We start from the raw sequence: 41,253 nt of genomic DNA, 5'->3' as shown, positions 1-41,253 counted from the left end.
AGGCCACCGGGTCGCGGTTTTGCTCCACCGGGGGGGGGGGGGACCCACCGCCGGGCCGCACCCCGGCCGCCGGGCGGTGGGGGGGGCGCAACCGCCCCGCCCACCCCACGCTCCGCCCACCACCGACTGGGGCCACCCGCGTCGGCGGCCGGCCCCGCTCACCGGCCCCCGTACGAAGGGCGTCCCTCCCGGACGACTCAGCCCGGCCCGGCTCGCAGCCGGCCGAAACGTCCGGGCCGCAGGCGGCCCTCCCGTCCCGTCCGGACGCCGGGCCGACGGACGTGCCCTGCGGGCACGACGGCCCTGTCCATCGCGCTCCGCGCGACCACGGGCGGCACCTCCCCGACGTCGGAACGGCACGCCGCCGACCGCACCGCCGAGATCCCGAGGAACACCCCATGCCCAAGAACGCGTCCGCCGTCCAACAACAGGTTGCCCCCGCGGGAGACCCGTCTCCGCAGACCTGTCTCCTGGTCGCCAGGCAGGCCGCGATCCTCGCCGTCACCGCAGCCGACGACGCCATGACTGCCGTCTGCCGCAGCCGATCCGGCGCCACCGCCCGCCTGGAGGCCGCCATGCACGCGGCCCACAAGGAAGCCGTCGAAGCCGAGGGTCACGCCGACCGTGCCGAGCAATACGTCGACGACTCCACCATGCCGAGCAGTGCCCCCTTGTACTGCGCCCGTGCGGCCGTCGACCACGCTGTTCGGGCGCAGTCGGCCGCCGGAGTCGAGACGACGGCCGCCGACCTGCGGGCCGAGCTGGAGCGGAAGTTGACGGCGGCCGAGTACGCCGAGCGGGAGACCGAACGCCGCCGGGAAGAAGCCGAGCAGGAGGCCGAGGAACGCGCGGCCACCGGCATGGACGCGGACAACCGGGACCGGGCGGCGAGGAACCGCTATCTCGCCGAAGGGCACGTTGCCGAACTCGGTTGGACGGCGGGACACGTCCGCGTGCTGGAGGCCGCCGCGTCCGGGCGCCTGTACTGGCGAGGCGGGCGGGCCCGGCAGGCAGCGCGGCACGGCGTGTGGAACGGTGGCCGGCGGATCAGTCGCGAGCGAACCCAGGCCCTGTTCGCCGCGCGGTTCCTCGTCGGCGTCCGTCAGGACGACGGCACCCGCGTGCTGACGCCCAGCCCGATGGGCCAAGTCGCACTTGAACTGGCCCGGCTCCATCCCGCCGGGCTCCACGGCAGCGACAAGGCCGCCTACGAGGCACGGTTCGCCCGGGTTCGGCGACGCCACAAGCGCCGCGACGACCAGAAGGCCGCCGCCTGCGTGCTCCCGCCGCTCGATTCCAGCGCGCGGAAGTTGTACCGGAAGCCGGTCACTCTCACCGAACAGCAGGCCCGCGCCGAGCGCGACGCCGTCGACCGGTGGGAGGACGAGGGCGGCTACTGCCCCGGCGCGGACACTCCGCGCCCCGCAGCAGGCGCCCCCGCGAACCCGCCCGCCCGGATCATCCTGCCCCTGCACGGGCACACCGCCGTGCAACCCGCCTTGTGGTGACGGTGATGCATCTGAGGAGCCCTCCGCACCACCCGCGGACCCCGGCCGCACAGGCGCCGCGTCCAACCAACAGCGACTCCGGCGAACAGATTCGTTGGGTGCCGGCGAGGGCGAAAAGGCTGCCTCCGGCGGGTCCTCCTCGGAGGGGGTGGAGGCTGGTCGGTCGGGTGCCGCGCCGTTGTGGTGCGGGTGGTGAAGGCGGGGTTCCCTCCTCGGCCGGACACCCAGGGGGCGTATCAGGAACCCGGACACGGCGTCCAGGCCAAGCCGCTGCGCGGTCGCTACGCGAGCCAGGACACCGCGCCCGGAACCCTGATACGGCGGAGCTGTCCGACCGAGGAGGGAACCCCGCCCAGGCCCGTTGTGGCCGGGCCCGGCCGGGCGGGTGCGGGTCGGTGGGGCGGGAAAAGGGCAGGTCAGGGCATGTATCCGGGTTGACCCAACCTCTAGAACATGGTTTAATTAGCGGTGTCGGAAGGGGAGGGCAACCCCCGACCGGCACACGGCAGGCCGACCGGCCGCCGACAACCTCTCTCACCAGGAGATGGACGATGAACACGCCTCTCACCGTCGCGGAACTGTCCCACCCGATCGCCCTCGAACTCGGCGGAAACTGGCGACCGCAGCCCGCGCGCTACGGCGTCCAGGAGCTGGACCACGCCGCCACGTTCACCCACCTGGACGGCCGACAGCTCCACCTCTCCGAGCGGTTCGATGACCCCGGACATCTGCACATCCGGGGCGCGTTCCCCACCACCGACTATCCGTTCCGCAGGGGCGAGCGCGACACGGTCCGAGTTGCCATGAGCGAGGACCCGGCGGACATCGCGGCCCGGATCGCCGCCGACCTCATCCCCGTGCACCGCGAGGTTCACGAGCGGGTGAAGGAGCACAACCGCGCACAGGCCGCAATGCGCCGGGGTGTTGAGGAAGCCGCACGCGATCTCTCCGCCCGACTTCCCGGAGCGCGAACCCGAATCGACGGCACAACCGCCTTTGTCTACATGGATCTTGAACCGGGCGAAGTCCGTATCGGACTCGACGGCGACACGGTGAGTCTTGTACTCAACGACGCACCCCGGATTATCGCTGACGCCGTCGTATTCGCGGTGAGCCGATTCCTTCCCCATGTTCAGACCCCCGAGGGGGAGCGCGGCGAATACGTCGACGGATACGCCCTCTAATTCCCCACGCGTCACGGCGGCGCGCTACCCCAGCGCGCCGCCCCCCAGAAAGGCCCCCAGAATGAGCGCCGACGTATTCACGATCGAGCCGCAATGGATCGTGCAGGCCCCGCGCCTCCGGTCCACCCTCAAACGCGCCCTTGCGCTCCAGGTCACACAGAATGTGTGGTCCAGTACCGAGCGCATCAACAACGCCGTGGCGATGGCCTACGGCGATCAACTCCCGGACTCCGGCCGATGGGAGCTGACCCGTTCCCAACTCCGCACACTCAAAATCGCCATTGAGTGGCGCAGGGCCAAGCGCGCGGCCAGCGACAAGACGACCGCCCCCGATATCCTCGAACACTGGACACAAATAGAGGACGAGGTCATAGCCGCATACCGGGCCGTGAGCAACGAAGCAGGGTTGTACCGGATTTAGGGGGTTGCCGATCACCCAAGAACATGGTTTAATTAATGGTGTCGGAAGGGGGAGGGTAGCCCCCCGACCGACACCGTGGGGTCAGCCGGCCCCGGACGATCTCTCACCAGGAGGACCGCGACATGCCCCGTAAGCCGAAGATGACCGACGAAGAGCGCCGGGCCTACTCCGCCAAGATGCGCGGTGAACTCGAAGCCGTCATGGATCGCGCGTACGGCGCGATGGTCGCCAGTGAAGACTTCTGGGCCACCGTCATGCGCACGGCCGCGAACCTGACCCACCCGGACCGCGACGACCGCAGCCCCACCAACTGCATCGCCATCGCCGCCCAGCACCCCAACGCCACCCGCGTACTCAGCTCCGGAGACTGGCGAAAGGCCGGACGCTTCCCGGTCAAGGGCTCCACCTCCCTCCGTATCTGGACGCCGATCAAGCGGCGGCCCGAGGAGGGCCAGGAGGCCACGGCCGCAGCCGCCGACGGCGGGCAGCGCGAGGCCACCGGCGAGACCGCCGGGGGTGAGACGCGCAAGGTGTCCGGCTTCAAAGCCGGGCCGGTTTTCGACATCAGCCAGACCGACGGCGACGCCTACGAGCCGCCCGCCGCCGCCCTGCTCGCCGCCGAGGTCATCCGCGATGTCCTGGTGAACCAGTACCGCGACCAGTACCACGAGGACCCCGAGCAGGCCGGAGGGTTCGACTTCACCCAGGAAGCCCCCGATAACGCAGTCCGCATCCTTCTGTACGGCCACGCGTGGCGACGTATCACCGAGGCGGACGCCCCCTTTCCCGGCCAGCACGCCGCCGAAGTCGCCTCAGCCGCCCACGTCGCCGCGCTCATCCTGAATATCGCTCCGGGCCCCGCCGTTATGCCACCGCTCGCGGGCATCGTCACCCAGGACAAGAAGCCCCCGGTATACGAGTCCGCCGTCCGGGCCATCGAGACCGGCCGCGCCATCGCCCGCGCCGTCACGATGGCCGCCGAGCGCCGCCGCGAACTTGCCGTGGCCGGTTGACCCAGACCCAAGAACATGGTTTAATTAATGGTGCCGGAAGGGGGAGGGCAACCCCCCGACCGACACCCCCACCGGGGCCGACCGGCCCCGGCGGAATCTCTCACCAGACAGGACACGACATGCTCACCACCGACCAGAAGCCCACCGTCCAGGACTTCCCCACCGCGACGCTCGTGATCGGCGGACCCTGGTTCCGGGGCCACCAGCTCGACACCCGCCCCGCCGTCGTCGTCGGCCCGTTCGGCGGGCCGGAGTTCGCGGACGAGGCCACCATGTCCGTGGTCTGGTTCTTCACCCTCGGTGCCCCGCAGCCGGGCGACAGCGTCCAGGCGATGTTCCCGCACGAGCTGACTCCGCTGGACGACACGCTGACCACGATGCACCAGGACACGTTCCGCGACATCGTCCGCAGCCTGCGCCGGGGCCGGTTCGCCTACGACGACGGGGACGCGCTCCGCGCCGCCGTCCGCCAGGCATGGCGCGAGCGGACCGGGCTGGCCGATGCCGACCCGGCCGCCCGTCACACGCTCCACTGCAGCTGACCAAGGCCCCGCCGGTTCGGGGGAGGGCAACACCTCCGGACCGGCAGGCCCCAGCACCCAAGCGGACACCCCTTCGGGGCGGCAGGACAGGTCCGGTGCGTTCACCGCCGCCGGCCGACTCCGCCGCAGGCGGCTCCGCCGACCGACGACGGGCACCGGACCGCAGCGGACGCGCCCCGCGGGGGCGCGGCAGCCCCTGCCGTCGCGCAGGGCGCGACGGCCCGCGAGCCGATCGTCCCTCACGGCCCGCGCCCGTGGTGCGGACCGCTTTCAACGCAAGGTCCGCCCTCCGGCCGGACCACAAACTCTCACCAGAAAAGACCAGTTCAGTGACTATCAAGATCACCCACACCCGCCGAGAAGGAACCCTGGTCGAGGGGACCGAGGAGGGCGACGAGGCCGGGAAGATCCTCAAGCGCAAGGAGTACGGGCGCCGGGGCGGCCTGGCCTTCCGCTGGGGGCATGACCTTCAGTGCTGGTACCTGCGCCACTCCCGGGATCACGCGGCCGACCGGTGGACGGTCAACAAGCTGCGCGGCTACCTCGAAGAGGCCGGGTACACAGTCGTCGTCAACATCGACGACCACAAGCGGCGCAGCTACGCCGAAGCGGAGGATGAGCGGATCGAGCGCGCCGAGGCCCGCGCCGAGCGCTTCGACGGCTACGCCGGGAACGCCGCCTCCCGGGCCGAGGGTGCGTACCGGGCCGCGCACGACATCTCGGAGTACATGACCGGCGAGCCGATCAAGGTCGGTCACCACTCGGAGCGCAGGCACCGCCGCGACGTCGAACGCATGGATAACCACATGCGGCGCAGTATCGAGGAGAGCCGGAAGGCTTCCTACTGGGCTGACCGTGCGGCGGCGGCCGAGCGCTTCGAGGCGTTCCGCCGGGACCCCAACCGGACCTTGCGGCGCCTGGAGAAGCTGCGTAAGGAGCTCCGCGACATCGAGAAGTGGCAGCGCGGAGAGTCCGCGTGCGGCTTCACCCGCTCGACCACGCCGGAGGGTCTGGCAACGCTGGCCACTGAGCGGGACGTGGTCCTGGAGAAGATCGCGTTTGAGGAAGCGGTGATCTCTGAGGCTGAGGCCCGGGGCTTCAAGGTGTGGGGGCCCGACGACTTCACGAAGGGCGATTTCGTGAACGCGGGCGGCACCTGGCGCGAGGTGCTGCGGGTGAACAAGAAGAGCGTGACCGTGCCACACCTGCTGACCCGTACCGGTATGGCGGTGATGCGGTCCAGAGACCGCGAGTGCACGGCCGGAACGGTGTACTACGGGCACCCCTCGCCGTGTAAGGGCGGGAAGCGGTGCACCTGCGACACCCAGACCCTTCCGTATGACGCGGTGCGCGGATGGGCCAGCGGCGCCGACATCGCGCGCCTTGAAGCGACGGAGCCCGAGCCCGAGGCAGAGCGGACCGTGTGCCCGCACTGCAAGCGCGTGGCGAAGGGCGAGAAGCGGTTCAGCACGGCGCGCGGCATGTGCACCGTGTGCGGGTACGCCAAGCCGCAGAACTTCAAGGCCGGGCCCGCACCCGCCCCGGAGGCCGCCGAACACCAGGAGCAGGCCGAGCAGGCCCCGCCGTTCGAGGAGTCGGCACCGGTGGCCGAGACGTGCCCCATGTGCCACTCCAGCCAGTGGCACGCGGAAGTACGCTGCTGCGCTCACTGCCACCACGCCCCCGAAGGGAAGCCGACCCCCGCGTCGGCCCCCGCCGCGGGGGAGAACAGGCAGGAGGACATGGCGCTGGTGCTCATCGCCTCGAAGAACTCCCGCCGCTCCCGCAAGCGCGCCTTGTGGGCGATGACACGTCGCGAGGCACAAGCCGTGTGCGGCGACCCCCGCACCTCCGGCCGCTCCTACATGCTCACCTGGACCGATCGGCCCGGCGTTGAAGGTGCCGACTGGGAATGGGTGCCCGACAACGGGAGTCTCGACCCGGTCCTTTCGGACCTGGGCGTCACCCCGCGCCGTGAATGGACCGCCGCCCCTCAGGCCCCGGCCGAGGCCGCGTAACCACGCCCCCGCCCGCCCCGGCGGCCGAGCGCCCCGGGGCGGGCCCCTCTCTCACCAGAACAGGGCACCACCATGACCACGCAACTCCTCGAACGACCCGCGACCGTCACCGACACCGAAGCGGCCAGGCTCATCGTCCCCGCGACCGAGGGCACCACCACCGTCCCGACGTACCGCGTCGGCGCCCCCGACATCCAGTGCCGATACCCCGTGATCACCGGCGATGACCAGGTCATCGGCCGCGCCTACAGGTGGCACCGGGACTGGTTCGTCCTCACCACCGAGGGCGAACACAACCTCCGCCGCCCGCCGAAGGGGACACCCGGCACCGAGATGGCCGCCGCCCATCTCGCGGAGCAGTACGCCGCCGGTCGGATCGGCGCCGTCCCCCTGGACCAGGTGCTCGCCGAGGCCCCCACGCCGTTGTGCGGGCCGGTGCCTCTCCTGCACCCGCGGATGCCGGTCAACGATCGCAACATCGAGGGCGCCCAGATCGCGTTCGCGGGACTCCGGGCCCACCACTGGCGGGCAGTCCTCACCGGGTTCCCCGGCAGCGATAACCACTGGTTCCTCAGCTGTGAATTGTGCCCGTGGGAAGGCCCGAAGTTCTGGAGCCACCTGCGCGGTCGCAACGGAGAGCCGCCGAGCGCGCGCCGTCACAAGGGCGGGTGTATCGGAGAGGACAAGGTCCGCCGGTTGATCACCGCCTACCACTAGCAGTCCCACCGGGGGGCGGCGGCAGCGCGCCGCCGCCCCCCGCTTCCCCGAAGGACAGCACCGTGCCGACCCGCCACACCCCCGAAAGCATCGTCATCGCGGACACCCCCGCCGCGATCCTGGAATGGGCCGCCCGCCACATCGAACACGTCGGCATCCACCAGGGCCCCCGTCTGTTCGCCGGTCCCGGCCGTACGGCCACGTTGCCGTGCTGGCCGCGCGGCGCCCTCGAAGTCGCAGCCGGCCACGGGCGGGGAGCCGCCGGCCGGACGTACGACTGGGACCGCATCGACCGCGCCCGCGACCAGGCGTTCGGCATCCTCGCGGAAACCCTCACCGGTCACCCCGTCGACCCCGCCGCCAAAGCCCTGCACCGCGAGGCCATCGACCGGTGGAGCGCCGAGCCCGGCCGCACCGCCGCCGACGCCGCCCACGCGTTCCGCACCGCCGCCGCCCGCGCCGAACACGCCCTGTTCTGACACCCGACGCCCGCCAGCATCCCGAGTCATCGAAGGCCAGCACGATGGACGAGACGACAGAAGCCCGCAGCACCACCAGGACGCCGAGCCGCCGAGGAGCCGCCACCCCCAGCCGGGACGGCGTCCACCGAGTCGGCGTCCCCCTTCAACCCCGGCTCACCGCGGCCGAGCTGATCCGCGTACTCCTCGCGGCCCCGGGGGAAACCGACCTCACCGCCCTCGACCCGGTACGGGTCCGGTCGCTCATCTCCGCCGTGCTCACCCAGCACGGCTATGACGTGCTCGACCGATCGCCGTACTACCCGGAGCTCGACCGCCACCAGGACGCCCGCCGGGCCGTGCGCCGCGCGTACGGGTCCCGGTTCCTCGACGCCCCGGACGAACAGGCCGTACTCGCTGATCCTCTGCGCGAAGTGCTCGCCGCCGCCGGGGGTGGGCCATCATGACCGCGACCGTCGCCGAGCCGACCGGAGCACGGGCACGGCAGACGTACTACTGGCGGGTGCGCAACGCGCGGACGCGCCAGTCACCCGGGAGCGCCGGGCAGGCGTGGCACATTCAGCCCGGACACCCCGGCGGCGCGTACAGCGACCTCGGCCATGAGCTGGACCCGCCCGAACACCACGCCCCGACCCTGCTCTCACGCAGCCGGCCGACCGGCCGCCGGGGGGACGAGCAGGAGTTCCGGGGCGGGTGTCTCGCGTGCGAGTGGGAAGGCCCCGTGCACTCCGGCGACGGGTTCGGGGACGGTGACAACGAGGCGGTGGAGGACGCGCACGACCACTGTTTCCCCGGCTGGCGGGCGCTGCCGCCGATCACCACGGTCGAGGACCGGTGGGCCGTCCCGCGGAGCCGGAGCCGCTGGGCTCAGCTCACCGCCCGGTACCCGGCGGGCTGGATCGACCAGGGCGCCCCCATCGTGACCTGGCGCCGCTACCGCCGCGAAGCTCACGCCCCGCCGCACGCGGGACGCCCCCGCTACGAACTCCGCGTCACCCGGCCACCCACCGACCGGGCCCGACGCCCCACAGATCAAGGGGCCCTTTTCTGATGACCGCCGTCCTCCGGATCAGAGCCCCGCCCCCCTCAACCCAAAGGTGGTTTAATTACTCCGCCGTCAGCGGAGCGGGCAACCTCCGACCGGCCGTGCGTCCCACGGGACGCCACGCACCCCAGACAACAGATGACGGCCAGCGCACAAGGGCAACAAGGCGCTGGCCGTCGATGTTCTCTCACCAGAAAGAACCCCACCATGCTATGCGACCGACACCCCGACTGTCCCCAGCCCGGCGACATCGCCCAGCTCAAGAGGGGTAACAGCATCGATGCCGACGACACTGACACTTTCGTCATCGTCGAGGACTTCCCCCCAACCGGCCGGCACCTCGTGCTCAACCTGCCCGCCGACCACCCCGGCCGCGCCGACTGGGCCGCCGCCGTCCCGCTGGCCGACATAGCCACCCTCACCCGGCTCGAACCGGCGGGCAGTCGTACGTGGACGCCGGCCCCGGACCCGGACGACATCCAGTGACCCGGCCGAGCGGTCATGACCCCGACCAAGAACAGGAGGCGACCGTGCCCCGCAAGACCGGCCGCACGCTCTACTCACGCGCGGACCTCCGCAAGGTCCACGGCCTCAGCGAGCCGACACTTCAGAACCTGTGGACCGACCGGGAGAACAACGGGCACCCGCCTGTCGCGGAGACCATCGACGGCGTCATGCACTGGGACGGCGACGTATGGGCGACGTGGCACCACGAGCTTCAGCGGCAGCGCGCCGCCGCGAGCACCACTAACCCGCCGAAGCTCGACGGCGACCCCGAAGAGATGGTCGGCCCCGCCGAAGCCGCGAAGGTCTGCGGCTTCGCCGACTCCACCACCGTCTCCCACTACGTCAAGAACCCGCCCGAGGGATGGCCGGCGCCGGATGATTGGGACGAGCTTCCGACCCGGCGGCGTCCGAAGTGGAAGCGCTGGAGGCTGTGGCAGTACCTCGCGGACCGGAAGGGCCGCGGTCACGCTGGCGGACGGCCCACCGGCCGCCGCGGACTGGCCTACCCATACCAGGGAGACGAGCGTCTGACCCTCGCGCGCCAGGCCATCGCCGCGAACCCCGGCGCGAAGAACGCCGAACTGATCCCCGCACTCCAGCAGCAGACGGAGAAGACCTACTCCCGCCCCACCTGGAACCTGATCCTCAATTCCGCCCGCGAGCACCCCGAGGAGTCGTCGTGACTGATGCTCGTTGTCCGCGCTGTGCCGGCCCGCTCGTTCAGCCCACCGCCCGATCCCGCCTCACGACCGATCGTGAAGTGCGGATCTGCACGCCGTGCGGCACTGACGAGGCCGTACGCGAAGCTACTGGACAGACCCCTGTTGCCTTCGGTGACTGGCCACTAACTTCGTAGCACTCGCCGCGCCACCCCGGCCCCCCGCTCCTGCGGGGGGCCGTTCGCGTGTCCCGGCTGGAGCGGCAGCTCACGCAGTGGCGGCGAAGCCGGTGGTCGACACGATCCTCAGCGCCGGCCTCGGCGGGCCACCCGTCCACTCATTCGAGGTTGCCGGGTTGCGCGAGCCAGTGCGGGAGGCGCGCTGTGTTCGATCGTGCGCTGGTGAGCATCTCCTCCGCCTCGCCGAGCACCTTCTTGAGTTGGGCGGCGTGCTCGGTCTTCAGGTTGAGTCGGGCCTCCAGCAGGATCATCAAGGCGCGGGCGGCGTCCGCACTGGCTTTGATCAACGGATCGACCTGGGGCGCCTTCGTACGCATGTCGCGCAGCATCCAAGCAATGGTGGAGACCTGCCAGTACCAGAGCAGCGGTACCGCTTCCGGGCGGTCATCCCCCTCCTCCATCGAGACAGTCAGCAGATGGTTCAGCGCGGCCCCGGTTTCGTGGTCACCGGTGGCAGCGAGTTCCTGCTGTGCCTTGTGAGCGATCTTTGCTGCGCGTCCGAAAGCGGCGGTGGCCAAGGCGGCCTTGGTGACGACCTCGGAGGCGGTGCCCTGCGGGATGTAGGTGGTCGGCGTACCGCCGAGGGCCTTCACGATCTTGGCAAGGTCCACGACGCTGGGGATGGCGGTGGGATCGGCGGTGGCGCTCATAGTTCGGAAGCCTATGGGGGCATCTGCCGAAGCCGCGGAACACGAGGCCATCGTGGTGTCGCACGACCCGGTTGCCGTACCGAGAAGGACCACCCTGTGCCGCCACGGCGACCTCGCGCCCAGCAGCAGCCGCGCAGTCGCACTCCCCAAGGCCCCACTGAGCAGCCGAGGTAACAGCCTCGCGCGCAACTTCCCCTCGCGAGCCAAGGCCGCAGCCAGCACGCACCCACCGAAGCGGAAGCGATGCCCCCTCCGTCGCACCGATCTTGAATTTAGAGGACCAAGGTATCGTCACGACGTGACGATACAATCAGCCAAAATAGCCGAATCTGACTGAGTGGAAGCGGGGGGTGAGCGGGCCGGTGGGGTGGACGACCATGATCGGCCCGTCCGACGAGCAGGTTGAGTACCGCCTTACCGGCGGTCACGGCTGCGGGAAGTCCGCCACGGTCGACGCGGCCCCCCTCGTCGCCGCCATCGAGGCCAAGGCCGCAGCAGCGGGCGCTCCCGTCGCGTCCCTGCTCGGCTCCCGCGAGGCCAAGCGTGCCTTCTTCCGCGCCCGCGGACTGATCCGCAGCAAGGGCACGGCGCGGCTCACCGGGTTCGACGCCGTCGAAGTCGCTGCCGCAGCCGGGCTCGAAGCCCGCGACCTCTACGGCGAACAGGCCCTTCCCCCACGGGCCGCCGACGGACAGGTGGATTACCACCTGGACGCCAGTGAACGCCCCCTGGTGTGGGTCGGTAACGGCCTCACCGAGTTCGACATCACCCCCGGCAGCATCCTCGCCCCCGAGCACTTCCAGGCTGCCCGACGCCTCATGCACGGTGAGGACCCCCGTACCGGGCAGACCCTCGTAGAACCCAAGCTCGCCATCGCGCCGGCCGCAAAGCTCCCCGCCGCCCCGCTGGCCCGCGCCATCCGCCGCGCCGCCGCCGAACGCAGCGTGAACCCCGTGTCCCTGCTGGACTCCAAGCGCAAGCAGGACGCCTTCCGCAGGATGGAAAGCCAGCTCAAGCGGTTCGGTGAATCGCACCGCATCCCCGCCTCCACTTTGCTGAAGCTCGCCGACGCCGTCGGCATCGACGCCGTCGACCTGTACGGCGAAGACACATTGGAGAAGGCCGTGGCCGCCGAGGCGGGCGGCCACCTCGACGCCCGCGCACTCCTGCGCGCCGTCGAAGCCCGCGCCACCGAAACCGGCCAGCAGCCCGCCGACCTGTTCACCGCAGCGTCCCTGAAACGCCGGTACGCCCAGACCGTGGGCGAGGGCGAACGACGGCTTCGGGACCTGCCCATGGACGTGCGCGAAGCGGTCGCCATGGCCAAGGCGGCAGGGCTCGCGCCCGAGGACGTATGGGACGCCGAGGAGATCAAGGCCGCCCTCCTCGAAGGACGAGTACAGGTCGGCAACTTCGGCGCCGACGTCACCTTGGACCTGGCGAAGTCGAAGAGCGCGTTCCTCGCCTACGCTCCGGAGGAGATCGCCGCCAAGGTCGAGGGCATCTACACCTCCGCCGGCCGAGAGTCCATCAGTGCCCTGGAGCGCTGGACCGCGTACGCCATGCGCGGCCACCACGGCGACGGCAACGAGGCGGAGACCGTAAAGACGAGCGGGTTCTCCGGCTGGATGATGGTGCACCGCGCCGCCCGGCCCGTGGACGGCGCCCCGTACGGCGACCCCCACTTCCACCTGCACTTCACCCTGGCCAACATGGTCAAGGGCACCGACGGCAAGTGGTCCACCATGGCCAGCGGGGGCCGCGACCTGCACCGCCACACCCGCGCCACCCAGTCCCTCATGAACGCCCGCATCCGCAGGGAGTTGACCAATGAGTTCGACATCAGCTTTCGCCGCGAGGAGCGGACCGGCGCGTGGGAGATCGCGGCGATTCCCGAAGCCACGATTCGCCTGTTCAGCAAGCGCGACAGCCAGGTCCGGGATCTGCTGACGAAGCTCGGCATCGATTACGACAGCGCCACGACCCGCGAGCGCACTGCCGCGTCCACCGCTTCCAAGGCCGCGAAGAATGGAGAAGCCGCAGGAGTCGCGGACGACGTCCTGCGCGACTACTGGCAGGCCGAAGGCCGCGCCGCCGGTGACAACCCCGATGCCATCGCGGCCAGCGCCATGGGGCAGGACAGCCCGAGGCAGAACCCCGGCCTGGACGAGCTGTGCGCCACGATCTTCGACCCGAAAACCGGCCTGACCAGCCACTCCAAGGACTTCACCCACGCCGCCGCCATCTCCGCCGTCCTGGACGCCCTGCCGTACGGAGTTGCAGACGCCGAGGAAGCCGAACACCTCACCAACTCGGTCCTCCGGCACGCGGGGTACGTGGTCAAGCTGAACCCGAAGGGCGCCCAGCACTTCACGCACGCCGACCGCTACACCACGGCGGACGTCGTCGCTGCGGAAACGCTCATTGTCTCCGAGACAACGAGCCGTCTCGATACGCAGACCGCCGTGGTCAGCCGCGACACGGTCGACATGACCTTGTCCACCGTCGAAGCCCAGCACGGCGGCAGCTTCCAGTTCTCCGACGAACAGCGCGCGGTCCTCGAACGGTTGCTGACCGTCGGACACGGGATCGACGCCGTGGTGGGCATCGCCGGATCGGGCAAGACCACCATCATGGACACCGCCCGGCAGGCGTGGGAGGCCCACGGACTCGTCATCGCCGGAGCCAGTACGGCCGCCGTCGCTGCCGCGAACCTCAAGGCCGAAGCAGGGATCACCTCACGCACCCTCGCGTCCTGGCTCACCGGGATCCGTACTGGCGGCGCCGGCCTCAACGGCGTTGACGTGCTGGTCGTGGACGAGGCCGCGATGTGCGATGACCGTGACATCGCTGAACTCCTCGCCCACGCGGCGAGGACCGGCACGAAGGTCGTCGGCATCGGGGACCCGAAGCAGCTGCACTCGCCCGGCATCGGCGGCAGCTTCGCCGCCGTGCACCACCTCGTTGGCGGGCTCACGCTTAACCAGAACTTCCGGCAGAAGGACGCAATCGAGCGCCGGGCGCTAGAGCTGTGGCGCGACGACAACCGTGTGGAAGCGCTCCGTGCCTTCGCTGGGACCGGCCGCGTGCACGCCCTCGCGGACAAGGACGCCACGCTCGCGGCGATGCTCACCGTCTGGGCCGACAAGCGCGCCACGCACACCGACGACCACACCGCCGTACAGCAGCTCCTCATGCTGGCTGCCACCAACGAGATCGTTGAGGAACTGAACCTCGGGGCCCGCGCCCTGCGGAAGGCGAACGGCGACCTCACCGGGCGGGAGCACGTCTACGCCCTCCCCGGCGGTGGCGAACTGACGCTGTCCGTCGGGGACCAGGTCCTCCTTCGGACCAACGACTACCGGGGCAAGCGAAGCCGTGGTGAGTACGAGGACGTACTGAACGGGTACCGCGGAATCGTTCGCGCCGTCGATGAGGAACGCCGGGTCCTGGTCGAGTGGCGCGAGAAGACCGCCGACGGGTACCGAGACGTAGCCGAATGGGTCGACGCCGACTACATCGCGCAAGGAGGACTCAGCCTCGGGTACGCGATCACCGGCCACAAGTCCCAGGGCCTGAGCGTCCAAGAGGCCCTGGTCTATGGGCCCGGTGCGCAGGCGAATGCGCTCTACACGATGATGAGCCGCGACAAGAAGGAGTCCCACCTCTTCCTGCCGCTGTCCGTCTACGAATCTGACGCTGACCGTGCCCGCGGAGGCGACGCGCTCACCGAGCAGGAACAGCTTGACCGTGCTGTCGCGGGTCTCATCCGTGAGATCGAGAGCGGCACCGAGGAACGCATGATCCTCACCGAACTCCCGAAGGCCGCAGTCCCCGCCCACGTCCGGCAGGCGGTAGCCGATCTACCGACCCCGCGCGCTCCCGGAACCGGTGACCCGCACGACACGGACGGCCCCGAGGACGCGCCGGAGCCCGAAGAAACGCATACCCCGAGCACCACGGAGCGGCCCACGGCGCCGGCCTCAGCACCGGACCCCGCGCCGACGGCCGACCGTCCGTACGCACACCTCAGCAACGCGTCCCTGCGCGACGCTGCGCGCAAAGCTGCTACGGCCGCCCGAGCCACCAGGACGGCAGCCGAGAAGGCAGAGGCGGCAGCCGACCGCGCCGAACAACAAGCCGCCGCAGGAACCGGCCCGAACGTGCTCGCGCTCGACCGTCGCCATCAGGACATCGCCCACCGCGCTGCCGCGATCGGTGAAGTTCAAGCGCTGAGGGGGGCTGTCGCCGAACGGACCGCTGATCTACTCGGCGTCGAGGAGCGTCTTGAAAGGCTCCAACAGCAGCTGAATGCCACCGGTCGATTCGGGCGACCAGTGTTGCGCGGGGACGACCGGAGCACAGTCGAAGCCGACCGTGGCGAACTCCTTCACGGGTACGAAGAGGCCACGCGTGAGCTGGAGCAGTTGAACGGGCGGCTCCGCGAGGCATCCAAATCCGCAGGTCCCGCCGACGAGTTCGACGCCGTACTCATCGAGGCCCACATGTCCGAGCCAGACAAGATCGCGCTCCGGCGACGAGCCCAGGAGAGGGACGACCAAAGCGCCAAGCGTCTCCGAGCGGAGGCAGCCGCGGCGCGAAACACCGCTCGCGGTGCAGAACACCGAGGGTCCGGTCTTCAAGAGGAGAAAACGCAGCGGACTCGGGATGAGCATCTGTGGACGGATGCTGGAGATCCCCTGACGCAGTACGCCGCGAAACTGGAATCTCCGTACGCCAACCGCACTACGGCGGAGTTCTCGCATCCTGATCAGTCCCCGGAGGCTGCCCCCGACACGCCAACGTTGTAGAAGTGGTCTCCATTCGAGTGGGGTTGGGGCCGAAAAGTCTTCCGACGGCCAGGGCCGCAAGTTCCCTACGTACGCGAGGGTCGGCGGGCGCGGATGAGCTGCACGACAACGGGGTTGCCGGCCTCCGGAGCCTGGAGCAGATCGATTGCTTCCACGCGGAAGCCGTAGTCGACCAGCAGGTCCTCCCATAGCTGTGGAGTAAGCACCCACATTTGAACAGGGATTGGTTCCTGGTCGCGGATGCGGATCATCTCTTGTCGGGGCGCGACCGCAGTGGAAGGGCCCTGATCGTGAAGGTTGGTGTGCAGGACGGAGAAGACCAGCGGTGCTCCGGCAACGAGTCCGTCTCGCAACGCCGGCAGGAGGTAGTGAGGGTCGGCGCAGGCGAGGGTGCCGATTGCGTACGCCGCCTCGTACGGCGCTGTTGGGCTCAGGTGGTCGACCACATCGCCCTGCACGAAGCGGATACCTCGTTCGTCGCCGAACTGATGAACGGCCCGCTCGTGCTGAGTCGGTGACAACTCGATCGCGTCCACGATGGCGCCGTGGGCGCGCGCGAGGTGTACGGCGTGGTGTCCAGGGCCTGATCCGATGTCCAGGATCAGCTTTCCGGCCAGCGGCCCGAGGACCTCGTCGCCGGGTCCGACTTCGTCCCAGAAGCCCCACCTGATCTGTTCGGGAACGGGCGGGAGGTAGCCGCGATCCATCTGAATCTGGCCGTAGCGGGCCCAGCTCTCACGGTTTCTTTTCTCGCTGCTCACAGTGGTCTTCTCCGATCGGATGTGCGGGGTCACGGGCGGAGTGCGAAGCAGGCAAGCTGGTCGAGGTCGACGGCGGTCACGGTGGACCAGCGGGCGGTGAGGAGTTCGACGTCGAGCGCGCTGATGCCCAGGCGCTTGAGTGGATCGTCGTCGGCCCGCCGGTCAGCGAGCTCGGTGACCACCCAGAAGATTCCGCCAGGGACGAGGAGCTGGCGGACCTGGTCCAGGAAGGCGGCCTTGTCGGTGATGAACCGGAAAACGAGCCGGCAGGTGATGACCGCGTAGGCCGGGTCGGGCAGCTCGCTCAGGTCGTCAGCGGCGAAGTCCATGACCTGGAACCGGGGCTGATCGCTTGAGCCCGGGTCACCATCCGTGGCAACGGTGATGGCGCTGGGAGCGCAATCGATACCGATGGTCTGGTATCCGAGCTGGTGGTGTAGATGTCGGGCCAAAGCGCCGTCGTTGTTTCGGCAACCCTGCAGTGTCTCTTTGACGACCGCGCCTCCTGCTGACAGACAGTTGCGAGGGAGTTCAAGGGGCGTCTCTCTGCTTAACATCCCTTACATGGAACAGGCGTTCTACTCATCTGAGGGCTGGGAAGGCTGGGGCTTGGAGTTCAAGGCGGTCATTCCCGAGGGGATGGTGCTCGTCTTCGACGACGACCTTCGGTTTGAAGACGAGCACGGGTTGCGTACCTCGGCGATCGTGAACCGGTGGGCCTGCGAGCTGCCGATCAACGGCTGCCCCGCGGCGAACTCGTGGCCATCGTATGTCGGTGCCGTACGCCAGTGGTCGGAGTTCGGGGAAGAGCACGGAGTCGGTCTCTTCGACAACCGCGAGCGGCTCAAGGCGCTACTGAGCGCCTACGCGGTGTACCGGTCGCAGGGTCCTGCCGACGGCAGGCAGAGGTTCAGGGGCACCACCTGGAACCAGCACATGACCATGCTCAGCACCTTCTATGGCTGGGCGATCGAGAACGGCTACACCACCTCGCTGCCGTTCACCTACCGGCAGGCCACGGCCGTCTTCTCCGGCCAGCGGCGGGAGGTCCGCCGGAACTCCGCCCGGCGTCGGCAGCCGAAGCCCCACGTGACCGTCAAGTACCTGGAGGACGAGTTCGCCGACCTGTTCCACAAGGGTCTGGCTCGGGTGCAGCCCGACGGGTCGGTGGAGCGCGGCTACCGCGGCCGGGAGATGGCCCGCAACGCGGCGGTCGGCCGGTTCGTCTTCTCCTTGGGGCCGCGCAAGGAGGAGTTCTCGTACCTGCTGGCCTGCGAGGTGCCGAAGCTGCCCAGCCGTCGCAGTGACGTGCCGGTCCTCGTCCTGCTGCCGGAGGGCATCACCAAGGGCAGCAAGTTCCGCAACACGTGGGTCGACTACGACTCGCTGGCTGAACTGCACAACTATCTGGAGTTCGAGCGGGCTGCGGCCGTTCAGGGATCGACCTGGCTGCCGCCGCGACGCTGGGGTGAGCCGCTCGTCGTGACGGAGGCGACGGCGCGGGGCGGGAGAGTGAACGGCAGCTGGATGAGCTGGGAGACCCTGGGGCCGGCCGACCGCGGCCGTCGGCAACGTCCGCAGGCTGCCGGCCGCCCGACCGGGCACGGCTCCATACGGGTCGTGCAGTTGAAACTGGCTCAACCACGCAGTGAAGCAAGTGTGTGCTCGGTCGAGGAGCAGAAGCGGCCCGGCTGTGGGTACGTTCGCATGCCGCATTCCCCCGCCTCGGGCTGGGTGGCCTGGGCGATGTTCGATTGGTAGACCATTGCCGCGAGCCGTCGGTTCTGGGCTTATGGGAGTGGATCCGGCCGCAGGGGCTGGTTCGCGCTGAACGGCGGGGGGACAGGTAGCAGACGTGCGGTGATGGCGTGTCCAGTGTCGGCGGTTGGTGGAGTGGCGGGGATGCCAAGCCGGTCAGCGAGATTGGTGATGTGCACGTCGGCGGCGGTCTCGATCAAGTCGGCCAGGACGTTGGCGGTCGCGCGGGCACGCGGTAGCGCGGTGGTCAGGACGGCGGGGCCAATCAGGGCGGCGGGCCACCAGGCAGCGGCGAGGACGGTGTAGAGCAGGCCCCAGGCGGCGAGCCGGGCGGAGGCGGCGTACGCGGTGCGGGCGGCGGTGATGTCGCCGCGTAGTTCGCCGGGCAGCACGGCCCACAGGCGCGGCCAGACCAGGGTGAGGTCGTGCAGGCCGTTGACCTCGGCGGCGCGGGTGGCTGTGCGTGCGAAGCGGTCACCGACCCAGGTCGGCCATGCCGGACGGGCGGGGCCGAGACGGGCGCGGCGGCGCTGGCAGGCGCGCACGCGCGCGGCTGCCAGATCTGGGGCGCCATCGTGGCGTGCGGGTTGTGCTGCCTGAAGGATTGCTGCCTTCAGGCGAACAGTTGCTCGGTCCCACCGTTGCTGGCGTCGGCGCAGTAGCCATCCGGCCAGGGGGAGGTCCGCCGGAAGTACCCACAGGCGTTCGACCCAGCCTCCGAGGGCCCCTGCTAGCAAGCCGACACCGGCAGCGGTGAGCAGGACCGCGCCGACGGCGAGTACGGCGGTCGCGGGGGCGTGGGCGGCTGGGCGGGAGGCGAGTTGGTCGATCCAGGCGGCCAGCCGGCCTGCAGCGAAGGGCTGGCTCTGGCCCAGGTGTAGGGCTGTGGCGAGCAGCGCGGTCCACAGCAGGCCGGGCAGCAGAAGGGCATTGACCCAGCGGTCGGCGAGTTTCGTGCCGATCTGAGCCAGAAAGGCGGTCACCGTGCGGCGGGCGGGTAGGGCTTCATCCGCCCATCAGGGCCAGGAACGGCCGCGCAGGCCGGGGGGTGTGTGGTCTCTTCGGGCGTCACGACTCGGTTGCAGCGGCTGAGCGGGCAGGTCCAGCCCAGGACCACAGGGTCGTTCATCCCCTCTGGCAATTCGGTCATCCCTGGCGGCAAAGCCGGGATGCCCCCGGGAAAACCGCCGTTCCGGTTGGTCAGCCCCGGCAGGCCCTGCCGAGCACAAGCGTCTTCGATCGCAGCGAGCAGATCGCTCACCCGCTGACCATCGGGGTCTGACTGGCCGGCCAGCAACGCCAGCAGGTCGTGCAGCTCCGTTTCCGCCCCGCCGTCGCGGATGGTGGCTGTCAGCGATGGCCAGCGGCTGAGCTGGTCGCACAGCAGCCCCACCCGTTCGCGATCCGCTGCGTACATACCGCACCCCCTTCGTCCCTGCCTCTCCGACGCTGACGGCGCTCCTCCCGGAGGGCCCGAGTCGGCTGGCGGGTTTTTGTGATCCCCAATTCGACAAGAGCGTAGGCTGCGCATGACAAGGCGTGAGGAACATTCACGCAACAAGTACCGCTGACGCCGTCCCCTCGCCGCAGTTTCGTGCGGCACTGGGAGAACAGTGCCAGTGACGCCGGTATCGGGGGATGACGGCCATGCTGGATCGCGAGGCGGCTCTCGCTGCACTTCACAACCACCTTGCCAACGGCGAGAACGACTCCGCGCAGATCCTTGGTGACGACGCTCTCCTCGCCGCGGCTGCCCTATTGGTCTCGACCGACCCGGAGCAGGACCTCACGGCCGCACACGCATTGGGCTGGTATCACTGGCAGTGCCACCGCGCCCGCCCTCAGAGCGGCGATCACGACGACTTGATCCTTGCCATCCGGTATCTGACCCCTGTCTACCAAAGCGGCAGCGAGCCCATCCCTGAATCTCTACGCCACGCCCTGCACAGCTGTTCCTCTCGCGGCGTCCCAGGCCCCGATCTGCGCAGCCTGGGGGCAACACATGATTGCGCCCACGATCTACTCAACGCGTATGAGCGCACTGCGCAACGGCATTTGTTCGACCAGGCCGTCGCTCTGTTCCGATGGGTTCTCACCTCACTCCCCAAGGACATTGATCGCACCGGAATCCTGAACAGTCTCGACATCGCTCTCTTGAGACTGTTCGAGCGCACCGGGCAGATAAGTGTGTTGGAGGAAGCCGTCGCCGTCGGACGCGAGGCGGTGGCCGCCACTCCCAACAACCATCCCAGCCGCGCCAGACTTCTGAGCAACCACGGGTACGCCCTCCAGGCCCTGTTCGAGCGCACCGGGCAGATAAATGTGCTGGAGGAAGCCGTCGCCCTGGGCCGGGAGGCGGTGGCCGCCACCCCCAACAACCACCCCGACCGCGCTACAGTCCTGAACAACCTTGAGATCGCCCTCCGGACCCTGTTCGAGCGCACCGGGCAGATAAGTGTGTTGGAGGAAGCCGTCGCCGTCGGACGCAAGGCGGTGGCCGCCGCCCCCAACGACCACCCCGACCACGCCAACCACCTGAGCGGCCTCGCGATCGAACTCCAGATCCTGTTCGAGCACACCGGGCAGATGAGTGTGCTGGAGGAGGCGGTCACGGTGGGGCGCGACGCGGTGGCCGCCACCCCCAACAACCACTCCGGCCGCGCCGGACGCCTACTCAACCTCGGGACCGTCCTCCAGGCCCTGTTCGAGCACACCGGGCAGACCAGCGTCCTGGAGGAGGCGGTCACGGTGGGGCGCGACGCGGTGGCCGCCACCCCCAACGACCACCCCGACCACGCCATGTACCTGAGCAGTCTCGGGAACACCCTCCAGATCCTGTTCGAGCAGACCCGGGAGATGAGCCTGCTGGAGGAAGCCGTCACCGTGGGACGCTTCGCGGTGGCCGCCACCCCCACCAACCACTACGACCGCGCTGGACGCCTACACAACCTCGGGATCGCCCTCCGGGTCCTGTTCGAGCACACCGGGCAGATGAGCATGCTGGAGGAAGCCGTCGCCGTGGGGCGCGACGCGGTGGCCGCCCCCAACAACCACCCTGACCACGCCATGTACCTGAGCAGTCTCGGGATCGCCCTCCGGATCCTGTCCGTGCGCACCGGGGAGACGAGCCTGCTGGAGGAAGCTGTCACCGTGGGGCGCGACGCAGTGGCCGCCACCCCCAACAACGACCCCGGCTACGCCAAACTCCTGAGCAACCTGGGGAACTCCCTCCGGGCCCTGTTCGAGCAGACCCGGGCGATGGGCCTGCTGGAGGAAGCGGTCACCGTGGGGCGCGACGCGGTGGCCGCCACCCCCACCAACCACCCCGACCACGCCAAACTCCTGAGCAACCTCGGGAACTCCCTCCGGGCCCTGTTCGAGCAGACCCGGGCGATGGGCCTGCTGGAGGAAGCGGTCACCGTGGGGCGCGACGCGGTGGCCGCCACCCCCAACAACCACCCCGACCACGCCAAACTCCTCAACACGCTCGGTCTCGGCCTCCAAGCCCTGTTCGAGCACACCGGGCAGACCAGCGTCCTGGAGGAGGCGGTCACGGTGGGGCGCGACGCGGTGGCCGCCACCCCCAACGACCACCCCGACCACGCCGTACGCCTGAACATCCTCGGGATGGCCCTCCAGATCCTGTTCGAGCACACCGGGCAGACGAGCCTGCTGAAGGAAGCCGTCACTGTGGGACTCGACGCGGTGGCCGCCACTCCCACCGACCATCCCTCCCGCGCCGGACACCTGACCACCCTCGGGAATGCCCTCCAGATCCTGTCCGAGCGCACCGGGGAGGTGAGCCTGTTGGAGGAAGCCGTCGCCGTGGGGCGCGACGCGGTGGCCGCCATCCCCAACAACGACCCCGGCTACGCCACGGTCCTGAGCAACCTCGGGAACGCCCTCCTGAGCCTGTTCAAGCACACCGGGCAGACGAGCGCGTTGGAGGAAGCCGTCGCCGTGGGGCGCCAGGCAGTAGCCGCCCACCCCACCGACCACCCCAACCGCGCCGAGTTCCTCAACAACCTCGGGAACGCCCTCCACGCCCAGTTCAAGCTCACTGGACAGACGAGCGTGTTGGAGGAAGCATGCAGCCACTACCACGAGGCCGCAGTTAGTACTACGGGGAGGACGTTCAACCGCATCGCGGCGTATCGGCTCTTCGCGATCCTGGTTTCTGGTCCCGATGCGCCGCAGGCCGCGCTGAAAGCGCTGGAGGATGCCCTCGACCTGGTGGAGATGCTCGTACCGGGCAACCTGGTCCGTACCGACCGCGAGCACCAGCTCGGCCGTTTGCCCGGCCTAGCGGGAGAAGCCGCAGCCGCGGCGCTGGCCGCTGGAAAACCGGAGCGAGCTGTGGAGCTGCTGGAGCGCGCTAGGGGTATCCTCGCTGCTGACACCCTCAGCATGAGAAGCCGCGACACGGTTCGCCTTCGCGAGGACGAACCTCACCTGGCAGACGAACTCGATCAGTTGCGTTCCCGCCTTGATGGGCTGGACCACCCCGGCAGCGCGTCCGCGCACATGCCCGGCGCGGCTGAGAATCCGGAGGCAGTACGGGACGCGGATCGGCGCCTAGCCGACGACCGGCGCGAGGCGCACGCTGCGTGGCAGCGCCTGATCGCGCGCATCCGCGGCATTCCGGGTTTCGAGGGCTTCCTTCAAGCACCGTCCATCAGTGAGCTTGCCCGTCACGCGCAAGAGGGGCCGGTCGTGATCGTCAATACCAGCTCTGCCCGCTGCGACGCACTCATCCTCACCGACACCCCCGGCAATCCCGTCCAGGTCGTCCCCCTACCGGACCTGACACACGCCAACGCCGCCGACCAAGTGCGCCGTCTGCTCGAAGCCCAGAGGGCCACCGCCGATCACCGCCTAGACCCCCGCGAGCGCATCAAAGCCCAGCAGGAGATCCTCACTGTCCTGGCCTGGGCCTGGGACAGCATCTCCGAACCCACCCTTGACCACCTCGGCCATACCGCCACCCCCCGCCCAGGCAAGCCCTGGCCCCGCGTGTGGTGGTGCCCCGTCGGTCTCCTCGCTTTCCTCCCCCTGCACGCCGCCGGCCACCACAGCAGGCCGGACGACACACGCGCTGTCCTCGACCGCGTTGTCTCCTCCTACACCACCACCGTGCGCGCCCTCTCCCACACCCGCCGCCGGAGTGCCACCACACCCACCCTGGTCGTCCCCGTCGCCGACACTCCCGGCGCGCCCCTACCCGGCGTCGGTGACGAGACCACTGCGATCGCCGCCCTCATCCCAGACGCACGCCTCTTGACGACCCCCACCCGCGAAACGGTTCTCCGCGCTCTGCCCGGCCACAGGATCGCCCACTTCGCCTGCCACGGCCACGGCGACTGGAATGACCCAGCCCGCAGCCGCCTGATCCTTACCGACCACGACACCGCGCCACTGACCATGGCCGACATCACCGCCCTGGACCTCACCGCCGACCTGGCCTACCTGTCCGCCTGCGATACCAGCGTCACCGCCCCCCGCCTGGCCGACGAATCCCTCCACATCACCGGCGCCTTCTACCTCGCCGGCTACCGGCACGTCATCGGCACCCTGTGGCCAATCAACGACCGCATCGCCGCTGAAGTGGCCGCTGACTTCTACGCCCAGATCACCGACAACGGCACCACCCCGCCGCAATCCGACCGCAGCGCCTATGCCCTGCATAAAGCCACCAGACGCCTCCGCACCGACTACCTCAACACCCCGACCCTGTGGGCCGCCCACACCCACACCGGCACATGAACGGCTTGAGGCACCCCCGGCTCAACCCTTCCCTGAAGCTCGCGCTTGACCCCGCTTACCGCATCGAAGGTTCCAGCACCAAGTTCGGCGGCCTACGCATCACCGTCGCCGACCGCTTCAAGAACACGGAATTCAAAGGCGAGTTCACCGACCATCCCACCGCCCTGGCTAGGGCGGCCGTCAGCGGCCGCCCTAGCCACACCGCCCTGACCGACACGTCGGAGATCGCCTCCGAGTACACCTGCGACTCCTCGGGCACCGCGGGGCGCATCCGCCTCCGCGGAGACAAACCGCGGACCTTAATGCAGTCCAGCTCCGACGTCTGTCGGACGGCTCAGCCGCACACAGCCGAGCCGACCGCCAGTGAGAAGTGGCCCCACCGGGCCGCTCCACGCCCCGTAGAGTCGACAGCTGAGACAGCCCAGGCCCCTGCTGTTCCATCCGGCCAACCCTTATGCGGGTGTGATCTCGACCATATGACCGGATCGGAAAAGGAAAACGCCGAGTCGCCGCAACACGACAGGCGCCTGGAACTCCTCTTTCATGTAAAGCGACGCGACCTGCGGGGGACACGGTCTCTGCCGACACAACCGTCGCCGCATCCCACATCGAGGGCTGGCCGTCCCTGGCCGGGACCGAGATGGTCGGCGAGGAGCTGGGTCTCGGTCTCGGTGATCTGCCGGTAGCGGCGGCCGGAGGCCCACAAGGCTTCCCAGTAGTCGAAAGGGGAGGCGATCATGCGTCCCCTCCGGCGCGGTAATCGGCCGTCGGTGCGCGGTGGCTGTCCGTGGGCCGAGCTTCGCCCGCTTCGCCCTGCGCCGTCAGGTCCCGAGAGGCGATGCGATCCATGTGCCGTGCGAACACGGCCTCGGCGTCGGAGTTCATGCGGGTCAGCGCAACCATGCCCGTGACGATGACGTCGCAGACCTCGGCTTCGACGTCATCCCATGTGTGCGAGTGCCCCTTGCGCGGGTTCTGGCCCATGGCACCGATCACTGCTTCGGCGACTTCGCCCGTCTCTTCCTGGATTTTGAGGAGCTGGAGCAGGATGCGTTGCTCGCGGGGAAGGGTCGAGTGGTCTTCCAACCGGCTGGCAAGGCGGGCGATTGTCTTCCAGGCATCAGTCATGCGGGTCTCGATTCCGTGTGCGTGGGAGGAGGGGAACGACTCCGTGCCGGTATGGGTCATCGGTCTTGGGCCAGAGCGACGAGTTCGGCGAACAAGCCACCGGAGCTCACCAGGTCCTCGTACTGGCCGTGCTCGATAACTCGGCCTTTGGCCATGACAAGGATGCGGTCGGCGAGGCGGGTGTTTTCCAACTGGTGTGTGACCACGATTGTGATGCGGTCCGTGGCGCCGCGTTTGATCTTCTCGAAGATCTGATGCTCACCGCGGGCGTCCATTTGGGAGGTGGGTTCGTCCAGGATGAGCAGGTCAGGGCGCCTGTAGATCGCGCGAGAACAGGCCAGGCGCTGCCACTGCCCGCCGGAAAGTTCGGCGCCCCCGAAGACTTCCCGGGCAAGCAGTGTCTCGATACCGTCTGGCAGCGCCTCGACAGCCTCTCGCATGCCTACGGCGTCGATCGCTTCCCATACAGGCAGGTCGTCGCGGGTCCGGGGCTGCCCGAGGTTGACGTTCTCGCGCACGCGCAGCGGCCACTGGGCAAAGAGCTGCGGCACGAGCCCCGTCCGGGCCCAGACGCTGTCCTGGTCAAGGGTGGCGAGGTCTGCGCCGTTCCACAGAATGCGCCCCTTGTCCGCCAGGTAGATGCCAGTGATCAAGCGCAGGAGGGTGGACTTGCCGCTGCCGTTCTCGCCGACGATGGCTAGGATCTCGCCACGGCGCAGCGAGAGGGATACGCCGTCGACGGCCGGGCTGTCCTTGCCGGGGTACTGGTAGACCACGTCGTCGATCCGGATTTCCTCCACGGTCGCCGGTGCTGACAACTCACCGCGCTGTGGGGCTCGTTGAGCGGCGTCGTCGAGGAACGTCTGCATGTCGGTCAGGTAGAGGCTGGTGTGGAACAGGGCCGCCCCGTTGATGACGACCTGGGAGAGCGCTGCGAGCGTGGTCTGAACGGCGACGACCGCGGTCGCGGCAACGGCGAGTTCGATGCGTCCGGTAGTGGCCAGCCAGGCGAGGGCGGCCCAGGCCAGGAGCAGGAAGAAGCCGCCGGCCGTCGAGGACAGCAGGGTGATGCGCAAGGTGCGTTGACGGCGGCCTGTGGATACTCCCCGTAGGCGGTCTTTTATCTAGCACTTTGTGGCCGCGAGCTTCCCCACTGGCGGCCGGATACCTCCCCGGACCTGTACGGACACTGGCCAGCGAAGCTGGCCGGTGTGAAGAACAGCAGGGAGATCATGGAAATCCTGGAGGCGTACGACCTCACAGGGAGTTACCGCGCCGCGGCCGAGCTGGCCGGCGTCGACCACCACACAGTGGCCCGCTATGTGAAGCTGCGGGAGGCGGGTGAGCGTCCCGCCGAGCGTCAGCACCGGGCCCGTCCGATCGACGAATTCATGGACAAGATCGAGGAGTTGGTGGCCGCCTCGAAGGGGCGGATACGTGCGGACATCGTGCACCGGCGGATCACTGCGATGGGCTTCACCGGCGGGGACCGCACCACCCGCCGCGCGGTCGCCGAGGCGAAATCTCGGATGCGGTCGGGGCACCACCGGGTCTACCGGCCATGGATCACCGAGCCGGCGCTCTGGCTGCAGTGGGACTGGGGCGAGGGGCCGCGCATCGGCGGAAGACGTACATCGTTGTGGTGCGCCTGGCTGGCCTGGTCGCGGTTCCGGGTCGTCATCCCGGTGTTCGACAAGACGCTGCCGACCATCGTGGCCTGCCTGGACGCCACACTGCGGCGGATCGGCGGGGTCCCGACCTATGCACTGACCGACAACGAGAAGACCGTCACGACCCAGCACATCGCCAACATCGCGGTCCGCAACCCCCAGATCGTGGAGGTCGGACGGCACTACGGCATGACGATCCGCACCTGCCTGCCCGCCGATCCCGAGACGAAAGGCGGCTCGGAAGCGACCGTCCGCATCGCGAAGGCGGACCTGGTGCCCACCTCGGCGAACCTGCTGCCGCAGTACAAGACCATGGGACAACTCGAAGCCGCCTGCCGGGAGTTCTGCGACTCGGTCAACGACCGGGTCCACCGCGCCAGCTGCCGCAAGCCCGCCGAGGCTCTGCTCGAAGAGCAACAGCGGCTCCACCCGCTGCCCAAGGAGCCCTTCACCGTCGCGTTCGGCACCACGAGGCGGGTGAACTGGGAGTCCACCATCTCCGTCGAGGGCGTGCGCTATTCGGTCCCGCACCACCTCGTCGACACCCGGGTCTGGGCCCGGTTCCACGGCGACGAACTGATCGTCACCGCCGTCCGCGAGGACGGACCCGTTGAGGTCGCCCGGCACGACCGCTCAGCCCCTGGTCATCCGTCGGTCAAGGCCGAGCACTACCCGCCCCGCGAGAACAAGGAAGCCGACCGCACTCCGCGGGCCACCACCGCGGAGGAGGCCGCGTTCCTCGCGCTCGGCCCCGGCGCCGCCTCCTGGCTGATCGAGGCCGCATCCGCGGGAGCCCGACGCCTCAAGCCGAAGATGGCCGAGGCCGTCGCCCTGGCCAAGCTCCACTCGGTCGCCGAGGTCGACCGGGCTCTGGGGGCCGCGGCGATCGCCGGGCGGTTCGCGGAGAACGACCTGATCTCCATCCTCAGCTATCAGGCCGGACTCGAGTCCATCGAGCCCAGCCGGGCCACCGAACAGCACAGTCTCCAGCCGGGCACCTCCGCCTGGTCCAGCTTCGGCATCACGAACGACAAGGACGAGTACTGATGGCGACCCCGATCCGCACCATCTCCGGCGCCCACGGCGATCCGCTCGCCGAGGCCATTGAGCTGACCAAGCGGCTCAAACTCCCGCACTTGCGGCGGGCGTTGAGCGATCTGATCCCCACCGCGAAGGCCCAACGCTGGGATCCCGCCGAGGTCGTCCGGGTCCTGCTGGCCGAGGAGGCTGCCGGACGGGACACTGCGAACCTGCGGACCCGCCGCAAGCGGGCCGGGTTTCCCGCGGGCAAGACGTTCGGCGACTGGGACGAGACCAAGTCGTCCATAACCCGCCAGGTCCAGGACTCGTTGAAGACACTGGAGTGGGTCGGACGCCGGGAGAACCTCTGCATCTGCGGCCCAAGCGGCACGGGAAAGTCGCACTTCACAGAAGCACTCGGGCAGACGGCTGTCGAAGCCGGCCTGACCGTCGCCTGGTTCACCATCGAAGACCTCGGCGCCCTCGTCCGCCGCCATCGCGCGGACGACTCCCTCGCCCGGGCGATGATGCGACTGATCCGCACTGACCTAATCATCGTGGACGACATCGGGCTCCTGCCCGTCTCACCGGACGCCGCCGAGGGCTTCTACCGCCTGGTCGACGCCGCCTACGAACGGCGGGCACTGGCCGTCTCAAGCAACCTCCACCCGTCCGGATTCGACGAGATCATGCCGAAGACCCTGGCCACCGCCACCGTCGACCGCCTCCTTCACCATGCCCATGTCGTGGTCACGCAGGGTGAATCGTTCCGGCTCACCGAAGCCACCACCGGGAAGGGCGTGATGCCTCTGAGGTGAACGGGTCCTCAGAACGGCGGGGAGATATCTGGCCGCCACTGGGGACGTCGAGTCGGCCATGAGTGCGAGGGACATCTGGCCGCCACCGGGGATTACAAATGGCCGTTGACAGTGCGTGGAGCGGAGTCCAGCAGACGTCGGTCGATGCGCTCGGACAATGACCGGTACCAGAACAGCAGATAGCCGGTCATGCCGTTGGCGCGGACTTCGTCGCCGTGTTTCGGCGTGGTGGCCCACCAGCGCATCATGTGGCGCACGTTGCGGTCCGACACGTTCGCGTAGTGCATTTCGTAGTCGACGCGCGCGGTGAGAACCGCGCCGACTCCGGCCGGTAGGACGGCGAGGAGGAGCAGAGGCAGCATCGCCCAGTGCAGCACGGACAACACTCCGCTCGCGGCCACCATCTTGATGAGAGCGGCCATGAATCGCTGAGCGTCGTTCACCATCACGGTCGTGCGCACCACGCCCATCTCGGCGGCTTCCTGCCGGTCGGCGAAGCCGTCCTGGGCGTAGGCTGCGGCTTCGACTCGGCACACTGCCTCGACCAGCGAGGTGTCTGCATAGGTCGTCAGGTGTGGGGTGAGCCTGCGGCCCGCGTATGAGGCGAGTGCGCTGGAGAGCCGTCCGAGTGCCACCGCGCCGGCCACGACGAGCAGCGCGGGTAGTGCCTGATGAAGACGGTCGGTCACGGCTCCGGGGCCAAGCACTGGTTGCATGGCGCGAGCGGTCGCGGCCAGACCGACTGCGGCGGCTGCGCCTGTGACCAGTTGGCAGGCAGCGAGGAGGAGAACGGCCGTGCGGTCGAGCTGCCAGGCCATTCGACAGATGCGGCGCAGCACGGACGGCAGGCGGGCGCACATATGGGTGAAGGACACGTCGCCAAGCGGGTTGATGGAGTATTCGCCGCTGTAGCGGATCTCCGCAGGTGGCGGAGGGGGTGGCGTCTCAGCGTTGGCATTCGAGGCGTCAGTCACAGTCACCTGTGTCCCTCCTGGGGGGTCGGGGGCCGCACCTGGATGGCTCGGCGGTGCACGGCATAACGACGCGGCGCCGGAATCGAACGCGCTCGATTCCGGACGCCGTGGGGGCCTTGAAACGCAAGGGGCCGAACATGCGGACACGGTGTTGGAGCCGTTCCCGAGCGGAGAGGATTGGCCGAATCGCCGACGTCTGAAACGCCTGTGACGCATGAGGTTTTCGGTGGATGATCGGTGGCCTCGCTCAGGTACGGAGGGTCCGAATCAGGACGTCTTCCGTGCTCTCGACTGCTGCCAGCAAGTCGGTGAGCAGCGGGGGCGGGAGCGATCCGTGGCCGAGGCCCGACCTGTGGACAAGTGTGTTCAGCGTTTCCCTCTCGGCCGGCGTCATCTGCTCACGAGCGGTGTTGTGGCGTAGGACCTCCCTGGCGGCGAAGGCGTCTCCCGATTCCGCGGCGTCCCGGATCAGCTCGGCGCACAGGGCCTCCGCGTGTCCCGGGCACGTCTCAGTGGCGAGATCAACCGCAGTGAGGCCGAGCCGGAAGTGGAAGTGGGTCGTGTCCTGGCCGGGTGATTGCCGGGCGTGGCGCACCATTTCCAGTGCCCGCGCGATGCCTTGGGGCGTCAGTTGATTGGTGTGCAGGTCGATGTAGCTGCGCAGGCACGCCGCGACCGCGCGCTCCCAAGGGTCGGTGGTCACGCTGGCTTCGAGGGTCGCGAGTGCTGAACCGGTATGCCCGTTGTACAGGTTTCCGATGATCCGTGTTTGTCGGGACTCGCGCAGGTGTTCGCTGGCGTCGTCGTACAGTGCGGCGTGCTCTGCGGCCCTCGTCCAGTGGCCTGTGGTTGCCAGGAGGCGGGTGCCGTCTTCGAGCATGATCGCCCGCAGCCATGTGGCGGCCTCGTGCCGGTCCGCGTGTGTGGCCACGAAGTGGTCGAAGGAGATGGCTGCGCCGTGGATCAGGGCATTTCCGCCGTGGTGCACAGCGTGGTTCATCGTGCACAGCGCTTGGTAGGCGTCGTGAGGGTCTCCGGCCCGGTGGGTGAGGCGAGCGAGGTTGACGAGCGGCTGGAGTGAGGCGATCGCCGTGCGGCCGGTCACCGGCCACGCGGCGTGGAAGATATGAAACTGGCGTTCGCACAGGGATGCGGCGAGGCTGGGCATGCCGCAGTCCGCCGCGATCAGCGCCGCTAGGTTCCAGACCACGCAGGCTCGGTGACGCCGCTCGGCCGGTTCTGTCTGGTGCTCGCAGGCATTCGCATAGCTCTGCACCTCCGCGATCCGGGTTTCGAGATCCGGGCAGGTCAGGCGGGGCCGGCACACCAGGGGAAAGGATGAGACCGCTCGGTGTGCGACGGGACTGCCGGGGAGGCGGTGTTGTGCCTTCGCGTTCATGTCGCGGCCTGCCGGTCGTCGAGCGGTGATCCGTACTCTGCGCGGAGTCTGGTCGTTGTGATTTGTGCAACCGGCGCGGGGGCGCCTGTCGGGCAGTCCTGCCGCACGCTGTACGTGCGCTCAATGGACTGGGTGGGGAACCGCGCGCCCCAGTAGATGTTCAGCGCGGCGGCGAAGGGGCTTGGCGAGTTCGAGGTTGTCGCCGTGGGTCGTGCTGTGAAGGAGCTGAGTGATGACGGCGAGTTCGGCATACCGGCCCTCGGGGGTGTTGAGAACGTCCTTGAGTTCGCGGCGGACGCAGGCGGCGACGGAGGGGATGAGCAGGCTGTGACTGTGGAGCACAGCAGCGTCGTAGCCCGTCGGGGCGAGGCCCCACCCCTCCCAGTCGAATACGCGGAGTTCGGGAGCGCAGAGGTTCGCCCAGTGGAAGTCACCGTGCGCTGTGGACAACGATGGCGGCGTCGTGTCGATTGGTGCGCCGAGGAACTGTGGCATGGCGCGATCGAGAAAGGGTTGGTGCACGGAGAAGCGGTCTGTGGGCACTCGCGAGATGTCGCTGAGTACGGATCGGACGGCTTTCCACCAAGTGGACGGAAGATCCGGACTGGTGGCGAGTGTTGCAGTTGGCGAGGCGGGTCTGTCCGTGATCCGGTCGTACAGTTCCGCGCGGTACGCCCATTGCTCGTCGCTCCAGTCGTGGACGGTCCTCAGCCGAGGGCGCGGCACCGATGCCGGGATGGACTGCTCGGCCGCAAGAGAGCCGTTCCAGAATCGGGCGTCGACCGCGGTGGACGCGGCAGAGCCGACGCGGAGCCAGGCTGGACCGCTCGGGGTGGACACGGGCAGGCTCAGCGTTCGTCCGCGCCACCCCCATGCCTCGTCGGGCTCCTGGTCGGGGCGGATTCCCAGTGCGGTGCAGGCTCGGAGATGGGCGGTTCGCATCCGGTGGGCGACGGCGGGATCGTCGGGTTCCCCGTACATCAACTTCCCTCCAGCGAAGGGGTATCGGTCCTGATGGCCGGTGGATTCATTGCGGGTTCACGCGCCGCTCGCGCGAGGATGCCCTGCGTGCGGCTGTCGAGGCCGAGCCGGTTCCAGGCGAAGATCACGTAGTGCGCAAGGATGTCCCGCACGCCCCGTGGGAGAGAGCCGGTGTGTGCTGCGAGGCTCAGGCGCCGGCCCGCGCTCTCGAATGCGGCGGCCCACGGCCCGATGAAGGCGAGGGAGCCGCCCTCGTGGAACAAGGGGCTGGTGGGGCCGGTGTCGAGTTGCATCAGGACCTGAAGGGCCGCGGTCATCCTGGTCAGCCGGTCGGCGGGCGTGTCAGACGGTAGTGGCCGCAGCTGTTCGACGCGGTGCCAGACGTCGGCCTGCTCGTGCGGTTCCTGACCGGCGCCGAAGAAGAGAGTGCTGGGCAACAGGATGGACAGCTCCCGACGGCCAAGGGTGGTTCCCGGCAGTGCGTTGGCGTCATGGCGGCGTACGTAGTCGAGGACGCCCCTGCTGTCGGCATGGAAGAGATCGTGGGCGATGTCCATGCTGTGGGGACCGCCGAACACCAGGGACTCGGGCTCGTAGATGGTCTGCCACCATCGGTCAACCACCCCTTCGGCCATGAGCCCGTCCAGGATGTTGTTCACGGCGTTCCCGGCGTCGGTGCGGGTGGCCGCGGGGCCGGGCCGACAGCGCAGCCGCCAGCAGGGGTACTTGCGAAGGAACCACCAACCGGCGAGCACCCCCGTGTTCTGCGCCTGCTCCAGTTGTGGACCCAGGATGGTGGTGGCGGTCTGCTCGGCGGCACTCCAGTCCGCAAACTGAACGGAGACTGAGTACCAGCCGCACGCGTCCTCGGCTTGCGCTTCGAGGGCATATTCTCCGGCGGCCCGGTAGACCGCGACGGCGTTGGCGAGGCCGTCGGTTGTCATCCCGGCGCGGGCGGCGGCCTGGTGGAGCGGGACGCCGGCCAGAACCTCCAGAACGTTCGTGGCCACCTGGTGCGGCGAGAGGGAATCTTCCACCGTTCCTCAACTCTTCCTGGTCCGGGGGCGGTTCAGTTGATCAAAAGGCACGAGTCCCACCCGGAGATCGGCGGCGTGGAGTGTGCGGCAGTGTGGAGGGCAAGGGCCAGCCCCGTGGTGCCTTCGAGTAGTCCGGTGTCCTCGCCCGGGCGGGCACGGCCTCGCTCGATGAGGCGGTCGGCCAAGGCAGGCACGTGCGCGCTGATCTCCGCCGAGCACGCGTCGCGGGCAGCGCGCCAGGCGGTCTGGAACAGCCCGGCCCAGCCGTGGCAGAGGCTGGTGTCCGTGATCTGGCTGAGCTGGGCCGGGTCGGACAGGCAGCAGGCGAGGGCGCGTTCGGCCATCTGCTGCCGGGCGGTGTCCATGACGGCGATGGCTGCGAGCTGCTGAGCGCGGGCAAGACCCGGGGTGCCGTAGCACCAACTCGGTCGCAGTGGGCCGAGCCCGCCCGGTCGGCCGGTACGTAGCTGGTCTCGGGTGATCCACTGCGGCCACCACGGACCCGAGCCGGCGTGCTGCCGCCAGATGTCCAGCCACATGTTGATCGCGTGGAGGGCTTCGTCCTGCCCGTCTACGGTGATCCCTCGACGCCGGGCCTGGGCGAGGAGCGCGAGCGGCCCGGCGATGCCGTGCGCGATGCCGAAGTTGCCGTGCCCGCCGGGGAAGGCATCGTCCTGCTTGCCTTCGGGATCGTGGAAGACCCACCACCCCGGCAGGGTCTCGCCGTCGATCTGCAGCGGTTGCGTCAGGCGTACGAGGTAGGTCAGGACCCGCCCCAAAGCATCGTTGCCAGGCGCGTGTTGAAGGAGATGAGTGCCGATCCCGGTGAGGCCGTGAAGGAGGTCGTACTCGCGGAAGGCGGGAAGCTCGCCACGGTCGACACGGGCGTGTGCGAGGTCGACGCGGCGGTGGGCGAGTGCGGTGATATGCGTGTCCACGCTGTTGCGGGCTCGACCGTATCGGGTGGTTCCGTCGGCCCCGGCCGCGTGGAGAACGAAGGCGAGAGCGGGTGCGCCGAAGAGCAGGTTGGCGTCGTCCGCGGCACTGACTCCGTCCCCGGCCGCGGCCGTCACCCAGGTGTGTGCGGTGTGCCAGCTGCCGTCCCCGGCAAAAGCGCGCTCGATGTGCAGCAGTGCGACACCGGCTGCTCCCTGGGACAGGGACTGCGTACGCCAACCCAGCTCGGTGGGGAGCGGTGCGGGTGTCGCCAGCTGTCGGGCAATCTCCCGTGCGGCGGCGGACGCGGTGCCGTTCAGCGCGCTCACCGCGTTCCCTTCTGTCCGTGGGCGGTCTGGCGCAGGGCCGAGGCGCGGGCCAGCCGGTGACTGACCCGTTCGCGGTCCGGATCGACCCCGAGGGTGCGGACGTGATGCATGTGGAGCAGGGACCTCAGCACGCCGTAGGGCTCCCGCTGTCGGGCAAGTTGCGTGCGGTACGCCGAAAGGGCGGCTCGGCGTCGTTCCCAGGCGCGTGTCACGTCGTCGGCACCTGGCGTGGTGCGCAGCGTCGCCCAGTTGCCGCCGGGGTCCGCCAATCGCATCCCGGCATCCCGCAACGTCTGGTCCAACTTCCCCTGCTCATGCGGGAGATGGCTGATCAGCCAGCGCATGCCGATGTCCGGGGTTTCTGTGTAGGAGGTGGCAAGGTCGACCAGGCCGGCGGCGGTGACAGCTTCGGGCGGCAGCCCGGTGCGGGCGGCCAGCGTGATCTGGGCGAGGGCAGCGGCGGAGTCGGCGGCGAACACCTCATGTGCCGCGTCCAACGCCTCACGGTGACCATAGCGTCCCGTTTCGGGTTGGTAGGTGGCGAGCTGGAGGTGCGCAAGAAGGCCGCAACCGCGCAGCTCGGCGGCCCACTCCCCGACCCTGGCGGCGGCCTGTCCGTACTGGCCGGGAGTGGCCAGGCGCAGGTGAAGGCTCAGGTACTGCTCGGCGTCGGGGCGGGTGGTGTCACGGTGACGCCCAAACCACCACTGCCGAAGGCCGGTCCAGCCGTCGAGGAGGCGTGGCAGGTGCTCGGCCAGGACTTCGTCCTGGCGGTCGGGGTGTCCATGAACCTGCGCGTACAGCCATTCGGAGCGGCCGGGCAGATGCCCCGCGTTGCGTTCGACGGCGTGAAGGGGCGACGGCGCCACCGGATTCCGTTCTGCAGCGCGCGGGTGGGCAAGACGCAGCGGGAGGAGGAATTCGTGGGCGCGGCCCGCCCAGGCCAGGTCGGCGGGGGTCGGGGCCTCCTGCAACTCGACCTCGCGGGCCGCGTCGAGGCGCTTCCTCAGCAGCAGCCGATGGAGGGGCTGGCCAAGGTCGAGTGGCAGGCGCAGGTCGGACTCGCACATAACTACGGCTTGCGGGGCGCGCAGCCGACGACGCCATGCCTCAAGGGCTTCGTCCCATTCGGCCGACGGGGCGGCGGGCTTGGGAAGGTCGGCTGCCGTCAGGAGCCAGCGTGCCGGCGAGAGCACGCTGCGGCCGTAGCGCAGCCGCGGCAGGTACGGCAGACGTACCCCGGCTCCCCAGTCGAACGCCTTGTAGACGGCGCAGCGGGCGGTGGTGATCTCGGCGAGGAAGCGGGCGAGCGGCGGAGTGAGCGTGCCCGCCTCCAGGGCATGCACGACCCGCGGTTCGATGCGCCTGCCGGTCGAGATCTGGACCAGGTGGAGCTGGCGAGCGTCTGCTGTGACCGCGAGGTCGTGCAGTGGGAGGAGATCAGGGTGGGGATCGCGGTGCTCAGCCAGGGAGATCGTGTGCGGGAGCAGCTGGGGCGTGCGGACGACGTTCTCGCTGCGCCGTCGGCGGGGGAAGAACGACAGCTGGGCGGCAATGTCCTCCGGGGCGTCCGTACTCAGGGCTGCGTATGTGTCGGAGAGGTTCTTGCGGTCGGCCTCGGGCAGCAGGTGCGTGAACCGTCCGGCCATGCTGCTGCCGGGGCGTGGGGCTGAGGTGACGAGCAGGCGAAACGAGCCGTCTCCGACGGCCTGCGGTGAGGCGGCGTGGATCTGGAAGGCGAGTTCGGCGCGCGGCGGCGGAACCATCTCGGACGGGTCGCCGACCGCCAGCCTGCGGACCAGGGGCTCGGTCAGCGCGATCTCTTCGACACCGTCGATGACAGCGTGCTGTACAAGAGCAAGGAGGGTTTCGTCGCGTTCGGTCAGTGTGCGTGCGGTGTTCGCCACCGGCGAGCCCAGGTATCCGGCGGGCAGTCCCAGCCCGGTGCCGCTGACCAGCTCAGGTACGGGGACGACGGCCCCCACGCCGTACCGCTGCCGAAATCGAACATGGAAGTTCTTCCAGCGGGGATAGCCGAATGGGTAGGGCGTCAGGCGCAGCAGCACGGAGGAAGCGGTCTCGGCCTCCCGGATCACCGCCTCGGGAAGGGACACGTCGCAGTCCAGGGCCGTGTCGACAACCAGCGGCTGCGGTGCGATGTCGCAGATCGCGTTCATGCGCTGCGCCACCGTGGCCCTCATGGCATGGGCCGCGGTGGGGGACGCGGAGGTGTCGTTGTGGCACGACAGGTCTTCGTGAATCACCCGTAGGTCCTGCACCAGGCTGGTGAGGTCGGGCAGCTCGTCGGCGTCAGCCTGGTCCAGCTGTGCCCGGAGGTGCCCCAGGGCGTCCGGGACGGTCATCGGCGCCCGGAGATTGGTGAGCAGGAGGTGCTGGGCGACGAGTCCGGCCAGCAGGGAACTGATCTGCTCCCGTGGTGCGGTCGGGTACTCGGCGGCAAGCAGTGTGACAAGTTCCCCGAAGCGGATGGGCTCGTGAGCAGCCTCCGTGGCAGTGCGCACCGGACGCGTGTGGCCGACGGATATCTCGATCGGCGCGAGCACACCAGGACGGTCGTCGGGCGGCTCGCCGGGGGCAGCGAGTCGGTCACCGCGCACCAACGCGACGGGGTTCGTGATCACCGTCAAGCGTTCCAACAGGCGGGGATGCTGTTCCAGACGGGCTACGACGGCCCCCAACCACTGCCCGTCCGCCCTGGCGACTGCGCGGTGGCTCTCTCCCCAGCGCACGTGAACGCCGGTGCCGACGTGAGCCGTGCTGACTCCGGCGAACAGACCGAACGGGGTGGCTCGCCCCCGCCAGCGCAACTGGTAGGAGGCCAAAGAAGCCACGAGGCGCCGCACCTGACGGACCTTGGCGCCGCGCCCTTCAAGCAGCCCAGAGATCTGCCGGGCCAGCACAGGACTGGCGGTCTCCACGGCACGCCGGGCCTCCTCGTGCTCCCACACCTGTTTCAGCCAGGCCAGTCCCTCGGCCACGACCGCATCAGGGGAACCGGTCATGCTCAGTCCCTCAGCGAGAGGCGCCCCGTCTGGATGCGTCGTGGCGCGCACAAGGGGAACGCCAGCCTGTCGGTACACCAGCCGGTCCGCTCCTGCTGTCATCAGCTCCTCTTCCCTTTCGACAGCGTGCCGGGGGTGCCGGTGGCGGCGGCCGGAATGTCCGTCCGACGCCACCGGCAGTGATCAGCGTCAGGCCGGGTCGCCCACGAACGAGGTGCAGGCCGTGCCCGAGCAGCTGGAGCCGCAGTTGTCGCTGGTGTCGCGCAGCAGGTCACGGACCGGCACACCGGCCTCTATGACGCGGACGTCGAGCGTGAAGTCCACGTCGACCTGGGTGGTCGCGGCTTCGAGGTTCTTCATGTTGTTCGCTCCTTCTGAGTGAGATGGTGCGGGTTGCCCTAGCTCGCCGGAGGCAAGCCCTCCGTCGGCCAGGAGATGAGGACGCGGACATGCCGCTTGTTGATGACTCGTCCCTCGGGGAGCTGGTCATCGGGGGTGTTGGCTGGGTAGGCCAGGATGCTCGGGCCGCGCCCGCCGCGGTGGTCACGGCTCCAGACCCGGATCTGCTCGGCCATGGCGTCGGCGAGCGCGGCGGCGTCCGGCCCGAAGGCGTGTGCTCCGAACTCGAACACGGGATCTGGTTCCTCGCCCAGCTTCCGCAGAGCGAGATAGGCGAAGCTGCCGCCCTCGACCACGGCCGGGCAAGCCATCTTGTTCTGCGGGGAGACCAGGCCCGTGTCCAGCTTCGGGTCGACTGCGAGGAGACAGAAGCCGTCCAGTGCGGTGGCCAGCCACATCTGGAGCGTGTCGAACTGCTCCTTGCGGGGGATCTTCACCCCCGACCACACCTCGACTCGCTCGGTGTCGAGCGCGCCGTTCAGGGAGTCCGGTTCGGCCGGCCACTCGTCATCGAACCGCAGGCCGATCTCCTTGCCGCGCAGGAGTAGCAGTCGTTCCTGGTGCGCTCCAGCTCCCTGCATCGTGACGAAGCCGCAGATCTTCGCGGACTGGCTGACCAGGTGATCTTCTTCTCGGGCGAAGGTGATCGATCGGGTCAGGCCCCGCATCCGGAGGGGGACGGTGATGGTTCCGCCGACGGCGAGCTGGTCCACCCAGGCCGGCGGGATGTCCCAGCTGCCGACCGTGACGATGGTCCTGTCGTAGGGGGCGTGCTCGGCGCACCCGCCCTCGCCATCCGTGAGGACGACGCTCACTTGCGGGTATCCGGCCTCCTTCAGGCAGGCGCGGGCCCTGTCAGTGACGTCCGGGTCGATGTCGATGGTGGTGACCGCACCGTTCGCGCCGACCAGGGAGGCCATCAACGCGGCGTTGTAGCCACCGGAGCCAATTTCCAGGCAACGGTGACCGGGCCGTAGCCCCGCCTGCTCCAGCATGGTGGCCTGGATTTCCGGTGCGGACACCGAGCTGATGGTGATGCCATTCTCGTCCCGCTTCGTAGCCACATGGGTCTGGGCATACGCCTTCTCCAGAGGCGCATCAGGGGCGAACAGGTGCCTGGGCACCGCACGGAACGCCGCTTCGACCTCCTTGGTCTGGATCACGTGCTGGGTCACGAGCTCATTCACGAGCTTGTCTCGCAGCTCTGCTGCTGAGGGCGAGTCGGCGGTCACGTCGGTCATAGGGGTTTCCTTCGCGGTGGTATCGCGCAACTACTCGTGGGGAACGGGGTCTTGGGCCTGATCGGTCGGGAAGATCACGCTAGTCAGAACGCCGCGCCTTCGCGCCGGACACGCGCCGCTGCGCGGAACGACTGCGGAGATCGGCTGAAAAGCAGTCTGGAAGGTCCACTGCTGTTCTTCTTCCTCTCGTTCAGGCGGTCGAGCGTGGGGAGAGCCAGTGGGAGAGGGCTCTCCCCACGCGCTTCGTCCGGTGCCGAGCCTTCTTTCAGGTCCGGTCGCCGGGTGGTGCACCCGCCTGTCTCCAGACGGGTCGTCTCGTCAGCCCGCGTATAGGGCAGTTGCCATGCCGGCCGCGATGGAGGCCGCTTGGCCCCCACACTGGGAGATGGGCCCGCCCCTGTGCCGCAGTACCCCACGCACGGCGAGCACAGGGACGGGTGTCCGGGGAGGCGGCCCGGTTCCCGGATCGCCGACCGTCCGGGGAGCGGCGGCCGGCCGGTCATGCGGATCTCGGCGCGCTGAATCGGGCCTGCCAGGCGGTCGGCTCGTCCGTCTCCTTCCGGAGAGGGACGAGGTCGGTGCGGTCGACCCAGATCCGGTTGAAGGCGGTGAGGCCGTGCTCGGCGACGATGCTGTCCACGCTGGCCTCGGCTCGTTTGACGTAGCCGCTGCTGTCCTTGTGCGCGCGGCTCTTGGCCAGTGCCTGGTAGCGCAGGCTGGCGTGAGGACTGATCCCGCTCCGTTGCACCGGGGCGCCGAGGAGTTTGGCGGTGATCTGCCGGTCGGCCCAGTAGGCGTGGCCTTCCAGGAGGAAGCCGTAGTCGCGGTCCGCTATGCCACGGAACTGCGGGAACAGGCTGTCGTTGGCCGCCCACACCTGCCCGTCCGTCACCGCGTACTGGGCCAGGTGGACCATCTCGTGGGCGACCGTCTTGTAGTGGAATTCCTCGTCGTTGAGGACGCCCATCTCCCAGAGCGCCCGCGGCATGACGACGATCTCCGGCTGCCCGCGGGTGAAGAGGACGGACTGGGCTCCGATCAGAGGCCATATCTGGCGCAGTCCCTTCCTTTCGGCCTTGAGGGCGCCCGCGACCTGGCGCAGGTCCGCGAACGAGACGCCGAGCTCGCGGCCTTCGGTGATCACCAGCCGCTGCGCCCTCCGGCTGTGGGCTTTCCGCCAGGCGCGGGGGGACATCAGCCGGATCGCCACGGTGTCGGGGAGGGGCAGTTCGGTGACGGCTTCGACCAGCGGCAGGGTCTCCTCGGCGATGGCCGTGAGACGTTCCGCGAGCGGATCGAACCGGGAGCCGGCGTTGTTGCGTACGACGACGGTGGGCATCGGGTGCTGCTTTCGATGGGAGCGATCGGAGCGGTTGTTGGTTTGGCCCCTGCCGCCGGGCCGGGGAGTGCAGGCGACTGGCTCGGCGGCAGGGTGTTGAACCCGTGCACGGCAGTGGATGTCAACGGGGCTGCCGTGCACGGGAGTCAGGGGCTGGTGTGGCGTGTCTGGGCGCTCTGCAGGAGGCTGCGGGCCTTGCGGTGCACGAACGTGCCGTCGCGGTGGCGGGTGGTGAGGAGCCCGCACCGCTTGAGGGGAGTGAGAGCTCGGTCGACCGTGGGGTGGATGACGCCGAATTCCCGGGCGAGCGCGCGTGCGCTGGGGATCTTGTCGCCTTCGGGGTAGGTGCCGTCCAGCACCCGGCGTATGACGGCGTCCCGGATGCGCTGGACGCTGGAATCGGGTCGCAGGGTCCAGGTCTCCCACCGCCCTGATGCCGTGCGCACTTTCAGGTCGGGCCCGCTGGGAGGTGCTTCGGGATCCGTGACGACGGTTCCGCGGCCGTGGACACTGAGCATGACGCCCTGGGCGACCAGCCGGCCGATGGCACGCTCCACCGCGGCCCGGGTGACACCCAGCTCCTCACACAGTTGCTGCCTCGGCGGGATCACGTCGTCCACCCGGTAGGTGCCGTCCGCAACCCGGGCCCGCAACGTGCTTTCCACGGGGTCTGCTAGGGATGCGTTGCTCCGGCCTGCTTCGTCGAGGAGCGTGTGCACGGACGTGGTGGAGCGGCCCAGAAACGAGGCGATGCCCTGGAGGGTGCCGCCGGCGTCGTACGCCTGGGCCTGTCGACGGTCAAACAATTCCCCACGATCTGCATGATCGGCGTCAGCCAATTCCCCACCACTGTGGTCACGACTCCCCATGGGGACGCTGACCGT

The 41,253-nt window shown here is 69.1% G+C and carries 32 protein-coding genes and 2 pseudogenes; 17 read left to right on the top strand and 17 right to left on the bottom strand.

Annotated features, from left to right (window positions below; all coding sequences use genetic code 11):
- Positions 1-398 precede the first annotated feature (398 nt).
- From ACFY10_RS52670 to ACFY10_RS52615, 12 genes are all read left to right on the top strand, one after another.
- Positions 399-1,508, top strand: coding sequence for a hypothetical protein (locus tag ACFY10_RS52670; protein ID WP_390672562.1), 1,110 nt, complete (start codon positions 399-401; stop codon positions 1,506-1,508).
- A gap of 551 nt (positions 1,509-2,059) precedes the next feature.
- Positions 2,060-2,692 (top strand): hypothetical protein, encoded by a 633-nt coding sequence (locus ACFY10_RS52665; RefSeq protein ID WP_390672561.1) that lies wholly within the window; start codon positions 2,060-2,062, stop codon positions 2,690-2,692.
- A 61-nt stretch (positions 2,693-2,753) separates the two neighbouring features.
- Positions 2,754-3,113, top strand: a complete 360-nt coding sequence (locus ACFY10_RS52660) for a hypothetical protein (RefSeq protein WP_390672560.1) — start codon at positions 2,754-2,756, stop codon at positions 3,111-3,113.
- A gap of 122 nt (positions 3,114-3,235) precedes the next feature.
- Positions 3,236-4,126, top strand: coding sequence for a hypothetical protein (locus ACFY10_RS52655; RefSeq protein ID WP_390672559.1), 891 nt, complete (start codon positions 3,236-3,238; stop codon positions 4,124-4,126).
- A 119-nt stretch (positions 4,127-4,245) separates the two neighbouring features.
- Positions 4,246-4,668 carry a DUF6409 family protein gene (locus ACFY10_RS52650; protein ID WP_390672558.1) on the top strand — a complete coding sequence of 141 codons (423 nt, stop codon included), beginning with the start codon at positions 4,246-4,248 and terminating at the stop codon, positions 4,666-4,668.
- 329 nt (positions 4,669-4,997) lie between these two features.
- The gene (locus tag ACFY10_RS52645; protein ID WP_390672557.1) at positions 4,998-6,686 is read left to right on the top strand and encodes a DUF3560 domain-containing protein; all 1,689 of its coding nucleotides are present in this window, start codon (positions 4,998-5,000) and stop codon (positions 6,684-6,686) included.
- Positions 6,687-6,758: 72 nt separating this feature from the next.
- Positions 6,759-7,403, top strand: coding sequence for a hypothetical protein (locus tag ACFY10_RS52640; RefSeq protein ID WP_390672555.1), 645 nt, complete (start codon positions 6,759-6,761; stop codon positions 7,401-7,403).
- A 62-nt stretch (positions 7,404-7,465) separates the two neighbouring features.
- Complete coding sequence (locus ACFY10_RS52635) at positions 7,466-7,882, top strand: DUF6197 family protein (RefSeq protein WP_390672554.1); 417 nt, start codon at positions 7,466-7,468, stop codon at positions 7,880-7,882.
- Between the two features lie 44 nt (positions 7,883-7,926).
- Positions 7,927-8,328 (top strand): DUF6181 family protein, encoded by a 402-nt coding sequence (locus tag ACFY10_RS52630; protein ID WP_159509184.1) that lies wholly within the window; start codon positions 7,927-7,929, stop codon positions 8,326-8,328.
- Positions 8,325-8,933, top strand: coding sequence for a DUF6349 family protein (locus ACFY10_RS52625; protein WP_390672553.1), 609 nt, complete (start codon positions 8,325-8,327; stop codon positions 8,931-8,933). Before ACFY10_RS52630 ends, ACFY10_RS52625 begins: the two co-directional genes overlap by 4 nt.
- Positions 8,934-9,134: 201 nt before the next feature.
- Positions 9,135-9,413: a DUF6211 family protein gene (locus tag ACFY10_RS52620; protein WP_390672552.1), complete on the top strand. Its 279-nt coding sequence runs from the start codon at positions 9,135-9,137 to the stop codon at positions 9,411-9,413.
- 44 nt (positions 9,414-9,457) lie between these two features.
- Entirely contained in the window at positions 9,458-10,117 is a 660-nt protein-coding gene (locus tag ACFY10_RS52615; protein ID WP_390672551.1) for a hypothetical protein, read from the top strand.
- Positions 10,118-10,430: 313 nt separating this feature from the next.
- Here ACFY10_RS52615 and ACFY10_RS52610 read toward each other — a convergent pair whose 3' ends face one another.
- Positions 10,431-10,982: a hypothetical protein gene (locus ACFY10_RS52610; protein ID WP_390672550.1), complete on the bottom strand. Its 552-nt coding sequence runs from the start codon at positions 10,980-10,982 to the stop codon at positions 10,431-10,433.
- A gap of 377 nt (positions 10,983-11,359) precedes the next feature.
- Here ACFY10_RS52610 and ACFY10_RS52605 point away from each other — a divergent pair, with 377 nt between their 5' ends.
- Positions 11,360-15,793 (top strand): AAA family ATPase, encoded by a 4,434-nt coding sequence (locus ACFY10_RS52605; RefSeq protein WP_390672549.1) that lies wholly within the window; start codon positions 11,360-11,362, stop codon positions 15,791-15,793.
- Between the two features lie 65 nt (positions 15,794-15,858).
- Here ACFY10_RS52605 and ACFY10_RS52600 read toward each other — a convergent pair whose 3' ends face one another.
- Both ACFY10_RS52600 and ACFY10_RS52595 read right to left on the bottom strand, forming a co-directional pair.
- Positions 15,859-16,554: a class I SAM-dependent methyltransferase gene (locus ACFY10_RS52600; RefSeq protein WP_390672548.1), complete on the bottom strand. Its 696-nt coding sequence runs from the start codon at positions 16,552-16,554 to the stop codon at positions 15,859-15,861.
- 29 nt (positions 16,555-16,583) lie between these two features.
- Positions 16,584-17,111, bottom strand: coding sequence for a class I SAM-dependent methyltransferase (locus ACFY10_RS52595; RefSeq protein ID WP_390672547.1), 528 nt, complete (start codon positions 17,109-17,111; stop codon positions 16,584-16,586).
- Positions 17,112-17,118: 7 nt separating this feature from the next.
- On the opposite strand from ACFY10_RS52595, the gene ACFY10_RS52590 reads away from it, so the two are divergent.
- Positions 17,119-18,315 (top strand): site-specific integrase, encoded by a 1,197-nt coding sequence (locus tag ACFY10_RS52590; RefSeq protein ID WP_390672546.1) that lies wholly within the window; start codon positions 17,119-17,121, stop codon positions 18,313-18,315.
- A gap of 29 nt (positions 18,316-18,344) precedes the next feature.
- On the opposite strand, the gene ACFY10_RS52585 is transcribed toward ACFY10_RS52590, so the two are convergent.
- Both ACFY10_RS52585 and ACFY10_RS52580 read right to left on the bottom strand, forming a co-directional pair.
- A complete protein-coding gene (locus tag ACFY10_RS52585) occupies positions 18,345-19,295 on the bottom strand; it encodes a hypothetical protein (protein ID WP_390672545.1) in 951 nt (316 codons plus the stop codon).
- Complete coding sequence (locus ACFY10_RS52580; RefSeq protein ID WP_390672544.1) at positions 19,292-19,729, bottom strand: hypothetical protein; 438 nt, start codon at positions 19,727-19,729, stop codon at positions 19,292-19,294. The genes ACFY10_RS52585 and ACFY10_RS52580 overlap by 4 nt, the downstream gene beginning before the upstream one ends.
- 737 nt (positions 19,730-20,466) lie before the next feature.
- On the opposite strand from ACFY10_RS52580, the gene ACFY10_RS52575 reads away from it, so the two are divergent.
- Positions 20,467-24,075 carry a CHAT domain-containing protein gene (locus ACFY10_RS52575; RefSeq protein ID WP_390672543.1) on the top strand — a complete coding sequence of 1,203 codons (3,609 nt, stop codon included), beginning with the start codon at positions 20,467-20,469 and terminating at the stop codon, positions 24,073-24,075.
- A 735-nt stretch (positions 24,076-24,810) separates the two neighbouring features.
- Here ACFY10_RS52575 and ACFY10_RS52570 read toward each other — a convergent pair.
- Both ACFY10_RS52570 and ACFY10_RS52565 read right to left on the bottom strand, forming a co-directional pair.
- A complete protein-coding gene (locus ACFY10_RS52570) occupies positions 24,811-25,203 on the bottom strand; it encodes a MazG-like family protein (RefSeq protein ID WP_390672542.1) in 393 nt (130 codons plus the stop codon).
- 56 nt (positions 25,204-25,259) lie between these two features.
- Positions 25,260-26,288 (bottom strand): annotated as a pseudogene (locus ACFY10_RS52565) (ATP-binding cassette domain-containing protein); the annotation flags it as partial.
- A 126-nt stretch (positions 26,289-26,414) separates the two neighbouring features.
- On the opposite strand from ACFY10_RS52565, the gene istA reads away from it, so the two are divergent.
- Together istA and istB are read left to right on the top strand one after the other, a co-directional pair.
- On the top strand, positions 26,415-27,920 hold the full coding sequence (gene istA / locus ACFY10_RS52560) for an IS21 family transposase (RefSeq protein ID WP_390672541.1): 1,506 nt from the start codon (positions 26,415-26,417) through the stop codon (positions 27,918-27,920).
- Positions 27,920-28,711 carry an IS21-like element helper ATPase IstB gene (gene istB / locus ACFY10_RS52555; RefSeq protein ID WP_390672540.1) on the top strand — a complete coding sequence of 264 codons (792 nt, stop codon included), beginning with the start codon at positions 27,920-27,922 and terminating at the stop codon, positions 28,709-28,711. Before istA ends, istB begins: the two co-directional genes overlap by 1 nt.
- 107 nt (positions 28,712-28,818) lie before the next feature.
- Here the strand turns inward: istB and ACFY10_RS52550 are convergent.
- From ACFY10_RS52550 to ACFY10_RS52505, 10 genes and pseudogenes are all read right to left on the bottom strand, one after another.
- Positions 28,819-29,571 (bottom strand): annotated as a pseudogene (locus ACFY10_RS52550) (ABC transporter ATP-binding protein); the annotation flags it as partial.
- 361 nt (positions 29,572-29,932) lie between these two features.
- Positions 29,933-30,895 carry a hypothetical protein gene (locus tag ACFY10_RS52545; protein ID WP_390672539.1) on the bottom strand — a complete coding sequence of 321 codons (963 nt, stop codon included), beginning with the start codon at positions 30,893-30,895 and terminating at the stop codon, positions 29,933-29,935.
- A gap of 309 nt (positions 30,896-31,204) precedes the next feature.
- Positions 31,205-31,534, bottom strand: coding sequence for a hypothetical protein (locus ACFY10_RS52540; protein ID WP_390672538.1), 330 nt, complete (start codon positions 31,532-31,534; stop codon positions 31,205-31,207).
- 530 nt (positions 31,535-32,064) lie between these two features.
- Complete coding sequence (locus ACFY10_RS52535) at positions 32,065-33,102, bottom strand: thiopeptide-type bacteriocin biosynthesis protein (RefSeq protein WP_390672537.1); 1,038 nt, start codon at positions 33,100-33,102, stop codon at positions 32,065-32,067.
- A gap of 32 nt (positions 33,103-33,134) precedes the next feature.
- Positions 33,135-34,367 (bottom strand): lanthionine synthetase C family protein, encoded by a 1,233-nt coding sequence (locus tag ACFY10_RS52530; RefSeq protein ID WP_390672536.1) that lies wholly within the window; start codon positions 34,365-34,367, stop codon positions 33,135-33,137.
- Positions 34,364-37,390, bottom strand: coding sequence for a lantibiotic dehydratase (locus ACFY10_RS52525; protein ID WP_390672535.1), 3,027 nt, complete (start codon positions 37,388-37,390; stop codon positions 34,364-34,366). The genes ACFY10_RS52530 and ACFY10_RS52525 overlap by 4 nt, the downstream gene beginning before the upstream one ends.
- Before the next feature lie 189 nt (positions 37,391-37,579).
- A complete protein-coding gene (locus ACFY10_RS52520; protein WP_390672534.1) occupies positions 37,580-37,750 on the bottom strand; it encodes an FxLD family lanthipeptide in 171 nt (56 codons plus the stop codon).
- Positions 37,751-37,788: 38 nt separating this feature from the next.
- Positions 37,789-39,030 carry a methyltransferase, FxLD system gene (gene fxlM / locus ACFY10_RS52515; RefSeq protein WP_390672533.1) on the bottom strand — a complete coding sequence of 414 codons (1,242 nt, stop codon included), beginning with the start codon at positions 39,028-39,030 and terminating at the stop codon, positions 37,789-37,791.
- Positions 39,031-39,529: 499 nt separating this feature from the next.
- Complete coding sequence (locus ACFY10_RS52510) at positions 39,530-40,369, bottom strand: hypothetical protein (RefSeq protein ID WP_390672532.1); 840 nt, start codon at positions 40,367-40,369, stop codon at positions 39,530-39,532.
- 146 nt (positions 40,370-40,515) lie between these two features.
- Positions 40,516-41,175, bottom strand: a complete 660-nt coding sequence (locus tag ACFY10_RS52505) for a GntR family transcriptional regulator (protein ID WP_390672531.1) — start codon at positions 41,173-41,175, stop codon at positions 40,516-40,518.
- Positions 41,176-41,253 lie beyond the last annotated feature (78 nt).

It is taken from the genome of Streptomyces sp. NPDC001401, assembly GCF_042895385.1.
GTDB lineage: Bacteria > Actinomycetota > Actinomycetes > Streptomycetales > Streptomycetaceae > Streptomyces.
Note: the sequence above shows the minus strand (reverse complement) of the source record. Positions and strands in the feature narration are given on the sequence as shown.

What these genes read in the sequence shown, in the direction of transcription:
- ACFY10_RS52650 (WP_390672558.1), top strand. Translation starts at nt 4,246, where the DNA reads ATGCTCACCACCGACCAGAAGCCCACCGTCCAGGACTTCCCCACCGCG.
- ACFY10_RS52510 (WP_390672532.1), bottom strand. Translation starts at nt 40,369, where the DNA reads ATGCCCACCGTCGTCGTACGCAACAACGCCGGCTCCCGGTTCGATCCG.
- ACFY10_RS52610 (WP_390672550.1), bottom strand. Translation starts at nt 10,982, where the DNA reads ATGAGCGCCACCGCCGATCCCACCGCCATCCCCAGCGTCGTGGACCTT.
- ACFY10_RS52590 (WP_390672546.1), top strand. Translation starts at nt 17,119, where the DNA reads ATGGAACAGGCGTTCTACTCATCTGAGGGCTGGGAAGGCTGGGGCTTG.
- ACFY10_RS52630 (WP_159509184.1), top strand. Translation starts at nt 7,927, where the DNA reads ATGGACGAGACGACAGAAGCCCGCAGCACCACCAGGACGCCGAGCCGC.
- fxlM (WP_390672533.1), bottom strand. Translation starts at nt 39,030, where the DNA reads ATGACCGACGTGACCGCCGACTCGCCCTCAGCAGCAGAGCTGCGAGAC.
- ACFY10_RS52580 (WP_390672544.1), bottom strand. Translation starts at nt 19,729, where the DNA reads ATGTACGCAGCGGATCGCGAACGGGTGGGGCTGCTGTGCGACCAGCTC.
- ACFY10_RS52525 (WP_390672535.1), bottom strand. Translation starts at nt 37,390, where the DNA reads ATGACCGGTTCCCCTGATGCGGTCGTGGCCGAGGGACTGGCCTGGCTG.
- ACFY10_RS52570 (WP_390672542.1), bottom strand. Translation starts at nt 25,203, where the DNA reads ATGACTGATGCCTGGAAGACAATCGCCCGCCTTGCCAGCCGGTTGGAA.
- ACFY10_RS52655 (WP_390672559.1), top strand. Translation starts at nt 3,236, where the DNA reads ATGCCCCGTAAGCCGAAGATGACCGACGAAGAGCGCCGGGCCTACTCC.
- ACFY10_RS52620 (WP_390672552.1), top strand. Translation starts at nt 9,135, where the DNA reads ATGCTATGCGACCGACACCCCGACTGTCCCCAGCCCGGCGACATCGCC.
- ACFY10_RS52665 (WP_390672561.1), top strand. Translation starts at nt 2,060, where the DNA reads ATGAACACGCCTCTCACCGTCGCGGAACTGTCCCACCCGATCGCCCTC.
- ACFY10_RS52605 (WP_390672549.1), top strand. Translation starts at nt 11,360, where the DNA reads ATGATCGGCCCGTCCGACGAGCAGGTTGAGTACCGCCTTACCGGCGGT.
- istB (WP_390672540.1), top strand. Translation starts at nt 27,920, where the DNA reads ATGGCGACCCCGATCCGCACCATCTCCGGCGCCCACGGCGATCCGCTC.
- ACFY10_RS52670 (WP_390672562.1), top strand. Translation starts at nt 399, where the DNA reads ATGCCCAAGAACGCGTCCGCCGTCCAACAACAGGTTGCCCCCGCGGGA.
- ACFY10_RS52595 (WP_390672547.1), bottom strand. Translation starts at nt 17,111, where the DNA reads ATGTTAAGCAGAGAGACGCCCCTTGAACTCCCTCGCAACTGTCTGTCA.
- ACFY10_RS52520 (WP_390672534.1), bottom strand. Translation starts at nt 37,750, where the DNA reads ATGAAGAACCTCGAAGCCGCGACCACCCAGGTCGACGTGGACTTCACG.
- ACFY10_RS52640 (WP_390672555.1), top strand. Translation starts at nt 6,759, where the DNA reads ATGACCACGCAACTCCTCGAACGACCCGCGACCGTCACCGACACCGAA.
- ACFY10_RS52660 (WP_390672560.1), top strand. Translation starts at nt 2,754, where the DNA reads ATGAGCGCCGACGTATTCACGATCGAGCCGCAATGGATCGTGCAGGCC.
- ACFY10_RS52625 (WP_390672553.1), top strand. Translation starts at nt 8,325, where the DNA reads ATGACCGCGACCGTCGCCGAGCCGACCGGAGCACGGGCACGGCAGACG.